The organism is Hymenobacter sp. (assembly GCF_031398885.1).
Classification (GTDB): Bacteria; Bacteroidota; Bacteroidia; order Cytophagales; family Hymenobacteraceae; genus Hymenobacter.
In genome coordinates this window covers 1-57,671 of the sequence record NZ_JANNOD010000041.1, presented here as the reverse complement: position 1 = coordinate 57,671, position 57,671 = coordinate 1, and the positions used below count along the sequence as shown (strand labels likewise).

The following is a 57,671-nucleotide window of genomic DNA, read 5'->3' as shown; positions in this document are numbered from 1 at the left end:
TTTTCGGGCGCGTACCCGACGAAGTGGTGACCAGCCGGTTAAGGTGCTGCCGCCCGCGCGGCGCGAGCTTCTTTCACCAAGCCGCTGGCCCGCTGCCCGCCAACAACGGCCACGCGTAGCCGGTAATTGCGCACCGAAGTGCGCATCGTTCGTCCGCCGCGAGGGAGGAGTGGGGCTACGCTTCGCCCTCCACCACGGGCAGCGTGAGCGTGGCAATGGTGCCGCGGCCGGGGCGCGAGGCCAGCTAACTGCCCGCCCAGCAGGGCCGCGCGGTTGTGAAGCGCGGGCAGGCCAATGCCGCGGCCGTTGGCCGCGGCCGGGTCGAAGCCGCCCCCGTCGTCTTCCATGCTCACGTGCACGGAGTCGCCTTCGTAGGCCACGTGCAGCGTGGCTTCCTCGGCGCGGGCGTGCTTCACCACGTTGTTGAGCAGCTCCTGCACCATGCGGTACACGGCCAGGGTCAGCACCGGGGGCAGGGGCCGGTCCAGCCCGGTCAGGTACAGGCGAAGGCGCAGCTTTTGGGGCGGAATGCTTTCCTGCAGTCTTTGCAGGGCCACGGCCAGGCCAAAGTCCTCCAGCACCCGCGGCATTAGCTCAAACGACACGCTGCGGGTGGCCTTGATGGCTTCTTCGAGCAGCGCCAGGGCGGCGGCCGGGTCGCCGGGGCCGTCTTCCAGGTGCAGCTTGGTGGCGTAGAGCAGCTGCCCCACGCCGTTGTGCAGGGCTTCGGCAATGCGCTTGCGCTCCACCTCCTGGGCCATGAGCACCACCCGAAAAGTTTCGCGCTGCTGCTGGGCTCTTAGGTGCGCTGCGCTGGCTTGCAGGCGGTTGCGCTCCGTCACGTCGTGCAGCAGCAGCAGCCCGCCCGCTCCCGCGGGGCCGGCCGGGCCGGGCAGGGGAATGGCCGTCAGCTCAAAATCGCGGGTCGCGCCGGGCCAGGCAAAGGCCTGGTGAAAGCGCGGCCGGTGCGTGCCGTGCAGCAGGTCGTCGATGCTTCGGCCGGGGGCCGACGCGCGCTCAAACGGCAGGCACGCCCATGCTTCCTGGCCCAGGGCCTCGGCCTCGGCCCGCCCGGTGAGGGCTTCCATCACGCGGTTCCAGGCCGTGAGGCGCCCGGCGCCGTCGAACGCCGCCACCCCGTCGACGGAGTGGTTGAGGAGGTTTTTGCTGAATTCCTGCTCTTCGCGCAGGCGGTCCTTGGTCCGTTCCGACTCCGTGACGTCAATGGCAAACAGCACGGCTTGCTGCCGTTGCGCGTCAAAAAAGCCGTAGTACTGGAAGTACAGGCGCTGGCCGAGCCCGTCGGCCACGCTCACAAAGCTGACCTGCTCGCCGGCCAGCAGGCGGCGCAGCGGCTCGGCCAGGTCGGGAAACGCGTCGAACACCGACGAGCCCACCAGCGCGCTGTCGGCGATGCCCATGCGGCGCAGGCCGGCGCCTATCAGCTCCAAGTACTCGCCGGTGGGCGAAAGGCGCCCGAGCAGCACGGGCATGTGGTCGCGCAGCTGTTGCAGCTGGCGGGTGCGGTAACCCTGCGCCCGCTCGGCCCCGCGCCGGCCTGTCACTTCCCGGACGAGGCCAAGCAAGGTTTCGGGTTGGCCCCGGGCGTCGCGCTCCAGGCGGCCGCTCACGGCCAGGTGGTGCACCGAGCCGTCGGGCCACTGCACGCGGCACTCCAGGCCCAGGGGCTGCCCCTGCCGCACCGTGGCTTGCAGGGCCAGCGCCACGCCCGCCGCGTCGGCCGGGTGCAGGGCGGCCCGCAACATCGCCAAAGAAGCGGGCGTAGAGGCGGAAGGTGTTCCGAAGCAGGCCCGGGCCCGGGCGTCCCATTGCAGGACCTCGGTGGCCAGCGTCCATTCCCAGACGCCGGTGCCCGCCGCTTCCAGGGCCCGTTGCAACCGTTCTTCGCCCCGGGGCCGCGGCGCCGCCGCCTGGCCAAAGGGCGTCGCGTCCACCACGGCCAGCTGGGCGCCGGGCGCGCCAGTGGCCGTGGTGCCGGCCCGGCCTGCCACCAGGGCCAGCAGCCCGGTGCCGGCCGCGGTTTGCAGCTGCAGCTCCGCGGTGCGGCGCTGGGGGCTGCCCTGCACCGCCGCCAGCAGGGTTAAAAAAGCGTCGCGGCTGTCGGGGGCCACAAACTGCAGGAAGCGCCGGCCCAGCAGGCGGTCGGCCGCGGCGCCCAGCAGGTGGCGGGCGCGGTCGTTGAGGCGGGTAATGGCGCCGTCGGCGTCCAGCACAAACAGGGCGACGGGGGCAAAATCGTACAGTTCGGCGTCCTGCATTCGGGCGGCTTCGGCCGCGGTCCGGGCGGTTTCGGTGGCGGCCGGCGCGGCCAGCAGTGCTTCAAGCTGCGTTTCCAGCTCGCTTAGGTACACCTGCAGGTCCTGCGCCAGCCGCTGAAATTCGTCGGGGGGAGCCGCCGGCCCGGGCCGGGGCGCTGGGTGGGCGCCGAATTTTTGGACCCGCTCGCGCAAGCGCTGCAAGGCCTGGGCAGCCAGCGAAGCAGGAGGAGTGGGCGGCATGGGGCGCGGATGAAGCGGCGGCGGTTACTTTATCAAGCCATCAACCAGGGCCAGCTTGACGAGCGCGGCGGTGTTGCGGGCGTGGGTCTTTTCCAGCAGGTTCTGGCGGTGGGTTTCCACGGTGCGCTTGCTGGTGAACAGGTGGTCCGCAATCTCGGCATTGGTTAAGCCTTCGGCAATGAGCTGCAGCACTTCCATCTCGCGCTTGCTCAGCAGCTCGGTCATCCGGGAGCCGGTGGCGGCGCTGGCCCCGCCCCAGGCCAGCACCTTGTGCAGCAGGCCCAGGCCGATTTCGGAGCACAAAAACAGCTTGCCGGCCATGACCTGCCGGATGCCGTGCACGATTTCCTCCCGGCCGGCGCTTTTGAGCACGTAGCCGCGGGCGCCGGCTTCCAGCATGCGGCCGATGTAGAGCTCCTCCGCCAGCATGGACAGGGCCAGGACCCGCACGGCGGGGTAATCGGTGCGCAGGCGCAGGGCGGTGGCGTAGCCGTCCATCACGGGCATGTTGATGTCGACGAGCACCAGGTCGGCCGGGGTGGTGGGCAACTGGTCGAACAGCTCCTGGCCGTGGCTGGCCGTGCCCACCACCCGCACGGCCGGCTCCCGCACCAGCAGGGCCTGGATGCCGTCGCGCACCACGGGGTGGTCATCGACCAGAAAGATGCGAATCATGGTGGGCCGGGCGAAGGGTGGAGGGCCGGGGCACGCGACGCGGTGGCCCGCTTTAGCGGCCTGGTAAAGCAGCTAATTTGGCAAGTGAATATACGTAAATGTTCGTAAAAGAATCAGTATATTACCATAAGCAGAAATTCGCGAAGCCGCCTACATTTGCTCGTTACATCAGCCCACGCCAGGCCTCGTTTTCTGCTTTATTTGCGGCAGCCCGGCGGCCGAAACCCGCGGCCGGAACTCTCGTGTCCTCCGCGTTTCGCCCCTTTCTGGCGGGTGCCTTACTGATTACATGGTTACAGCCGATACTTCCTCCTTGCTCAGCTCCCTGCCCGACGCCGACGGAAGCCGGTGCACGCTCGCCTACGAAGAGGCCGGGCCGTGGCTGCGGGCCACCTGGCGGGGTTTCGTCGATATGCAAGAAGCCCTGCGCGGGGCCGAGAGCTACCTGCGGGCCCTGGCCGCGCTGCGCTGCCCGTACCTGCTGAACGACAACGCGGCGCTTCGGGGGCCGTGGTTCGATTCGCTGGAGTGGCTGGAGCGCATCTGGGTGCCGCAGGCGGTGCAAATGGGGCTGCGCTACGTGGCGCACGTGGTGCAGGCCGACGGCTTGTCCGACGGCCTGGTGCTGCACGTTCGCGGCGTCTTGGCGGGAAGGCTGGAACTGCAGATATTTCAGCAGGTGCCCGAGGCCGAAGCCTGGCTGCGCAGCTGCCACAAAACGGACAGCCGCCCGGCGCCGCCGCGGGCCTGATGGAACCGCCGGTCCGCCCCGCCGCGGGTCGGCGCGGGCGGGCCGGGCGTTATTTTTTGAGCACGCGAATGCTCACGCGGCGGTTGAGCGCCCGACTGGCCGGGGTCGTGTTCGGCACCAGAAAAAATTTCTCCCCGAAGCCCTGCGCGTGCAGGCCGTAGAGGCGCACCCCCAGGTTGGCCAGCGTCATCATCACGGTTCGCGCCCGCGCCCCGCTCAGGTTATAGTTTGGCTCCACCAGGCCGGTGCTGTCGGTGTAGCCGCCAATTTTGACCACCGCGTTGGGGAACGACCGGAGGATGCGGGCAATGTTGAGCAGTTGCGGCATCGACTCGGGCGTGAGCGTGGCCTGGCCGGGCACAAATTGCACCCGGTCAAAAGCAATCCAGTCCTTCGTTCGATTCACCGAATCGACCTGCATAGCGGGCGTGCTCAGAAACTTATAGAGGCGGTTTTCGGTGGAATAGACCCCTACTTTTTGCGTGTTTCCCCCCGTTAGCGTCAGGTTGATGCTCCGCCCGGTGTCGTAGAGGTAGGTGTCGCGGACCGCGTCGTAACGGCCCGGGGGCAAGTCCATGCGGGGGGCCGGCCCGGCGCGCCGCTCGCCGGCCGGTCGGGGCTCGGCGGGCGGGCTTACGGCCCCGGCCGGTTTGGGGGCAACGGCCGGGGCCGGCGCGGCGCGGGCCGCCGCAAGCACCGGCGCGGGCGGCGCTTTGACGGACACCACCGGCGCGGGCGGCGCGGCCAAAGCAGCGGCTACCGGCGCGGGCACCACCGCCGCGGGCGCTACCGAAGCGGAGGCCGCCGGGGCAGCCGCCACCGGAGCGGGCGCGGCAGGATGGGCTTCCTCGGGGCTGGTATACGCGGCCGCGGCAGTCCCGGGCGCCGTGACCGAGGCAACGGTAACCACCGGGGTCGGGGCCGGCCGAGCCGGGAGCCCGGATGGCGCGGACGTGCCGTAATGGCCGAAAAAATAACCCAACGTGCCCGCCAGCAGCACCAGCGCGCCCGGGACCAAGCGGCGCAATGTGGCGTACCGCACGGCCGCCGCCAGCCCGGGCTCTTCGCGCCGCGCCATCCGCATGGGCGCGAAGCCATTGCGCGCCGCCGGCGCAGCAACCAGTGAATCCGGGTCGGGGCCGGTTGCCGTTGCAAAGCCGGGCGTGGGCAGCATGGCCGAGCCGACGGCCTCCTTTTGCCGGTGCAGCCACGCAACAAATTGAGCCGGCGACGGGTCTTCTTCCGCGGCCGCTCGTCCCAGCAGGCCCAAGGTGCCCGTGGCGGCCACGTGCAGCAGGGCCTCGGCCGCCGCGGGCTGCACGGCGGCTTGCGTGGCCACGCGGTGCAGGGCATTGCCGTAGCGTTCGCCCAGCAGCACCAGCAATAAATTGGTGTCCCGCTCGTACCAGTTGGCCCCCGGGGCCCCCGTTAACTGAGCCAGCGCATGGCCCGCGTGGGCTTTCCGCGCCAGCAGAAGCACCTTGGCAGGAGCCACGCCCCGGGCGGCCTGGCTCAGCAACTCGTCGAGCAGCAAGGCAACTGCCCCGCTCAAGGCCTGCTCAACCTTCGATTCGGGTTCGTTCACCTGCGCGCTCAACTGGCTGATTAGCGTGGCACTAAAGCAAACGTCGACCGTTTCTACCAATTCGTTCTTCATAAGAGGTAAGCGGTTGGTTAGTTAAAAAATCGGCAGATTGCCTGCCGGGGCTCCGTGCTGCTGTTGCTTTGATTCAGGACAAGCGCTCCCGTTCGTTTTGGCCGGCGCTGCCGGCAGGGTGGTGCGGGCCTGCTCACCGGCTGTTGCCCCTTGCGTAGGATGTGTGCATTGAGTTAAGGAGTCGTCTGAAAAATAAGCGAGCTGTCAGGTGCTCGTTGCCAGTTGCTGGTCAGGTGTTTGTCAAGAAGCTAACAACGGATAACTACTGCCTGACAACTTAGCAATTCGCCAGCCCGTCCTGCCGAGCCTGTCGAAGCAGAACGGGCTGAGAGGTCTTGAACGACTTCCCAAATAGTGGCTTCGTTAGCTCAAACGGCTGTTCTTGCACCTGAGCAGCGCTCAGTCATTCGTTCATTCGTGGTTATTTTTTGAGGACGCGAATGCTCACGCGGCGGTTGAGGGAGCGGTTGGCCGGCGTCGAGTTGGGCGCCACGAAGTACCGGGGGCCGTAGCCTTTGGCCTGCAAGCGTTCGAGGCTGACCCCCAGGCTGGCCAGCGCCATTATGGCCGACCGGGCCTGCTCTTCGCTCAACTGAAGGTTTTGCCGGGCCGGACCGGTGCTGTCGGTGTAGCCGCCGATTTTGACCACCGCCGTGGAAAACGTGCGAAGGCCGCCGGCGGTGTTGCGAAGCTGCGCCACCGACTCGGGCGTGAGCGTGGCCTGGCCGGGGTCGAAGTTGACGCGGTCAAAATTTATCCAGCCCTTGGTCTGATTCACCGAATCGACCTGCGCGGCGGCCCATTGCCAGCGGAACAGAAAGTGCCCGGTTTGCGGCGCGCCCGGGGGCAAGCCGCCCGGCTCGTCGCGCGGGGGCGCCATCTGAACGGGCGCCCGCGGCAGCCCGGTGGTGGGCCGCCGCACCATTTCGTGGCCCGCCAGCGCGGGGCTGGGGCCCGGGCCATGCGGGCCGGCGGCGGCCCGCGGCACCGGCAGCATGGCCCGGGCAATGGCATCTTTCTGCGCCTGCAGCCAGGGAACGAACTCGGGGGGCGTCAGGTCCTTTTCCGCGGCCAGCTTGCCCAGCACGCCTAGCACCGCCGTGGCGGCCACCCGCAGCAGGGTGCTGCTGGTGGTGGGCCGCACGCCGGCCGCCACGGCCACCCGGTTCACCGTGCTGCGGTAGTTGTCGCCCAGCAGGTCCGGCAGCAGATTGGCCCCCCGCGCGTGCCAGCTCGTGTCCGTGGCATTGGTCAGGTGGGCCAAGGCGTTGGCCGCATTGGCCTCGCGGGCCAGGTTGAGCAGGGTGGCGGGCGCCGCGCCCCGCGCGGCCTGGCCCAGCAGCTCGTCGATGACGAGCGGCACCGACTTGTGCAGCACCCGCTCTACCTTCGGCTCGGTTTCGTTGACTAAAATGCTTAACTGGCTGATGATGTTGTCGGTAAAGCAAAAATTTACCGTTTCTACCAGGTCATTTTTCATGGACGAAGGCGGTTAGTGGACGAATAACTACCGGCGGTTTGCTGGCCGCCGGGTATGGGTGACGGGCAAAGCAGCCGCGAGGGCAGAAGCCGCCGACTGGCAAAACCAGGGAAGCTGATGGACCAAGAAAAGTGGTACGCTCACTTCGGCTAAGCCGGTATCACCCATTTAGAAGCCGCATAGATGCAAATTTTTCATAACATAACAATAATAAAAATTATGCTACCCGTACTTTGGAGGTGAAACGAAGGCGTAAGCTGGACAATAAATTACTTGAAACGCTGAATTGTCTCAACCATGATTTCTAACATCATCCTGACTAACAATACATATGCCTGTATTTATAATTTAATATGACTGCCGGATGAAAATCCCAAAAAATGTTTTGCCTAGCTCCCCACAACTCTCCTTAAATAGAGATTGAACGAGCCGCGCCACGAGGTACAATGGTCGCTACGCGGGGGCAGCCGGCGCCGCTGGCAGGCCAGGCACCGGAGTGGAGCGCTGCCACAAATGAGCCTAATTTTGAACTCCCATGAACGACTCTGACATCCGCGCTCTGCTGTACCCGCTGCTCACGGGCGGGGTGTACGTTGATGAGTTGCCCACGGGCACCACGCGCGCCGATGTGGTGCACATCACGCCCGGGTTCATGCACGGCTACGAGGTGAAAGGCGACCGCGACACCCTGCAGCGGGTGGCCAACCAGTTGCGCTGCTACGGCGAAGTCTACGACTTCGTGACCTTCGCGGTGACCGAGAAGCACTTGCCCAAGCTGCTGCCTCTGCTGCCGGACTGGGTGGGCGTGCTGGTGGCGTCGGCCGAAGGCCTGCGGGCCCACCGCGCGGCGGGCTACAATGCCACCGTCGAGCGCGCGCCCCTGGCTCGCTTGCTGCTGCTCGAAGATGTGAAGCAGTTCCTCATGGCGCGGGGCCTCACCGGCGTGAGCACCCTGCGGAGCCGGGAAATCGGCCAGTTTCTGCGCACCACGCAGTTGGTGCCCCTGGCCAGCCTGGCGCAGTACGTGCGCCACCGGCTGGTGGCCCGGCTGCCGGAGCGCCTCTTGGGGCGGGCCGAGCGCAAAGCCGAGCGGGCCCGGCGGCCGCCCCGCAAATCGAAGCCAACTCAAAAGCGAAGGGCCTTACCGGGTACGGCCTCGCCGGCAAAGCCTCCGGCTGCGGAAGCAACCAACCGACCGGCTAAGACGCAAAAAGCCCCGGCGCAAATGCGGCCGGGGCTGTTGCTGTAGAGAGAGGACTCGAACCTCTAATTTTACTAGCGAGATAGGCTAGCGCGTCTGCCAGTTCCGCCACCCCACAAGGTTGTTAGGTCAAATGTAAGGCGAGCATTTAGCAATAAAAAACTATTTAATAAGATTATGTTTGTGTTAACATTCTCTTCACACGGCATTTACGGGCCTGAAAATAATATTATTGAAAAGACAAACTTCCTTATTGCGCTGGAAACGAAGATTTATTGCTTCCTAAGCGGTAAATTATCTTTGTTAGAATAAATAGTAAAGATAGTGAGTGAAGGCAGCGTTCGCAAAATCATCCACTTGGACATGGATGCATTTTATGCATCGGTGGAGCAGCGCGACCACCCCGAGCTGCGCGGCCGGCCGGTGGCCGTGGGCGGCGCGCGGGAGCGGGGCGTAGTGGCGGCGGCCAGCTACGAGGCCCGGGCGTTTGGGGTGCGGTCGGCCATGCCGTCGGCCACGGCGCTGCGCAAATGCCCGGAATTGGTGTTTGTGCCGCCGCGCTTTGCGGTGTACAAAGAGGCGTCGCGGCAGATACGGGCCATCTTTGCCGAGTACACGCCCCTGATTGAACCGGTGTCGTTGGACGAGGCCTACCTCGACGTGACCCACAACCTGAAAGCAATAGCTTCGGCCACCCAGATTGCGCACGAGATTCGGGCCAAAATTTTTGCCGAAACCAACCTGACGGCGTCGGCGGGCATTTCATACAACAAGTTTTTGGCCAAGCTGGCTTCGGACTTTCGCAAGCCCAACGGGCAGTTCGTGGTGCGGCCCGCGCAGGGGCTGGCGTTTGTGGCGGGGCTGGCGGTGGGCCAGTTTCACGGCGTGGGCCCGGTGACGGCGGCCAAGATGAACCGGCTGGGCATTTTCAGCGGGGCCGACTTGCGGGAGCAGACCGCCGAGTTTTTGCAGCAGCAATTTGGCAAGGCCGGGCACTACTACCACGCCATTGCCCGCGCCCAGGACCACCGCCCCGTGGTGGCCGACCGCCTGCGCAAGTCGGTGGGCTCGGAAACCACGTTTGCGCAGGATTTGGTGCTGTTGCCGGACTTGCTGGCGGGCTTGCAGCCCGCCATTGCCGAGGTCTGGGACTACTGCCAGCGCACCGGCACCCGGGGCCGCACCGTGACCGTGAAGGTGAAGTTTGCCGACTTCCAGCAAATCACGCGCAGCCGCAGCGGGGCAGGGCCGGTGCCGAGCCTGGCCGCAATGCACCGCATCGGCTGCGAGCTGATTGAGGCGCTTTTTCCACTGGCCCAGGGGGTCCGGCTGCTAGGGCTGACCCTTTCCAACCTGAGCCAGGGCCAGCCCGAGGCGGGCCAGCAACTGGCCCTGGACTTGTAGGAAACGGTTAGAACCGATTTGGCGCTGCTGGCCCTTTACGCGCACCGGTACGGCCGGAGGGGCGTACCTTCCGTGGGCGCACGGCGGGCGTGGGCAAGCCGCGGAGGGAATTCTTACGTACCCGGCGTGGGGCAATTTTATTGCCGGCAACCTTGTTGGGGACTTTTTGACTTTGGGAGGCGTCCCGGGTGCGGTGCGGGCGAGCCACGCGTTGGGCTGGGCGGCCGGGCCCGGCCGGGAATGCCGCCGGATTTTTCTTTCGTTATTACCCTGATTATTCTGTTTCGCATGCGCACTTCCCGATTTAAGCTGGGTTTGTATTCCACTGCCGTGCTGGCCGTGCTGGGGCTGGCTTCGTATTCGCTGGCCCAGGGCCCGCCGCCGCGCGACCAAGTGGTGCTCGGGGTGATGCTGCAGGGGCTGACCCAGCTCCATTACCAGCCCGAGAAGCTGGACGACCAGTTCTCGCGGCGCGTGTTTGACCTCTACCTCAAGCGCATCGACGGCAACAAGCAACTGCTGCTGGCGCCCGAAGTGGCGCAGCTCCGGCAGTTCCAAACCACCATTGACGACCAACTCAAGGGCGGCACCCACGAGTTTCTGGACGTGAGCAGCCAGCTGCTGAGCAAGCGCATCGTCGAAATTCAGGCCCTGTACCGCCAGCTGCTGGCCCAACCGTTCGACTTCACGGCGCTGGAAACCTGGGAAACGGACGCCGCCAAGGCCACCTACGCGGCCGACGCCGCCGCGCAGCGTGAGCAGTGGCGCAAGCTGCTGAAGTACCAGGTCCTGGCCCAGCTCTCGGAGCTGATGGACGAGGAAGCCCGCAAAAAAGACAAGCCCCTGGCCGCAACCGCCGTGGGCGCCTCGCCGGCTACTACTTCGGACCGGCCGCGGACGGCCGCGGAGCTGGAGGCCGAAGCCCGCAAGCGGGTACTGAAGTACTACGACGAAGCCTTCGCCGACCAGCGCCAGGCCGACGTGAATGACCGGCTGGCTGAGTTTGCCAACGTCATTGCCAACACCTACGACCCGCACACCGAATACTTCGCGCCCATCGTGCGCGACAATTTCGACATTGCCATGTCGGGCCGGCTGGAGGGCACGGGCGCGCAGCTCCAGGAGGACGAAGGCCACCTCAAGGTGACGGACATCGTGGCCGGCTCGGCCTCGTTCCGGCAGGGCGAGCTCAAGGTGGGCGACATCATCCTGCGCGTGGCCCAGGGCGCCGCCGAGCCGGTGAGCGTGGAGGGCATGCGCTTCGACAAGGCCGTGAAGCTCATCCGGGGGCCCAAGGGCACCGAGGTGCGCCTGACCGTGCGCAAGCCCGACGGCGCCACGCTGGTCATTCCCATCGTCCGCGACGTGGTGGTGATTGCCGAAACCTACGCCCAGTCGGCCCTGGTGAAGCAGGGCGGGCGCACGTTCGGCTACATTCACCTGCCCGGCTTCTACGCCGACTTTGGCGGCAAGGGCGGCCGGAGCAGCGCCGCCGACGTGAAGGCCGAGCTGGCCAAGCTGCGCCAGGAAAACGTGGCCGGCGTGGTGCTCGACCTGCGCTCCAACGGTGGCGGCTCGCTGCGCGACGCCGTGGACATGGGCGGCCTCTTCGTGCCCAGCGGCCCCATGGTGCAGGTAAAAGCCGGCCGCGGCCGGGCCGAAGCCCTGCCCGACGAGGACCCCGCGGTGCAGTACGCCGGCCCGCTGGTGGTGCTGGTGAACAAGTACAGCGCCTCGGCCTCCGAGATTCTGGCCGCCGCCATGCAGGACTACCGCCGCGGCATCGTGATGGGCAGCACCACCTACGGCAAGGGCACGGTGCAGCAGGTGTTTGACCTGGACAACGCCGTGTCGCCGGAAGCGAAGGCCCTCAAGCCGCTGGGCTCGCTCAAGCTCACCATCCAGAAGTTCTACCGCGTGAACGGTGGCTCGACCCAGTTCAAGGGCGTGGTGCCCGACATTGCCCTGCCCGATGTCCTTACTTCCCACGCCAAAGGCGAGCAGGAGTCGGAATACCCGCTGCAGTGGGACGAGATTGCGCCCGTCGCGTACCAGCCCACCAACACCTTGCCGGCCCTCGACAAGCTGCGGGCCGCCAGCGCCGCCCGGGTGGCCACCAGCCCCGGCTTCCGCCTCATCAAGGACGCCGCCCAGCGCGCCACCGTGCGCCGCAACCAGACCAGCTTGTCGCTGAACCTGGCCGCCTACCGCACCGCGCAGGAGCAGGCCCGCGTTGCCAACAAGCAGCAAACCGCCGCCCAAAACGCCCTGGCCGTGCTCGAAGTAGCCGCCCTGGCCGCCGATGCCCGCAGCGCCAGCGCCGACTCGGCCGCTGCCAAGCGGAGCGCCCGCTTCCTGAAGCCTTTGCGCCGGGACGCCGCCCTGGCCGAAGCAGTGGCCGTGATGAACGACGGACTACAATAGCCGGCACCGCGCCCGGATTCGCGGGGGCTTGTTACCTGGCTGGTTTATTGAACTTGGCACCGAAAAAGCTCAGCTAATTCGGCCCGGGGCTTCCGGGTGAAAAGCATTTGGTAGCTGAAAGCAGAAATATTGGATTTCTTGCCGCTCAGCCCTTCCAATCCCTTCTGCCATGGCTTCCTTCGCCGCCGAGCTGCACGTGGCTGGCCACGTGTTTCCGCTGCGCCACTGCACCTACCACGCCACCCAGGCTACCGACACCCGCGGGCGGCCCACCGAGAAAGTGCGCAAGCACGCCGTGCAACTGGTGTTGCACCCGCCCGATAACCACTTCTTCGAAGGCTGGGCCCACCACCCCACCAAGCGTCTGGAAGCGCACGTGTTGTTTCGCGACCCCGACCAGTGCGGCGTGCGCGAAACCCTGCGCCTGCCGGCGGCCTACTGCGTGGCGTACGACGAAAAGTTTGAAGCGGGCAACGCCGCCGACGGTTCCTACCTGGCCTTTGTGACCCTGGTGGACCCCGACGGCTGGCCCCGGCCGCTCGGGACCACGGGGCGCCGGTAGCGTTGCTGGTCGCGGCCGTGACAGCCGCGACCAAAGCCGCGCTGGCCGCCCGCGCCAAGCTCCCCACTGGAATCCTAGCCGCCCGTAAAGTCGCGTAGCTCAAATAAGTAGCGGTCAACGGTTAACGGACGATAAGTAATCATCAACCACTAATCTTTTATCCACGAACCTATTTAGAAATTCCGCTGGCGCGCGTTTGCATTGCAGACGCGCGCCAGCGCTGCCACCAGCTCATTCCTAAAAAGCTTCCATTAAAAAAAGCCGCTTCCGCGTTTGCAGAGTCGGTTTTTTGTCCTCGGACAACAGCAAGCAGGCGGTTGCGTGAGCGGCTCACCGGGTTGTGGGAAGCCCGGCGCGGGCGGGGGCCAGCACGCGCGCGGTAGTGTCCGGGCGCTGGGCGAGCTGTAGCGCGCGGCACTGCTCGCGCAGGCTGGCCTGCTCGGCGCGCTGCTCCGCTTGCTGAAACAGGCGCACTTTATACCGCTCGCCGGGCGCGTTGCGGCGCAGGTTGAGGTAGGTGAGGCCGCCTTTGCCGGTGCTCACGGGCTCGCCGTTCTGAATGCGCTCGATGCGCTTGGCGTTGTTGCCGAACAGGGCCTGCCAGGGCTTCAGGCCGATAAATAAATTGCTGGGGCCATCCAGGCCGTAGCGGCCGCTGATTGCCAGGTTGCTCAGGTTGCTGTTCAGCCGCAGGTCGGGGATGAGCAGCTCGCCCTGCGTGAGCACGAATTCGCTGCGCACGGGCTCGAAGTACAAGTGGCTGGTGCGTTTGGCTTTCATAAACCGGAGGGCCTCCATCAGGGCGTCCACGTTCAGCAGCTCCAGGTTGCGCACCTCCGTTTGCAGAAAGCCCGTGGTTCGCCCCAGCTTGGGGAGGAAGGCCGCGTCGAGGTCGGTGCGCAGGTCGGCCACCCCGCGCAGCGTGCCGCGGATGTTGTCGCTGCCCAGCACGCGCAGGCCCATGGCGGTAGCCGTGGCAAACAGTGCCGGCAGCTGAATGTCGTCGAGCTGCACCTGGGCCTGGGCGGGGTGGTGGCCGCGGTCGGCGGTACTCAGCATCCGCCCGCGCAGGCTGATGCGGCCCTGCAGCGCGTCCAGCGTGCAGTTGTCGAGCCGCGCTTCGCCGTCGCGCAGGTGCGACACGAGCCGGAGCCGGCTGCCCCGAATGGCGGCGTAGCGGACCTGGTCGGCCTCCACGCGCAGCACCGCGCGCAGCCCGCCCTGGGCCAGCACCGACGTGTTTTGGGGCGCCTGCTGCCGCAGGGCGCGGCGGGTGGCCCGGCGCGCGACCCGGGCCTGGGTGCGGGCCGTGGGCACGGAGTCGGGCGGCGGGGTCAGGCTGGCAATCAGGGCCAGCAGGCGCTGCACGTCGAGGGTGGCGTAGCGCAGGGTCACGTCGGCCGCGCCGGCCACAAAGCGCAGGTTCTCCACTTGCACCGTGGCCGTGGCCTCGCCCTGGCCGCCCTCCGGCGTGCGGAAGCGCAGGTAGGGCAGGTGCAGCACGGAGCCCGCTTTTTCCAGGCGCAGGCTCACCTGGTCCAGGGTTTCGGCGTCGGGCAGCAGCACGCGGTCAATGTCGATGTTCACCTGGCCATTCGCGGTTAGCAGCAAATCGCGCAGGGCAGGGCTGGCCGCGCCCTTGGCTTTGGCCCGGCGCGCGGCCCGGGGCTCCGGCTCGGTGAGGCGGGCCAGGAATTGCCGGTAATCGAGGGTGGCAAAGCGCACGCCCAGTTGGTACTGCACCGGCGCCACCCGGTTGGCGGGGTCGGTGGGCCAGGCCACGCTGCCGCGCACGGCGCCGCCCCACACGCCCCCGGCCAGGTCGAGCAGCTGCACCCGCCGGCCGTCGTGCCGCACGGTCACGGCCAGGTCGCTGAGGGTGTCGGTGGCCAGCAGCAGCCGTTTGCAGCGCAGGCCCACGTCTAGCAGCAGGCCCGGCGGAATAAGCTCGCTGCCCAGCGTGGCGGCCAGCTGGGCGCGGTCGCGGCGGGCCGGGGCGGGCTTGGGCAGGCTGGCGGGCGAGAAGCCCGGCCCGGCGGTGCGCGGCACCGGCTGCAGGAGGGCGCGCAGGCGGGCCACGCGCAGCTCGTCCACCGCGAACGCGCCGCTGATGCGCGTGGTGGCGTGCTGGCCGGTGAGGTAGTCAAACAAATGCGTGGTGCGGGCCGAGGCTCGGAACCGCATACCGTCCAGCACCCCCGAGGCGTTGGAAAGGGTCAACAGGCTGTCTTGCAAGCCCAGCCGCACGTTCAGCTCCGACATGTCGGCCTCGCGCGCGGGCATCACGAACGAGGCATCGCGCAGGGTCACCGTGCCGCGCGCCGACAGGCTTTGGAACGGCGGGAGGGGATTGGCGCGGCTGGCCATGGGCTTGAGCAGGCCCCGCAGCCGCACGTCCACGTCGGCAATGCCGTGGCGCACGCGCCACCGGCCCGGCGCCACCACGGTGGCCAGGTTGGGCAATTCCGTGCGCCCCCGAAAACGGCCGTCCACGTAAGGCCGGGCGAAGTCGCGCAGCGTCAGGGCCACGTCCAACTGGCCTGCCGGGGAGTAGACGCGGCAGCGGGTCAGGGTCAGCACCGTCGACTTCACGTTGTGCGCCGGACCGTTGTCGTAGGTGCCCTGCAGGTCCCAGCGGTTGATGCGGCGGGCGGCGGCGGGCCACTGCAGGCGGGCCCCGCGCAGCCCGAACGTGAGCACGTTGCGGGGGCTGACTTTGGGCCCGCTCAGCCCCGTGATGGTGTAGTGGATGTGGGCCCGGCTGGGGCTGGTGGCGCCGTCGAGGAAGGGCTCCAGGCGCGGGGGCAGGGCGGCGCGCAGCACCTTGGTCAGCGGCTGGTTGCCCACAAACCGCAGGTCCAGCCGCGTGCCCCGGGGCTGGCTGGCGTCCACGGTGTGGGTGCCGCTCACCCGGATGGTGTCGCCGTTGAGGGTGGCGCGGGTGCCCCAGAGCCGCCCCTGGCGCTTGCCGAAGAGGTACGAATAGTGCACCCGCGCCCGCACCGGTTCCCGCTCAAACAGGCTGCCCGCCCGCGTGCGCAGGTAGCTCAGCTCCCCGTCCAGGGTGCCGGCCACGCGCAGCTCCCCGCCCCGGAGCCGCGCCCGGAGCCTGGCCGCCCGCACGCGGGCCCCGAACGCGCTGCGCGAGTACGCATTGTGCGCGCTCATGCGGAAGTTGTTCACGAGCAGCTCCTCCAGCTCCAGGTTCAGGGCGGGCGCGGTGCCGGTGCCCTTGCGGCGCTTGCCGCGCAGGCCCCAGCTGCGGCCCAGCGAGTCGGTTCGCTCCCGGAAGTCGACGTCGGTGACGACGAGGCGCGTGACCTGGACCCGGCCGCGCAGCAGGCTGCGCAGGGCCACGCGCAAGTCGGCGCGGCCCACGCGCAGCACGGGCACGCGCTGGCGGTAGGAAGTGTCGGTGAGGGCAACGTGCTGAATGGAGGCCGTGAGGTGCGGAAAATCGCGCCACGGCGACAACTCCACGGCAAACGGCGCCAGCACCAGCTCCGAGTCGTGGGTCAGGGCCCGGCGCACGAGCTGGGCCACCTGCCGCTGGCCGTAAGCACTGCCCAGCCACCACGCGGCCGCCCCCAGCCCCAGCACGCCCAGCAGCAGCACCGCAACCAGGATTCGCCGCAGGGGAAAGGACTTCATAGAGCAGTTTCAGGGTCAATGGGCGCGCTGGGGCAGGGTAAAAAAGCGGAGAGCTAAAAGGTAAAACTGAGGTAGGTGGAAATTTAACCTTTACTCCTCAACTTTTAAATCCGAAGCTATTTAAGAAGTCGGCTGACTTATAACCTATCCGAAAAATACTGCGGCAAGCTCAGCAGGGCGTTCAATTTATTTTTCGGGTGGGTTCTAAGAAGCTGTTTGAGTTAGTCAAAATGTATTTGTTGAACGTCATGCAGAGCGCGCAGCGCAGCATCTCGCTCGCTTCGTCGGGGCCGTGTGAACGAAGCGGGCGAGATGCTGCGCTGCGCGCTGCATGACCATTTCTATTGACTTAGACAGCTTCTTAAACCTGGAACGACCCGCTCATCAGGACGTTCTTTCAACTTCCTAAACAACTTCTCCGTGAAAGGTCCGAAGAACTTGCTTAAGCTTGAGGCAAAGCCGCAGGTAGCAGGCACCGGGGAGCCGCGCAAGTCCGCCGCGCACTGTTGAGCCTCAGCAGCCCACGTACGAAAAAAAGCGCGGTCTCGGGCGAGCTGGTGCGCGGGCGGCCTTATTCTTCCGGCGCAACCACGGCGTCGGCGTGGGTGGTGGCTTCGTACACGTCGGCGTATTTAAAATCTTCCAGCCAGTAGGCGGAGCTCACCACGTCAAACACCACCGCGTCAGTCGCGGTGCTGACGGTCGTTAATCCCCAGAGCATGTGCTGGGCTTCGTCGAACCTGGGCCCGGCCAGCTGCTCGGTAAAAAGCCGGTTTATCAGCGCGTTGTCCGGCAGCCCCTGGGCCAGCAGCCGGACGAGCGGCGCGGCAGGCGCATCCGCAAAAATGGCCAAATCGTCCGGGTTGGCGGCCGTGCACTTCACCCGGAACTGCACCGCTTGCGCCCGCGGAAACGTGCCGTTGTAGGCCGTGTGCAGCAGTTCGGTGGTTTGGTAAAACCCCTTGTGCAGCGGCAGCTCCGGGTTTTCTTCCCAAAGCTTCTCGGTGAGCATCTGGTGGGCCAGGTTTTCGATTTGACCCGCGTTCAGTTGCTCGGGAAACAAGTAGCCCAACACGACTTCGGCCGCCTCGCGGGGCTCCAAGTCGGTGAACGACATCAGGCACATGTCCTTCAGCTCGGCTTCCTTGATTTCGTCCGGGTTGTCATAATTCATCAACTGGAGTAGAGCCCGGTAGTCCTGGTTCTGCCACGAATGGGGCAGCTCGGTTAAAGAAGCAAAGGACAGGCGCTCGACGGTGAATGCGTGCATGGGGATAGTAGTTTAATGGAGCTGTAACGACAAAACTGCAGCCCCAGAATCGGGTAGCTGCGCCCGGCTTTACGCGCCAAGCCGCCAAACCGCCGGAACCGCGCCCTTTTATTGGGCATTTCCTGCTGATGCCAAAGCCGCCCGCTCACGCTGTAAAAACAGACCAATTCAATACTACTGCCAAAATCTTAATACCAATTTTGTGCTAATCGCCCATTTGGATGGGCGCTTGGTCAGCCTGCCACGGGCAGCGTAAACATAAAGCGGCTGCCCGCGTCGGGCTGGCTTTCCACCTACAGCAGGCCCCCCTGCGCGCCGATGAACTCCCGCGCAATGCTCAGCCCCAGCCCCGAGCTGCCGCCCGGCGCGGCGCGGCCCGGCACGCCGGCAAAGCGCTGGAAAATGCGCTGGTGGTGCTCCGGGGCGATGCCGGGCCCGCAGTCTTCCACGCTCACGCGCACCATTTCGCCCCACTGCACCGCCCGGATGACGAGGGGCGCCGCCGCCGGTGAGTAGCGGATGGCGTTGGAGAGCAGGTTGATGAGCACCCAGGTGGTTTTTTCCACGTCGCCCTGCACCTCGGGCAAGGCGTCGGACACGTGTAAATTCAACTGTAGCCGCTTGTCGTCGAGCTGGGGACGCATGGTTTGGGTGGCGTAGTGGATGACCTCGGCCAGCTTCAGCGGCTGCACGTTGAGCCGGATGCCGGCGCCCGCGTCGAGGCGGGCCACGTCGATGAGCTGGCCCACCATGTTGAGCAGGCGCTGGGTTTCCTCGCCAATGCCGGTGGCCAGGCGCTGGCGCTCGGCGGCGGGCGTGCGCTCGTCCTGCAGCAGCATCAGGCTGAGCTTGATGCTGGCCAGCGGCGTTTTCAGCTCGTGCGAAATCGTGGCCAGGAAGGCCGACTTCACCTCGTCGAGCTTCTTGAAGTCCGACACGTTGCGCAGGCAGAAAATGTGGCCGCCGGCTGGTGCAGTGCCGCCGGGTTGGTTCAGGGCATCGATGGGGCTGATGCTGAGCTGGTAGTGCGGCGCCTCGCCCCGGTGCGGGAAGGTGAAAACGGGGTCGGGCTCCGCATCGCCGGCCAGGTTGTGCGCCGCCAGCGGCACCAGCAGGTCGCGCAGGGCCGCGCTGGCGCGGGCCACATCGGCGGCCGGGCGCCCGAGCAGCTCCTCGGCCGGCAGCCCCAGCAGGTCGCAGGCCACGGGGTTGGCCAGCACGATGGCGCCGTGCTCGTCCAGCAGCAGCAGGCCTTCGTCCAAGCTTCTGACCAAGCTGTCCATGCGGTTGCGCTCGGTGATGAGCGTGGCCAGGGTGGCGCGGCGCTCGTCCTGGGCCTGGCTCAGCACGCGGTTCACGGCGGCGGCCACGCTGCCCACTTCGTCGCGCCGGCCCACGGCCACGCGGGTGGCGGGACCGGGGCCGGCCACCCGTTCCATGTCGACGGTGAGGCGGCGCAGGGGGCGCACCACAATGCGCGGCAGGCGCACCATCATGGTGATGCCCACCACCGTGCCGGCGGCCAGAAACACGAGCACTGCCGAACGCGCCATGTCAAAATCAGCCTGCTCGATGCCGTGCGCGCCGTGCTCGAGGTAGTGAATGGCGAAAAAAGCGTAGCCGCCCAGCCCCAGCAGCAGCAACAGCAGCAGGAAGACGCTGAGGCGAATTTTGAGTTTGAGAGACATGATTTCAGTTATCAGTTGCTCTTTAATGTTTTCGAAATGTGGCAGCTTCCCGGAATGGAGAACTGCTCACTGGTCACTGATAACTGCTCACTGATTCTCCAGCCCGTATTCCTGCAGCTTGCGGTAGAGCGTGGTCAGCCCAATGCCCAGCCGCTTGGCTACCTCGGGCTTGTTGCCTTCCAGCTCGCCCATCAGCTTGGCGATGTGGCGGGCCTCCAGCGCCCGCAGGCTCTCGTCGGCCGCATCCGCGCCGGGCTTGGCGGGGCGGCCCAGGGCGTGAAATTCATCCGGCAAAAAATCAGCTGCCAGCAGCTCGCCGGCTGGTGCCAAGATGGCGGCGCGTTCCAGCACGTTCTTCAGCTCGCGCACATTGCCGGGCCAGGGGTAGCGCTGCAGCAGGGCCAGGCACTCGGGTTCCAGGCCGGGGAGGCGCTTGCTGAGGCGGGCGGCGAAGTACTGCAGGAAGTGCTGGGCCAGGGGCGGCACGTCGGCGGGCCGGTCTTTGAGCGAGGGCACGAGGATGACGAACACCGAGAGGCGGTAGTACAAATCGGGGCGGAAGCGGCCTTCGTCGGCTTCGTGCCGGAGGTTGCGGTTGGTGGCGGCCACCAGGCGCACGTTCACCTAGGTGGGCTTGGTGTCGCCGAGCTTGGTGAAGGATTGGCTTTCGAGCACCCGCAGGAACTTGGCCTGCACGTTCAGCTCCAGCTCCCCGATTTCGTCCAGGAACAGCGTGCCGCCGTGGGCTTCTTCCAGCAGGCCCTTCTTGTCGGTGAGCGCCCCCGTGAAGGCGCCTTTCTTGTAGCCGAACAGCTCCGACTCCAGCAAATCTTTGGGGAAGGCGCTGCAATTGACGGCCACGAAGGCCTTGCCCCGGCGCCCGCTGGCCTGGTGAATGGCCTGGGCAAACAGCTCCTTACCGCTGCCGGTAGGCCCTTCCAGCAGCACCGTGCTGTCGGTGGGCGCCACCTGCTGGGCCAGCTTCTGCACCCGCTTCAGCTCCACGGAGTCGCCAATCATGGACTCGAAGCGGTACTGCTGGCCCACGCGGCGCTCCAGCTCGGTCACGCGCTGGCGCAAGCGGGCTTTTTCGGCGGCGCGGTCCACCACCACCACCAGCTGCTGCTCAAAGTCGCCCTTGGTGAGGTAGTCGAAGGCGCCGAGCTTCATGGCCTTCACGCCATCGGGGATGGTGCCGAAGGCGGTGAGCAGCACCACTTCGGCATCGGGCGCGGCGGCTTTGAAGCGGGGCAGCAGGTCCACGCCGTTGGCGTCGGGCAGCTTCACGTCGGAAAGCACGAGCAGCACATCGTTGGCGTGCTGGCGCAGCAGCTCCAGGCCCTGAGCAGCGTTGGGGGCTTGCAGCACGGTGTAGCCTTCCAGCGTGAGCACCTGCGCCAGCAGCTGGCGCAAGCGCGCCTCGTCGTCGATGATGAGCAGGGTACCGGTGGGCATTAGGGAATAGTTAAGTTTCGAGCGCTGAATCTTGAAATGCTATTGGGGGGCTTCAGCACCTAAAAGTATCGGCTTACCAGCGAAGGATTCTTATTATCTTTCAAGCCTTATGCCCGATAAACAGAGCCGAGAGTTGTATTTGCTGGAAAGATTCTTGCCCGCACTAGTAGAGAATCGGCTGTACGCTGTGTCGCAACCAGCGCCGCCGTTACCTGATGCGATAGTTGACGTTGACGGTAGAAAAATAGGTATTGAAACAACTGCTCTAATCGCGAACGGGGAAATTAGCAGACGCGAGGGGGACCAAGATAAAATTTTAAACGAGGCACAAAAGCAATTTGAAAAGCGGTGCCAAATGCCGCTTCATGTTTCAGTATCTTTTTCTGAATCAGCTAACTGGCAAAAGATAAATCGTCAGCAAGTCGCATCTTTTGTAACAGATATTGTTACCAGCTCTATTTCCGAAGTAAAAGAATTTGCGCAGTATAAACCTCACTTCTCTATTCGCAAGGACAGATTGAGCCACAGCCACATTAGAAGCATTGGCATCTCCTTTTCAAACAAACTTACAGTTCCTTGTTGGTCACCCATCACGTCATTTATGGTTCCTGACGCGCCAATTGAAGTCATTCAGAATATTATAAATCGTAAGACCAAGAATATACAAGGCTACTTAGGTGGATGTGATGAAGTGTGGTTGTTATTGCTTGAAACTGGCAGCCCGTCCTCTTATTATGATGGGTTTGAAAAACTTAATGAGCTCACATTTACGAGTGAATTTGCACGAACATTAATTGGTCGAATACCAAATGGAGAGGTGGTTGAATTGCGAACTCAATCGGCAACTAACTCCCCCGAATCTCATCCGTGATGTGCTTCACGAACTGGGCGAACTCGGGTTCGGCTTCGACGTTTTCGTGCCAGGCGAGGCACATTTTGGCCAGGTTGAATTGGTGCTGGGGGCTGATGGTGGCGCCCGGCACGAGGTCCCCGGCCGCGTCGTGCTCATAGCTCAAACGTCACCTCACCCCCCGGCCCCCTCTCCCGCGGAGAGGGGGAGACACAGCGGCGCGTCATTAATAGAATTTTGCTTAAGAACTTTGTTAGGCTCCCCCTCTCCGCGGGAGAGGGGGCCGTGCCCCGGAGGGGTCTCGTGAGGTCACGCCTTAGTTTCCCAGCACCACCTCCACGCGGCGGTTCCGGGCTTTGCCGTCCGGCGTGGCGTTGCTGGCCACGGGCTCGGTGGGGCCGTGGGCGTACACCTGCACGCGGCCCTCGGGGAAGGCGCTGCGGCTCTTGGCTTCGAGCCATTGCTCTACGGCCATGGCGCGGTCTTCGGAGAGCTGCTGGTTGGCCTGCGGGTCGCCTGTGTTGTCGGTGTGGCCGTGCACGGCCACCTTCAGGTTGCCGGCCACCACCAGGTCGTCAAACAGCTGGCTGAGCTGGCGCTGAGCGGCGGGGGTGAAGGTGCTCTTGCCGCTGGTAAACTCGATGTTCCAGGCGCGCTTGCTCACGCTGCGGCGGATTTCGTCGCCGGCGGCGAATTGCTGTTTGTCGGCCGGGGCCACGGGCTTGCCTTTGTACTGCTGCTGCAGCTTTTTCAGGGGCGTGAGGTCCAGCATGTCGTTCAGGGGCACGTAGGAGGGCAGCTCCTTGGGGTAGAGCTTGCTCTGCACGTCGCCGAAGGTCTTGTACACGGCCGCGTAGATGTTGGTGCCGCCCTCATCAAGGCCGAATAAGCTCAGGTTGTCGCTGAAGTTGAAGGCTTTGCTGCCGCCGAGCTCCACCACGTCGCCGTTGCGGTCGGCCTCGCTCACGCCCTTGTAGTACTTCAGCCAGTAGGCGCCGGGCTTGTCCTGGTCGCCGTACACTTGGGCCGAAATGCCGGCGGCGCGGGCCAGGGCTTCGGGGTGGGCTTTCACCTGGTCGCCGGCCACGGCCAGGCCGGTCATCAGGCCCAGCACCTCTTTGGGGTGGGCATCGTACCAGCGCTTGGTCGTCACCATGATGTTGGGCATTTGATTGGAATACTCTTTGGTGGAGACGATGGTGACGAGGCCGCCGCGCTGCTGGGCGATGTTCACGTCGCCGGGCGTCCAGGTGGCCACGGCGTCGGCGGGCACCTCCACTTTCACGCCCGTGTTCTTGCCGTTCACCACCTTGGTGCGGCTCTCCGGCTTGCCGAGGATGTACTTTTCGGCGGCGACCAGAAAATCGGAGGCCGCCATGAAGTTGACGGCCTCGGGGTCGTAGGTCGTCTCGTCGGGGTTGACCTTGAGGCCGTTGTCGGCGCACCACTTCAGGGCGATGTTCTGGTCGCCGTCGCGCAGGTAGCAGGCCACGGTCTTGCCCAGGGCCAGCTTGGGGTTGTCGAGCCATTCTTTGGGGCCCATGAGCTTGTCCTCGCCGAAGCTCTTGCCCATGCTGTAAGGAATGATTTGCAGCTGGGTACCGACTTTCTGGAGCTGCGCCTGCACGGCCGAGAAGCCGGGCAGCCCGTCGCCCATGATGCTTACAATCAAGCCCGGCGCGGCGGGGTTGCTTTGCAGGTCGAGGGCATTTTTCACCAAGTCGGCTTGCATTTTGGCCACGTCGTCCTGCCGCACTATCTGCAGGTCGAGGCCGTTGGCGGCCAGGGCTGAGCCCATGGTGGTGCGGGGCCCGCCGTTGGCCAACATGCCGGCCATCTGGCTGTTCCAGGCCATCACCTCCCACACCACCGGCGTGCCTTTGTCGGCCGGCGCCGTGCCGGGCAGCGCCGCCAGCGGGGCCACGGCGGTGGCCCGGTTGCCGCCGGTAGCGGCGGGCAGCTCAATGGAGTTGAGCAGCACCGACTGCGTATCGGCTTTTTTGAACACGGCGCCGCTGGAAATTAGCTTGTTGATGCCGAAGTACAGGGCCGTTACGATGAGCAGGCCGATTAAAATTTTACCGCGAGTTGTCATGGTTTTATAGGCAAGAAAGGGGTGGAGCGCCCGGCGGCGGGCGCAAGAGTTTTTCGGTTTTGGTGGGGGCAATTAGCGGCGGGTGACTGCCTTCCCGTTCGTCATGCCGAGCGCCGCCGAGGCCTCTCGCTGGGGCCCTACTGCAGTCGGAGGGAGTTTTTGATTACTGCTGCACGCGAGATGTCTCGGCTGCGCTCGACATGACGGCCAACGGTGTCAGCAGGACGTTTAATTGACGCAGCATGGCCTCCGGTGGCAGTGGCTTGGCCCAGCAAACTCAGCAGGCAGCAGGCCAGCAAAAAGCTAGTCAAGCAGGCTAGAATAGGCATCATTGCTGGCGTTTTTAGTGGTGAGTACGTTCTGTTGGGCCTGCGGCTTTTCGTTGAGCACGGCGTTGAATTCGCCCTTTTGGTACTTGTCGAGCAGGCGCTGGCCCTTTTCGGACATGACCCCGTTCTGGATGTCCATCTCCTTGACGAACTCCTGGCTGTAGCGCATGGCCTGCTTGATTTGGCCCAGCTGCTGGGCCATGTCCTGGGCGACGCGGTCGGTGGCCAGGTCGAAGAAGTACTTTTTGTCGGGGTCGCCGCGCAGGATGTTCATCGCCGCGCGCATGCCCGAGCTGGTGCGCTTGACCAGCGCGTACTCGTCCTTGAGCAGATTGACCTTGAACTTAGAGCCGTCAATCTGGCGCAAAGCGGCCTTGAGAATCTGGCGCATGACCAGGCTCACGTTGTTCGTGGTGGTGGCCATGGGCTGCAGGCGCTGGTTATAGTCTTCGAGCTGGGCGGCGCGGCTGGCGTAGCTGTCGGCGCTGTCCTTTTCGCCCTGCCGGGTGGCGGCGTCGGCCAGGGCCAGGTACTCCTGCATCTGGGTGGCGTTGGCGGCCAGCTTGCGCTGCACCAATTCGTGGGCGCCCTCGATGTGGCCGACTTCGGCGTCCATCTTCCGGGCCTCCTTCTCGGTGTTCGAGATGTAGTCCTCCATGATGCCGATGGGGTCGGTGTTGACGAAGATGCCGGCCGCCGTGCGCAGGATGCGCTGCCCGGCGTACCACAGCCCGGCCTGAATCCGCTTGTTGGTGACCAGCAAAAACAGCACGAACAGCCCGCCCAGCCCGATGCCCAGCTTCACGGTGTCGAACACCATGTCGACCAGGAAGGGCAGGATAACACCCCAGTAGTACACCACCGCGCCCACCAGCCCGAGGAGCACCACGCGGCCGGCCATCTTTTCCGGCTGCTGCCACTTGGGCAGGCCGGTGTCGTTGTCAGAAGAATTCAGTAGCGTGTTCATGGCATCAGGGGGTTGAAAGGTTGGTGACCTCCACCCAATGCCAATACCAGTGCCGGTTCCCTGAACTAATTCGAATAGCGTACTTTAATTGTTAATAATCAAGTACTTTATAAAATAATTCCTGCCGAAGAATTCGCCCAACGGGGATAAAAATTACCAAAACGACAACCGCCATTTTTCAAAACAACAAACTTGACTGCCGTCAAAAACCCGATTTCTAATCGGGCCTGACGAACCATCCGAAGTCTGCGTAATGAGGTAGAGACGCATACTTGCGTCTCGGCGTCCGCACCGCTGGGGCCTACTCACACTTCCCTGTATAAGGAATAAACACTGTGGGTTAGGGTCTCCAATCATCGTTCAACGACGAGACGCAAGTATGCGTCTCTACCCCGTTTTGGAGACTTCAGGGTTAACTCGGGGCGTTCCGAAATCCTTGTGCGCTTTAGCGGGCTCTAGCGCAAAGCGGGGCTTCGCGCCACCTGTGCATCGCCTCGCAACCGCTGTAAGCGGCTTTTACTGCACCAGAATTAGGGCGGAGCTGGCGGGTACCGGTACCGGTGCGCCGGTCAAATCCAATCTGCTCAAGCCTTTCTCGTTGAGTTGGTCGCCGCGCAGCACCACCGTGTAGCTGCCCGCGGGAACCTCAATACTGGTCGGCGTGCGGTTGCCGTTGAAGAGCACCGTGATGGTCTGCCAGGCGTCGCCGCCGGCGTGGTCTTTCAACCGGTAGGCAATGGTGCCGGCGGGCAGGCCCGGCAGAAACTCCAGGTGCCGCTGGATGAGCTCGGCGGTGGGTAGACGGAAGGCGGGGTGGGCCCGGCGCAGGGCAATGAGGCGGCGGTAGAACTCGTACACGGCGGAGTAGCGCGCCTTGCGGCCCCAGTCGAGCTGGTTCACGCTGTCGGGCAGGTTGTAGGAATTGTGCGCGCCGCCTTTGGTGCGCAGGAACTCGTCGCCCACGGGCAAAAACGGCACGCCCTGCGACGTAAACACGATGACGTTGCTGAGCAGGTCCATCTGGATGAGCTCCGCCTCGGTGGCGCCGGGGTTGGCCACGGCCAGCTTGTCCCAGAGCACCCGGTCGTCGTGGCAGGCCACGTAGTTGATGGCCTGGCCGGGCGCTGCGGCCCAGGGCGCTTGCGAGTAATTGACTTTGGCATAGTCCAGCTGCGGGTGCGGCGTGGCGGCCACGATGCCAAACTTCACGCTTTCCTCCAGGCCGGGCTGGCCGCTGGCGAAGCCGGGCTCGGTCTGGCGGGCGTAGTGGCCCTTCACGCCGTCGCGCAGCTCGTCGCCGAAGGCCGCAATGCGCGGCAGCTTGGCCATGTTGGCTTTCAGGGCGCGGCGGGCGGCGGGCAGCGGGCTGGGGCCGGCGGTCCAGCCCTCGCCGTACATGAAAATGCTGTGGTCCTGCTGGTCGAGGGCCACGCGCACGGCCCGCATGGTTTCCAGGTCGAGCACGCCCATCAGGTCGAAGCGGAAGCCGTCGGCGTGGTACTCGCGGGCCCAGTACGCCACCGACTCCACGATGAGCTTGCGCACCATGGGCCGCTCGGAGGCCACTTCGTTGCCGCAGGCGGTGGCATTGCTCAGGGTGCCGTCCGGGTTGTGGCGGTAGTAGTAGCCGGGCACCAACTGCTCGAAGGCGCTGCGGGCGGCGTCGGCGGTGTGGTTGTACACCACGTCGAGCACCACGCGCAGACCCTGGCCGTGCAGGTTTTCGACCAGCTGCTTCAGCTCCCGAATGCGGGCGGCGGGGTCGGCGGGGTCGGTGGCGTAGCTGCCCTCGGGCACGGAGTAGTGCAGCGGGTCGTAGCCCCAGTTGTAGCGGTTGAGGCCGGCGGGCTGGCTTTCGTCGATGGAGGCGAAGTCGTTGGTGGGCAGCAGGTGCACGTGGGTCAGGCCCAGGTCCACGAGGTGGTCGAGGCCGGTGCTCACGCCGCCCGGGCCGCGGGTGCCCAGCTGCGCCCCGCCCAGAAACTTGCCCGGGTGCCGGATGCCCGACTGCGGGTGCGAGCTCAAATCGCGCACGTGCACTTCGCCGATGACGATGTCGGTGGCTTGTTTCAGGGCCGGGCGCAGGTCGTCGGCCCAGCCGGGCGGGCTGGCCAGGGCGGGGTTGAGCACGGCGCCCCGCTGGCCGTTGAGGCCCACGGCGTGCGCGTACGGGTCGGCCACTTCGGCCATGGGCCGGCCGGCAATGGTGGCCTGCACGGTGTAAAACCCGGCGGCGCCGGCGGGCAGGGCGTAGGTCCAGGTGCCGCCTTCGGCCCGGCGCATGGCGTAGTCGGTGGGGGCGGGGCCGCCGGTGCCGGCCGCGTACAGGCGCAGGCGCAGGGCTTCGGCGGTGGGGGCCCACACGCGCAGGGTGGCCCGGGTGTCGCGCCAGGTCAGGCCCAGGTCGGGGCCCAGGTAGACGGGGTATTTGCTGAAGTCGGGCAGGGGCGGGGCCGCGAAGGCGGGAGCGGAAGAAAGCAACACAAGCAGCAGAAGCGGGCGAATCATGGCGGTAAGTTCGGGGTTTGGCAGGGAAGGCGCCGCGCCGACGGGTCCTTTCGTTCCCCGCCGGTAAAATGCCGGGTGCCGTCGACGGAATGCCCCGCGCAGTCGGTTTCGCGGGGCCGCACCGTGAAGCGGTCGTTAGCTTTACCCGCCTTCCGCCCTTGCCCATGACTCTTCTTTCCCCCCGGGGGTTCCTCACGCCGCTGATACACGTGCTGGTGTGGAGCCTGTTCGGGCTCACGTTCCTGCTGTTTCAGCCCCTCACGGGCCGGCTCACCATGCCCCCGCAGTTCTGGCTGAAACAGGGGCTGATGTTTGGGGCGTGGGTGGGCGTCTTTTACCTCACGGCCCGGGTGAGCGTGCCGCGCCTACTGTTCCAGGGGCGCACGGGCTGGTTTGTGCTGGCGCTGGTGGGGACCACCGTGGCCGTGCTGCTGTTCAGCAAGTTCCTGGAAGTGTCGCTGAACCTGCCCGCGCTCATGGACAAAGCCTTCGAAGCCGCGGCGGGCCGGCCCCGGCTGCTGCAAAACCGCGGCCCCCGGTTCGACTCCATGGGCCTGCTCACCACCATGTTCGTGCTGGGCATCAGCACGAGCATCACGGTGGTGCACAAGTGGCAGCACGACGCCCGCGTGCGCCAGGCGCTGGAGCAGCAGCGCGTCAGCTCCGAGCTGTCGGTGCTAAAAGCCCAAATTAACCCGCACTTCTTCTTCAACACGCTCAACAACATTTACGCCCTCACGCTGCTCGACGGCGAGCAGGCCCGCGAGGCCATCCACCGGCTTTCGCGCATGATGCGCTACGTGCTCTACGACAGCGCCGGCGGCCTCACCCTGCTCAGCCAGGAAATTGCCTTCGTGCAGGACTACATCACCCTGATGCAGCTCCGGCTCGACGAGCGGGTGAGCGTCACTTTTGAGCGGCCCGACCCGGTGCGCGACGTGCCCGTGGCCCCCATGCTGCTGCTGCCCTTCCTCGAAAACGCCTTCAAGCACGGGGTGGCTGCCACCCAGGCCAGTTGCATTTACGTGGCCCTGCGCCAGCCCACGGCCGACGTGGTGGAGCTGGAAGTGCGCAACACCCGCCTCCCGCCGCCCACTTCCGACCTGGCCGGCAGCAACGGCATTGGCCTGGTCAATACCCGCCGCCGTCTCGATTTGCTCTACCCCGACCGGTTCAACCTGCTGGTGGACGACCACACGCCCGCCAACGAGTTCCGGGTTCACCTCACCCTGCACGTCGCGTGAGCAGCCGGCCGCCCCTCCAATGCATTGCCGTTGATGACGAGCCGCTGGCCCTGGGCCTGGTGACGTCGTTTATTCAAAAAACCCCGTTTCTGGCGCTGGCGGGGCGTTTCGGTAGTGCCGTGGAGGCCCTCAAGTATTTGCATGAGCACCCCGGCACGGTGGACTTGGCCTTCCTCGACATCCAGATGCAGGAGCTCAACGGCCTGGAGCTGGCCCGGGTGCTGGGCCCCGCCGGCCCGCGCGTCGTCTTCACCACCGCCTTCAGCCAGTACGCGCTCGACGGCTACCGCGTCGACGCCCTCGACTACCTCGTCAAGCCCTTCAACTACGAAGAATTTCTGCGGGCCGCCAATAAGGCCCGGGCCTATGCCGAGCTAACCGCTACCCACGCCACCGCTCCCGCCCCCGCCGAGGAGGAAGAGTACCTTTTTCTCAAAGCCGAGTACCAATTAGTGCGCGTAGCCCTCAGCGACGTGCTGTACGTGGAGGGCCTCAAGGACTACGTGAAGGTGCACCTCAAGAGCACGCCCCGGGCCCTGCTCTCGCTCATGAGCCTCAAGGCCATGGAAGAAAAGCTGCCCGCCCGGCGCTTCATGCGCATTCACCGCTCCTTCATCGTGGCACTGGATAAGATTGAAGCCGTGCGCCGCCTCACCGTGCAGATTGGGGCCGTCACCATCCCGGTGGGCGACCAGTACAAGGAAGCGTTTCTGCAGTTCCTGAGCCGCTGGACCTGAAAGACGTCCGCGTTAGGTTGAGGGCGGCGGTAGGGACGCCGGTTCACGACTCGTCGCTGAGCGGTAATTGTTGCATTGGCGCTGCCAAGGAAACGCCTGCCGCGGTTTAGCGGCCGGTATTTTCACAATAAACCGCTTCTGAAAAGGAAAAAGCCTCCGCCAACGCGGGGGCTTTTTCCTTTCGTGGTCCGGCAAAGCGGGATGAAGCACGAGGCGCCCGGTAAAACTGCCGGTGCACCAGGCAGGAAAAACGCTGCTGGGTTTTTCACAGCCCTGGCACTGGGCCTTTTATTTAGGGCTAGACACATTTGAGGAATGAATAGGATTGATGTAATGATTTAGTAACTGAGCCATTAGGTAGAGCCTACTATTGCCATATATCTTTACAGGCTACGCGTCCGCGCTATTGCTCTGCTTTAACCATCTCAGCACTCATTTTTTATGCAAAACCTTTTCCCTGTTTTTTTCGCTTTCCTCACCCGCGGGGTGGCGTTACTGATGATGCTAGTGTTTCCGCTGCTGCCATTGGTGGGGTGGGGGCAGGTAAGCATCACGACGAGTGGGACACCGCTCACGGAAAACTTCAACACCCTGGCCATTGCTGGCACCTCTTCGACCGTGCCCACCGGGTTTGCTTTTAGTGAGGCTGGTTCGAATGCTGACCCGAACTATGCAGCTGGAACTGGTAGCGCAAACGCTGGCGACACGTATAGTTTTGGGGCTGCACCAGCCACTGAGCGAGCTTTTGGAGTACTACGAAGTGGGGCTTTAATTCCGATAATAGGCGCGGCTTATGCCAACAATACCGGCCAGACCATTGTGTCGCTGGCTATCAGCTACACGGGCGAGCAGTGGCGTTTGGGCGCTACGGGCCGCTCTGACCGGCTGGACTTCCAGTACAGCACAAACGCTACTTCGCTCACCGACGGAACCTGGACCGATGTGAATGCGCTGGATTTTACGGGGCCCGTGACAGCAGGCACTGTGGGTTCACTGGATGGCAATGTTGCTTCCAACCGGACGGCCGTGACCAGTAGCGTCACTGGCCTCAGTATTCCTGCGGGGACGACGTTTCGAATTCGCTGGCTTGATTTTGATCCAGCTGGGGCCGACGATGGATTAGCAGTGGACGACTTTTCGTTGACGGCAACTAGCGTGGCCCCCATGCCCGTCACGTATTACGCCAAGCCGACCGGTAACCTTGAGCTATTCAGCACCTTTGGTACCAACGTCGATGGCACGGGCACCGCGCCAACCAGCTTTACGGCGAATACACAAACATTCATCGTTGGCGGGGCTGGTCGCACCATTGGAGCCGACTGGACCGTGAGCGGGACGGGCTCAAAGGTAGTAATTGACGCTAACGCCAGTTTCACGGTGCCGGCGGCTTTCAATTTCACGGGGCCCCTCGACCTGGGGAGCGGCGCCACGCTGGTCCAGCAGAACGCCGCCCCCGCCGTCACCTACGGCACGGTGGCCGCTACCAGCACCATCGAGTTCAGCCAGAGCGGTATTTACACGCTGGCGGCGGGCGACATTCCCGGCACCGGCTTTGGCAACCTGGCTCTGCGCAACGCGACCAAGAACTTGCCGGGCACCACCATCGCCATTGCCGGCAACCTGGTGGTGGACAACGTGAGCGGTTTCAGCGGCGGCACCATCGTTCCAAATTTTACGACCGTGAACCTGGGCGGCAACCTGAGCCTGACCGGCACCACCACTTTCGAGGCAACGGGCAACGGCCGCATCACGGTGGTGGCCACCAACACGACCACGCCCCAGCTCATCAGCGGCCGCGGCAACGCGGTGCGCCTGTTCCGGCTCACCCTGCCCACCGGCCAGGCCGGCGTGAGCCTGGACGATGCCAACGGGGGCACGCCCCTGGAGGTAGGAAATGCCGCGGGCGGCGGCTATTCGCTGGCCACGGGCACCACGCTTAACATTAATAATAATACGCTCAGCTTTTTTTCGGGGGGCAAGGCGGCCATCACCGGGACCACCGGGCAGCTGGCTTTCGGCGCCGGGGCCAGCCTGCTGCTCAACCGCAACAGCACTACCCCGCTCGGGACCTTGACTCTGACGCCGGCTAGCACCCAACTTGCCAACCTGACCCTCGACGTGCAGGGTACCGGCAACACCCTGACCCTGCCCAACGACCTGACCGTGACCGGCACTTTGTCGCTGCAAAACGGCATCCTGGCCTCAGCCACCGGCAACCTGACGGTAACCGGGCCGCTGCTGACGGCTGCTACGGGCTTACTCGCCGTGAATCCCACCACCAACCTGGTGGTGGGCGGCAGCGGAACAGCGGGTAACATCTACCTGAGTCCGGCCACCGGCGCCGAAATCGGCAGCCTGACGCTGAACCGCGCTGGAATTACGCTTCGGCTCAACAACTCCCTGAAAGTAACCAACGCCCTGACCCTGACGACGGGCACTTTGAACATTGGGCCAGGCAACACCCTGGAAATAGCGGGCAACCTGACCACCGCCGGCCTGGCCTCGCCGCTCCAGGGCCTGTCCAACAGCAACCTCATTTTCAGTGGGTCGGGCACGGTGACGGGGCTACTGAACCTCATTCCGCAGAGTGGCGCGCTGAACACGCTGACGCTTAACCGCACCACGTTCGCCCTGATTCCTCTGGTTGGCTCCATTTCCGTCGGCACCCTGTCGCTGGCGAAAGGGGCCCTGCAAACCAGCGGCACCGACCGCATCATCGCCGGCATCCTCGACCCGGCCAACCCCGGCAACGTCGACAGCTTTGTGAACGCGCTGACCCTGACCACGCCCGCCGCCACGACGGCCGCCATTACCTACCCCCTGGCCGTGCGGCAGGGGGTATACCGGCCCCTGACGCTCAACATCGACGCGCAGGGCACCGCCGCGGCCACGGCTTACACCGCCCGCATCACGGAGCAGAACACCAACAGCCGCGGCTACGTGGGCGCCCTCACGCGGGTGTCGGCGGTGCGCTACTACACTGTGCGGGAAGAAAGCACCGCCAACTTTCAGCAGGGCCGCATCACGCTCAGCTACGGCCCCGAAGACTTCGTGAATAACACCGCCACTCTGCGCGTGGCCACCTCCGCCGGAACGGGCACGCCCTACGCCGACGTGGACGACGCTTCGACCCCGGTGTTCACCGCCGGTACCATCACCGCCAACCTGCTCACCCCTGCCGCCGTCGCCGACCTCGTGCTGGCCACCACCACGCTGGTGCCCAACGAAAACCCCCTGCCCGTGGAACTGACTCGCTTCACGGCCGCCCGCCAAGCCAGTGGCGTGGCGCTAACCTGGACCACGGCCAGCGAGGTGAACAGCGCCTATTTTGAGGTGCAGCGCAGCGCCAACGGCCGCGAGTTTGGCGTGGTGGCCAAAGCCGAAGCCCGCGGCACGAACAGCGCGCCCACCGCCTATTCGGCAGTGGACGCCCAGGCGCCCGCCGGCCGACTCTACTACCGCCTGCGGCAGGTGGATCTGGACGGTACTGCCGCCTATTCGCCCGTGGCCACTGTAGAAGGCGCGGAAGCCCTGGCCAAAGCCGCGCCGTATCCCAATCCTGCCCGCACCAGCATCTATTTCCCGGCCGCCGCCGCTACGGCCTATCGCGTGCTCAACCAATTGGGCCAGCCCCTGCTGCGCGGCATCGCCGAAGCCGGCACCGCCACCGTGCCCGTTGGGGCCTTGGCGCCCGGCCTCTACTTCCTAGAGATGCAAACCCCCACCGGGCGCGTAGTGCAGAAGTTTGAAAAGGAATAAACCGGTCGGTGGCCCCACAAAAAAGCCCCGTGCAACTTGCGCGGGGCTTTTTTGTGGGGCCGTGGCGCGGCTCCGAATGCGAATGGCTTTTACACCGAGAAGCTCTCACCGCAGCCGCACTCACGCGAGGCGTTGGGGTTGTTGAACTGGAAGCCTTTGCCGTTGAGGCCGTCAGAAAAGTCGAGCTCGGTCCCGGCCAGGTAAAGGAAACTCTTCATGTCGACCACCACGCGCACGCCCTTGTCCTCAAATTCCTGGTCCATGGGCCGCACCTCGTTATCGAAGTCCAGCTTGTAGCTCAGGCCCGAGCAGCCCCCGCCGGCCACCGAGGCGCGCAGGCGAAAGGTTTCGTCGAGGTGGGCGTCGTGCATCAGGCGCGACACTTTTTCTTTGGCTTTGTCAGATACGGTAATCATATCGGTGGTTTATGCTGTCATACTGAGCGCAGCAGCTTTTCACATCCGCACTCTTTTTTTACTGGCTCTGAAGCCGAACAGCCGCAATAAACTGCTACCGGGCTTCGGCAGAACAACAACGAAACAGCGAATCAGGAAGAAGGATTCAGCACCACGCTGAACACGGTAATCGTGTTCAAGTCGCGGCCGAAATACAGCTTATCCAGGGCTTCATAGGCGTTGTGGGCCCGGAAGTAGGAAGTATGAAGCTCTTTGTCGCCACGTGCCCGCCACTGCAAGGTAAACGGGCTTTCGGTATCGCGGAGGTGCCGGACATAATCCAGCATCTTCCGCAAGCATTCTACTTCATCATGGCCCGTTTCGTAGCGGAGCAGGAAGCTCTGCTGGTGCCGCGGGTTCACGGTTATCAAGTCGAGCCGCATCACCCCATCCAACTGCCGAAACTCAAACCGCAACTGCCCCGGTTCCAGGCCCAGGTGCTGCTCAATTTCACGCTGGATGCGAGCAGCTTCGTATTCATCCATTATTCAGAAGGAGCTAATTAAAAATTGAGAATTAAAAATTAAAAATGCTAACCGCAGCTGGCATTTTTAATTTTTAATTCTCAATTTTTAATTGAATTAGTGGTGTGCCAGCTCCAAAGCGGGCAGGCCATTCTTCACGCGGTAGTCCGAGATGGCCGACTTGATGGCATCCTCGGCCAGCACCGAGCAGTGAATCTTTACGGGCGGCAGAGCCAGTTCTTCCACAATCTCCATGTTGTCAATGGCCAGGGCCTCGTCGATGGATTTGCCCTTCAGCCACTCCGTAGCCAGCGACGACGACGCAATGGCCGAGCCGCAGCCAAAAGTTTTGAATTTGGCGTCGGTGATGGTGTTGGTGGCTTCGTCCACCTCGATTTGCAGGCGCATCACGTCGCCGCACTCGGGCGCGCCCACCAAGCCGGTGCCCACGTTCTTTTTGCTTTTGTCCAGCGTGCCCACGTTGCGGGGGTTGCTGTAGTGGTCGATTACCTTATCGGAATAAGCCATGGCTTTCTTAAATTAAAAATTAAAAATTATGAATTAAAAATTGAGGGCAAAATCAGGTACTGGCAGCGCCAGGTCTTTTAATTTTTAATTCTCAATTTTTAATTAATCTTTAGTGCTCCGCCCACTCAATTTTGCTCAGGTCGACGCCCTCCTTGAACATTTCCCACAGGGGCGACATTTCGCGGAGTTTGGTCACGGCTTCTTTTACGTGGCCGATGGCGTACTCGATTTGCTCGTCGGTGGTGAAGCGGCTCAGGCCGAAGCGCAGGCTGCTGTGGGCCAGGTCGTCGCTCAGGCCCAACGCCTTGAGCACGTAGCTGGGCTCCAGAGAAGCCGAGGTGCAGGCCGAACCCGACGACACGGCCAGGTCTTTCACGCCCATCATCAGGCCTTCGCCTTCCACGTACTTGAAGCTGATGTTGGTGACGTGGGGGAGGCGGTGCTCGCGCGAGCCGTTCACGTAGCTTTCCTCCAGCGTCGTCAGCTCAGCTTCGAGGCGGTCGCGCAACACGCTCAGGCGCGCGGCGTCGGCGGCCATTTCAAGTCGGGCCAGTTCACAGGCCTTGCCCAGGCCCACGATGCCGGGCACGTTGAGGGTACCCGAGCGCATGCCGCGCTCGTGGCCGCCGCCGTCCATTTGGGCGGTCACCTTCACCCGGGGGTTCTTGCGGCGCACGTACAAAGCGCCCACGCCCTTGGGCCCGTACATTTTGTGGGCCGTGAAGGCCATGATGTCGATGCCGTCGGCGTTCACGTCCACCGGAATTTTGCCCACGGCCTGGGTGCCGTCGGTCATGAACAAGGCGCCGTGGCGGTGCGCGATTTTGGCAATCTCGCGGATGTTGTTAATCGTGCCCGTCTCGTTGTTGCCGTACATGATGGTGACCAGGATGGTCTCCGGCGTCATGGCGGCTTCCAACTCTTCAAGGCTGATGAGGCCTTCCTCGTTCACGGGGAGGTAGGTGACGCGGCCGCCCAGCTTCTCGAGGTGCTTGCAGGTATCGAGGATGGCTTTGTGCTCGGTGGTGGCCGTGATGACGTGGTTGCCCTTCTGGCTGTACATCTCAAACACGCCTTTGATGCCGAGGTTGTCGGACTCGGTGGCGCCCGAGGTGAAAATAATTTCTTTGGGGTCGCAGCCGATGAGCTTGGCGATTTGCTCGCGGGCATAGTCCACGCCTTCCTCGGCGGCCCAGCCGAAGGGGTGATTGCGCGATGCGGCGTTGCCAAACACGTCGGTCAGGTACGGCATCATGGCCTCCAGTACCCGGGGGTCGAGGGGCGTGGTAGCGTTGTTATCGAGGTAAATGGGGAGCTTTAGCATTGCGCGCAGCGGGTTGGCAAGTTAATAGACCAGCGAATGAATGGCCCCCCGTAGAACACGGTTCACGGGCAATCAGTTTTCTTTGGTCCCACAAAAGTAGATACAATCCAAATAAGGAATAGCGCCGGCTCCCGGTGCCGCCGCCAGTTGCCCGGCCAGACGCCGGTTTTCGCCGCCCGCTGCGGTGGTGCGACCTTTCCCGTTACATCCATGCTCACCAATCTCGAACACTTCGGCCTGGCCGTGCACGACCTGGAAGCCGCCACGGCGCTCTACACCACGCTGCTCGGCGCGGCTCCTTACAAAAAGGAACACGTGGCCAGCGAGGCCGTCGACACGGTGTTTTTCCGAGTGGGCGGCTCCAAGCTTGAGCTCCTGGCCGGCACCTCGCCGGACAGCGCCATCACGAAATTCCTGGCCAAGAAGCCCGAGGGCATTCACCACGTCGCTTTTGAGGTCGACGACATTCGGGCCGAGATGGCCCGGCTGCGGGCCGAAGGCTTCGTATTATTAAGCGAAGAGCCCAAGCGCGGGGCCGATAACAAGCTCGTTTGCTTCGTGCACCCCAAGAGTGCCGCCGGGGTGTTGGTGGAACTCTGCCAGACCACGGATTTAGCGGATTGAATTGGATTGACACGGATTCTTGCGGTTCAAATTCTGAAGGCGCACCTTTGCACGTGGTTATCCTCGGGATTCGCCAGGGCATAAAGTGCCTGACGAAGCCACCAAGCCAGTGGGGGCAGAACCACCAGAATCCGTGTCAATCCGTGTCAATCCGCTAAATCCGTGGTCCGTTTTCAGCAAGAAGTAGAAGCCGCCGTGGACGCCCTGCTGCTCCAGCAAGTCATTCTGTACCCCACCGATACCGTGTGGGGTCTGGGCTGCGACGCCGAAGCCCCGCCCGCCGTGAAGGAGCTCTACAAACTCAAGGGGCGGGCCGCGGGCCAGCCCAGCATCGTGCTGGTGGCCGACGTGGCCATGCTGCGGCGCTACGCCGCGCAGGTGCCCGAGGAGCTGGAGAAGCTGCTGGCGGAGCAGGAGCGGCCCACGACGTATATTCTGCCCGCCAGCCGGGCCGTGGCGCCCGATTTGGTGGGTCCAGACGGCACGGTGGGCCTGCGGGTGGTGCAGGACGAGTTCTGTTTCAAGGTGGTGCGGCGGCTGGGGCACGGGCTGGTGTCCACGTCCGCCAACAAAACCGGGGAGCCCACCCCGGCCGTGTACGCCGAGGTTGACGCGGCCATTTTGCGCGGGGCCGACCACGTGGTGAACTGGCGGCAGGACGACGACTCGCGGGTGGCGCCGTCGCGCGTGGTCCGGCTGGGCGCGGGCGGCAAGCTGGAAGTGGTGCGGGAGTAGCGGCGCCCCGTAAAAGCCGGAGTGGCGACCTTTGCGGCCATGAAGACGCCCGAACTGCCCGACTTGCCCATCTTCCGTACCATTGCCGACGCGGCGGCGGAACTCGGGCAGCCCGCTTACGTCATCGGCGGCTACGTGCGGGACCTGGCCCTGGGCCGCGAGAGCAAGGACATTGACGTGGTGACCGTGGGCGACGGCATCGCGCTGGCGCAGGCGGTGGGGGCCCGGCTGCCGGGCCGCGGCCGGGTCACGGTGTTCAAGAACTTCGGCACCGCCATGCTGCCCACCAAGGAGGCCGGCGAGATTGAGTTCGTGGGCGCCCGCAAGGAAAGCTACCGCGCCGACAGCCGCAAACCCGAAGTAGCCGCCGGCACGCTGGAAGAGGACCTGGCCCGCCGCGACTTCACCATCAACGCCCTCGGCCTGAGCCTGAACGCCGAAGACCTCGGCGCGCTGGTGGACCGCTACGAGGGGATGAAGGACCTGGCCAGCAAAACCATTCGCACGCCGCTGGGGCCGGACGTGACCTTCTCCGAGGACCCGCTGCGCATGATGCGGGCCGTGCGCTTTGCCGCGCAGTTGAACTTTGACATTGAGCCCGACACCTTCGACGCCATTATCCGCAATAAGGACCGGATAAAAATCGTGTCGCAGGAGCGGATTACGGTGGAGCTGAACAAGATTATTGAGTCGCCCACGCCCAGTTACGGGTTCAAGCTGCTGTTCCAGACCGGGCTGCTGCACCTGATTTTCCCAAAAATGGCGCTGCTGCACGGCGTGGAAAAGGTGGGCACCCACGCCCACAAGGACAACTTCTACCACACCCTGCAGGTGCTCGACAACGTGGCCGCGGCCGGCGGCGACCTGTGGCTGCGCTGGGCCGCCGTGCTCCACGACATTGCCAAGCCCGCCACCAAGCGCCACGACCCGCGCGTGGGCTGGACCTTCCACGGCCACGAGGACAAGGGCGCCCGCTGGGTGCCGGGCATCTTCGCCGACCTCAAGCTGCCCCAGGGCGAGGAGATGCGCATGGTGCAGAAGCTGGTGAAGCTGCACCTGCGCCCCATCGCGCTGGTGAAGGAAACCGTGACCGACTCGGCCGTGCGCCGCCTTTTGTTCGAGGCCGGCGAGGACATCGACCGGCTCATGCTGCTCTGCCGGGCCGACATCACCAGCAAGGACCACGACCGCAAGGCCCGCTACCTGCGCAACTTCGGGCAGGTGGAGGAAAAGCTAAAGGAAGTGGAGGAAAAGGACCACCTGCGCCGCTTCCGCCCGGTCATCACCGGTGAAATCATCATGGAAACCTTCGGACTGAAGCCCTCGCGCGCGGTGGGCGAGCTGAAGGAGGCCGTGATGGAAGCCATCCTCGAAGGCACCATTAAAAACGAAATGGAGCCAGCCCGGGCCTTCCTGTTGCAGCAGGGGGCGGCCATGGGACTGGCTCCGGAAGGGGGCGTTGTTCACTCACCAAACTAAGCCTCGTTCCTTACTCGTTGGGCAATAGATGCGGATTGTGGCGCAAAGTTGCCCGGTAACGGTTTGTTAATGAGCGGCACTGGCCGGCGGTCGGCCGGGCCGCCGCGCCTACAGCCGCTTGATGCTGGACGGGCCGGTAGCGTCCACTTTCACGGTTTTGGGCTGGCCGCTGTAGGCAATTTCGCTGGCGCCCACGGCGTCGCCGCGCAGGCTTTCGCTCACGTTGAGGCGGGCCTTGCACACGCCGGCTAGGTCCACGGTGGCGGTGCGCGTCTGGAGGTTGGCCGCGGCCAACTCGCAGGCGCCGGCGGCGTCGAGGTCCAGGTCGTCGGCACGGCCGGTGGCGGTGGTGCGGCAGGCCCCGGCCTGGTCAATTTTCAGGCGGCCGTAGTTGCCGTTCAGGCGCAGGTGGCTGGCGCCGGCCTGCTCGACGCTCAGCTGGTCCTGCCGGTCGAAGCCGCCGAGGTCGGCCTGCACGGCGCCGGCCAGGTCGAGGCCGTCCACGCTGGGCATGTCGATGCGGATGAGCACCCGCTCCTCGTCGCGGTCCCAGTCGCGGCCGAAGATGGACGAGCTGTTGCGGGGGTGAATTTCCAGGGTGCGGCCGTCGCGCTCCACCCGCAGGTCCTTGAGGATGTCGTCGTCGCCGCCGGCCTCAATTTTAAAAGTGTCGCCCTTGCGCACCACCACCCGGTAGCCGCCCCGCACGCTTACTTGGGTGAAGCCACTTTCTTCGAACGTGCGGCGGCCACTGCCGTAGCTGTTGAAATCGGTGTCGAAGGACGGGGCGCCGCCGTAGTTGAGCGTGATGCCGCTGTTACTCTCATCGTTGTCGCTCTCCTCATCTCCCGAGTTGATGTTCACGTCGTCGTTGCCGTCGTTATCGGTGTCGATGCTGGTTCCGTCCCCGTTGCCGTCCTGGAGGTCAACGCCCAGGTCCTCGTCGGTGCAGGCGATGCATTCCAGCCGGTTGCCGCGCAGGCGGTAGCGGTGCTGGTCGGGGTTTTCGGGGCGGCGGTCGTTCACGAAGTTTTCGTCGCGCAGCAAGTCGTAGGCAAAGCGGGAGCTGATGCGAAAGGTGCGGTCGCGGGGCAGGCGGATGGTGACGCCCAGCTCCTGTTTGCGGTACTTGGCCCCGGGCAGGAAGGAGAAATGGTCATCGAACACCAGGGAAGAGTCGCCGCTGGGGCGAATGGTGTAGTCGATGGACGTGAGGGCGTTGCGGCGGGCCACGGCCTCGCTGGGGCCTTGCGAGCCCAGGGTGCGCAGTACTTCCACCGCGCGGCCGCTGTCGGCGGCGGCGAGCTGCACGTCCACCCGCTGCTCCCACTGGCGGTCCACGCGGCGGGCGTCGAGCATCAGCACCGGCGTGGTCAGGGTGGGGTAGCGTTCCAGCTGCTCCACGGCGGCCTCGTACTGGAATTCGCGGTTTTGCTGGGCCACGGCCACACTCAGGCCCACAATGCTCAGCAGCCACAGCCCCAACAGCGACAAGCCGGCGGTGCGGGGCAGCAGCGTGCGCTTAATCAGCAGGTTGAGCCCCCCCAGCAGCATGGCCAACGACGGAATGGCGGTGACAAAAAAGCCCGCCAGCAGGCCCCAGGCGGGCACGCCGTTCAGCAGCACGTGGGCGGGCACGTCGCCGGCCACGATGTTTTCTGAGTTGGGAATCAGCCCGACGCCGGCCCCGAGCAAGATGGCCAGCATCAGCAGCAGCGAGAACCCGCCGATGGTGAGCAGCACGCCAGCCACGATGCGAATGGCCGAGCCTACGAAGCTCACCAGCGGCCGCAGGCCCCGGGCGGCGTCCTCCACAAAAGCCCCCACCGGCCGGTTCGTCGTCGTGGGGGCCGCGCTAAAAGCGGAGTTGCGCATGCTGCTGTCGAAGCCCTCCAGCGTCACGGCGTCGCCGCGCATTCGCAGCTTGTCCGAAACAGTTTTGGCTTCGGGCAAGACTATCCACAGGATGATGTAGGCCAGAAAGGTGAAGCCGCCCGCAAACAAGCCGGCCAGCAGCAGCACCCGCACCAGGGTCACGTCGATGTTGAAGTACGCCGCCAGGCCGCTGCCCACGCCGGCAATTTTGCCCGTGCCGGTGTCCCGAAACAAGCGCCGGCCGGCCAGCGGGCCCGAGTTCAGCAGCACGTCGTTGGGAACCGGCGCGTCGTAGCGCTTGGGCAGCACTATCCACAGGATGACGTAGCCCAGCACGGCCCAACTGCCCAATTGCAGGTTGAACCGGTCGCCGTCGTGGTCGAGTATCCGCACCACGGCCGGCGACAAAAAGGCCAGCGCCACGAAGCCCAGGCGAATCCAGAGCGGGTTCACGGCGAAATACTGGGCGATGCCAGCGGCCACGCCCGCAACTTTGCGGTTGGCCATGTCGCGGTACAGGCGCCGGGGCTCGGCGGCCGCCGGGGCCGCGGCCGAACCGAAGGCGCCGCCCGCGGTACCGGAGAAACCGCCGGTGCTGTCGGCGCCGAAAGCACCGGCGGTAGCGGCGTCGGCCGTTTCGGCGGCGTCGTCCTCGTCGGCGTCGGGAGCGAAGTCGCTCACCCGGCCCATCTTGGCGGTCATGGCCTCCACGTCAGCGAGGGTGATGACCTGCTGGGTGGGGGAGAGGCGGGCCGAGAACAGCTCGGCAATGCGCCCCTCGATGTCGGCCACGATGTCCTCGCTTCCCCGGTAGGTGGCGAAGTGGGCCTTCACCTCGGCGAGGTAGCGGCTGAGCACCTCGTAGCCGTCCTCCTCGATGTGAAAGATAATTCCTTGCAGATTGATGCTGATGTTCTTTTTCATGACAAAAGGCTGAAAAACGGCCGTTTAGGTTCTGGTGAGTGGAGAAGGAAAAAGACGGTTGGTTCAGGCGGCGGGCTTGGGCGGGGCGCTGTGCCGGATGATGCCCACCGAGGCGGCCATTTCCTCCCAGGTGTCGCGCAGCTCGCCCAAAAACTGGCGGCCGGCGTCGGTGAGGGTGTAGTACTTGCGGGGCGGGCCGCTGGTGCTCTCCTTCCAGACGTAGTCCAGCAGCGCGGCATTTTTCAGGCGGGTCAGCAGCGGGTAGAGGGTGCCCTCCACCACAATCATGCGGGCCGAAGTCAGCTCCTCCAGCATGTCGGAGGCGTAGGCTTCGCCGCGGGCGATGATTTCCAGGATGCAGAACTCAAGGATGCCCTTGCGCATCTGAACCTGGGTGTTCTCGAGTTTCATGGGCGGTGTGATTAGCTAGTGGGTGAGAAACAGTACAAATGTATGGTAGGTACTTTGTAACGCAAGGTACTGGATGAATAATTCATTACATTATCATAAAATAATTCCTTATCGATTGGTAATCAGCAATAAAATTTTTGCTACAAGTACCAAGTAGCTCCTCCTTTTGGTCCCCTCCTGCTTGCCTGGCCTCGGGCTGCCGACAACCCGAGCGGCCAAAAAAGAGGGTTGGCTCGTTGCGTGGGCGGCGGATTTCCTGCCTTTCAAATCTTGTTACCGTTCTGACACTGCTCAAACCACAGCGATGGCAAAGTGCGTACGACGACTATTGCGCGCTGCTTGCCGCTTCACGCCCGCAGTTGGCCCGAAATTGGCGGGATGCGACGCACTATAATGAAGTAACTTGCGTTCCGTGGGCGCAAAAACTCACTTGCCTTCTTTCTATGTCCCAGCTTTCCTCTACTGCCCGCGGGCTGCTGCTCTTGGGCGCGGCCGGCGCGTTGTCGTTGCCCGTGGCCGCTCAAACCGCCCGCACGCCCAAGTACAGCAATGAATTCCTGAACATTGGCGTGGGGGCCCGGGCCCTGGGCATGGGCAAGGTGCAGGCCAGCCTGGCCGACAACGCTACCGCCGGCTACTGGAACCCGGCCGGCCTGGTGAACCAAACCCACAAGTACGACGGCGTGCTGATGCACTCCGAGCTGTTTTCGGGGGTGGTGAAAAACGACTACGCCGCTTTTTCCATGCCGCTCGATGAAAAAAGTTCGCTCGGCGTGAGCGTCCTGCGCCTCGGCGTCGACGACATCGCCGACACCCGCAACCTCATCAACGAGTACGGATATATCGATTATAGCAAGATTACTCTGTTTTCGGTGGCGGATTATGCCCTGCTGGTTTCTTACGCCCGCAAGGTGGCCCGGGTGGAAGGCCTGAGCGTGGGGGGCAATGCCAAGGTCATTTACCGCAACATTGGCAAATTTGCCCAGGGCTATGGCTTCGGCCTCGACGCCGGGGTGCAGTACAACTACAAGGGCTGGAACCTGGGTTTGGTAGCGCGCGACATCACCACCACTTTCACGCAGTGGACCATCAACGCCGACGCGTACACCGAAGGCATCAACAGCACCCAGGCCATCGCCGAGGACGAGATACCGACCAACAGCGCCGAAATCACCCTGCCGCGCTTCGTGCTGGGCGTCGGGCGCCGGGTGGAGCTGCCCAAGCAGTTTTCGGCCCTGCTCGCCGTGGACCTGGAGACGACCACCGACGGCCAGCGCGGCACCCTCATTTCCACCAAAGGCGTGAGCGTGGACCCGCGCGCAGGATTGGAATTGGGCTACAAAAATCTGGTGTTTCTGCGCGGGGGGGCCGGCAACTTTCAGGAGATTCAGAGTTTTGCCGCCAACAGCAGCGGCGGGTCTGACCGCAGCTGGAAAGGCCAGTACAGCCTCGGAGCCGGGGTGGCCATCAGCGGCTTGCGGGTCGACCTGGCCCTGTCGCGCCTGGCCGTGGAGAAATTGGGCAGCTCGTCGCAAACCAACTCGTTGATTGTGTCGCTCGGTTACGGGCTCAAGTAAACAAGCCGAATGTCAGTGGCCCAGGAGGAGGCTCCGTGGCCGGAAAGCAAGAGAGAATTTCTACCAATTATGAATAAAAACTACACGCAGACATTGCGGCGGGGGGTGCGGTTGCTGGTGTTGTTGGGCCTGCTATTGAACGGCTCCGCAACGTGGGCGCAGTCGGGCCCGGTGGGCAACGAGTGGATTGTGCCCGGCCAGCAGTACTATAAGGTTAAAATTTTAAAAGACGGGCTGTACAAGCTGGATTATCAATATTTAACTCAGGCAGGCATCACGGGCGTCGTTCCCAATGAGCTTCAGGTGTGGCGGCGCGGACGCGAAATGGCCCGCTACATCGGTGGTAATGCGGCCGTCTTGGATCCGACCACGTTTCTGGAGTTTTACGCCGTGCACAACGATGGGCAGCTAGATGCGGAGCTTTACAAGCGGGCGGTTGACCAGCCACATCCGTACTACAGCTTTGACACGGATACGGCCAGTTATTTTATTACCTGGAGTGCTGGACGGCCCGGCCGCGCCATGAGCCAGCCCACTGCGGCGGCGGGCACTCCCCATCCGCACCGGCTCACGAGTCAGTTAAATCTTAAAGTCAGCGTGTACGTTGATATCCCTGTCTCGCAGTACAATTACTTGCCGTGGTTGGAATCAGGAGAGGGCTATTTTGAAGATGGAACCCGCAGCGTACCTTGCGATTCGGTGATACGCAACGTGGCGCTGACTGGGCCGCCGCCGGAGTTGGAGGTGCTGATGTTTGGGGTTAGTTTTGGCGCGCACGCCACGGAAGTTTTGGTGGTGCCCCCTACTGGGCCCGCCCGCAGCTTGGGAGTGATGCGGTGGACAGGCCGGCGCCGGATGCGCCAAACATTTCAATTTTTGCGCTCGGACGTGAGCAGCGCGGGCAAAGTAACCATCCAGACCCGGCGAGACGCTTCTGCCGTGGCCGGGGATAATTTTTATTCCTGCTATTTCCGGGTGGTTGCTCCTCAACTCAGCCGGTGGTTTGCCAACCGCCGTAGCGTGGCTTTTCAAAATGATTCGCTGCTAGCCGGCCCAGCCACATACGAATTTGAAGCAGATTCGATTCCGGCCACGGCCGTTGGATTTGATGTGCAGGACTTGTACAATGTGCAACGCGTTGTGGGCACCGCAGGGAGCACCAACACCCGCCGGCGGTTCGTATTTCCCGACGCTAATGCCAGCGCTACCCATCGGCTGCTTTTGGCCGATGAGTCTCACACGGTCGTGCCGCCGATGCGGGCCAAGCGCGTCTATTTCCGCGCTATCAACCCGGCCGTCCCCACGTTTGTCATCATCACGAATCCGCTGCTTATGCAGCGGGACTTGGCCACGGGCATTGCCAACGCCCCTAAGGAGTATGCCAGCTACCGGGCCTCAACTGCCGGCGGTCGCCACGATACACTGCTGGTAACCGTCGGGCAACTGTACGACCAGTTTTTTTACGGTGACCGGTCCTGGTTGGCCATGCGGCACTTCAGCCGGTGGCTGGCTAATGCCACGCCCACCGCCACCAATCGTTTCCTGTTGCTGCTCGGTAAGGGCATCGTACCCAGCGAAGTGGGCGGGCGTTACCGCACGGGTAATTTACTTCTCGACCTAGTGCCGACCAGCACCCGCGCGGTATCGGACAACATGCTCACCGCTGACTTTGCCAACGACGACTTCAGGGCGCGGCTGAACACCGGACGGCTAACGGTCACCACGCCCGCTCAGATTTTGGTTTACCTGGCCAAGCTGCGTGAGCACGACCTCCTCCGCAACGACCAAGTTGTGCCCTGGCGCAAAAACGTGCTGCACTTGGTAGGCGGCGAAAAAAACACTGAATATGTCGATTTCCGGGAGTATTTAAACAAATACAAACAGCGGGTAGAACAGCCGCTATTCGGCGGCAAGGTGGTCGCTACGCTGGAGCGGTCAACGGAAGGGCTGCCAGTGAGCGTAAACATTGCCCAGTACCTCAACCCCGGTCTTTCGCTCATCACCTTTTTTGGCCACGGCACTCCCACAAACTTCTCCCTGGACATTGGCAATGTGAACGACCCGAGCCTTGGCTACAACAACCCAGGCAAGTACCCCGTGCTGATGTTCAATAATTGCGCGGCGGCATCGCTGTTCACATCCGGAACAAATTTGTTTTTTGAAAATTGGCTGTTCGCCCCCGGCAAAGGCGCCATCGGCTGCATGGGACAGACCGGGTTTGGTTACGAGTACGCGCTTCACCCGGCGCAGGACTCCCTCTTCAAACTGCTTTTCAATGACCCCCGCTGGTATGGCCGGCCTATCACGGCCGTCTACAATGAAACCGTACGCCGCCTGCAGCGCGCGCCTTCCGGGCAAAATAACGAAAACAATCCATTCTATTACCTCAACAACGACAATATCGCATCCGAACAACTGCTGTGCACCACTTGGCACGGCGACCCTACCATTTCACTGTATGCGCCCCCGAAACCTGATTTTCAGGTCAGTAATGCGACGCTGTCCATCAGCCCTGCGGTGGGGCAATCCGCAGTAAAAGCTTCATCTGGTAGTTTTCTGCTGAACATTGGAGTGACCAACCCGGGCAAACTTACGAGAGACACCGTCGACATCAGGGTCACGCGAATATTCGATTCTAATTTTCCGCCCACTCCCCCGAATAGCGTTACTACTTATCAGCGCCTACAAGGGCCCCAGGGCAATGCCACGTACGCCATAGAACTGCCCAACCCCGCCGGCGCAAACGTGTTTGGCAACAACACTTTTCGGGTGGAGCTAGACTACCGTAACAAGGTGGACGAAAGCAACGAAACCAACAACACGGCGCAAACGAGCTTCACCTTTCTGCGCGGCGGGCTGACGGTGCTCAACCCGACCGAGTTTGCCATTGTTGGCACCAACCGCCCCCGCTTGGTAGCTCAAACCAACGACCCCAATGGGCCGCAGCGCGTGTTTGAGTTTGAGGCCGATACCACTGCTGCTTTCACCAGTCGGCTGAAACAAATTTCCGGCCCGGTGACGGCTACGCTTACCGCTGGCTGGCAACCCACGCTCCCCAGCAGCGGCCGCGACAGCACGGTGTGGTACTGGCGGGTACGCTTTCAAACCCAGCTAAGCCCCGACGAAGACGCGAACTGGGTAGTGAGTTCGTTGCGGATAATCCCGGGCCGTACTGCGGGGGGGTGGTCGCAGAGCCATTACGCCCAGTTTCGACGCGACCAGCGCGCGGGGGTAGAAGTGGCAGCGCCCACCGGCCGGTGGAATTTTAGCACTGAGAACCAGCCCCTACTGCTGCGCACCCGCGGCGGCGGCGTGCCAGCCGCGACGCCCACATTTGGAGGGGGGGTCGGTTTCGGCATCACAACCAATGCCGCCGTGCCGCCGACGGTGGCAGACTGCGCCGTCAACACGCCCAATTTGCTGGTGGCTGTGTACGACCAATACACCCTTCAACCTAAAAAGGGCCTGCCTGCCCCGGCGCTGTGCGGCCTGTCGCCACAACAATTTTACATTTTCGGGGCAAACCCAGCCACTGCGACTGACACTCTTAATAACCTGAACAACAGCACTGCCCGCCAAGCCCAATTGGCTGCGTTCTTGGCCGCTGTGCCCGAAGGCGACTACGTGGCCCTTGTGAGCATGAATCGCCTACGCTGGCCTAGCCTGACCAACGTTCGCACGGCATTCAACACCTTGCTTGGGTCACAGTTGGTCAACCAACTGCAGAACGGCGACCCATTTGCGTTGGTGGCCCAGAAACGGTCCAGCGGTGGCCGCCTCATTCAGGAAGTCGGCCCCGTGATTACTGCGCCTGCTACGCCTCGCCACGCCCAAACCATCGTTCTGAGCGACACCCTGCGCACGCCCAGTTCGCGGGGTACTATTACCTCTATGCGCATTGGTCCGGCCCAGAACTGGGAAAGTCTCTACCACTGGATTCAGCGGGAGCCAGGCGCCACCAGCCGCTTCACGCTCAAAGTTATTGGTATCGATACACTCAGTAACAATACGGTGCTGTACGCCGGAATTCCCCCGACCTCCGGCCGTAGCGGGTTTTCGCTGGCCACCGTATCGGCGCGTCAGTATCCGTATTTGCAATTGGAACTGACCATGGCCGACTCCTTACGCCGCACCGCACCGCAGTTGCGGGAATGGTACGTCACCTATCGGGGGGTGCCCGAGGGGGTGGTTCGTCGGGACCTAGTGCCGGCCTCAGCATACGACCCCCCGCAGCTTGTGGCGCAGGCCACTGGCTCCGGAACCATCAATTTTCCTGTAAAATTCGAAAACGTAACGCCGTTTGATTTTGGCACACCGTTGCGCGCCAAAGTAGAATTGCGCGACGCTGTGGCCCCATTCGCCCTCAACAAGTCCTTCTTTGTTACCGCTTCCCGCCAGTTGAAGGGCGACTCTACCCTTACCATTCCCGTCAGCATTCCGATGGTGGGGGTGTTCGGTGCCTTTACCACCAAGGTCACCGTGAACCCCTTGCCGAGTCCCTTGCCTGAGGTAAACCTGTTCAACAACGAGCTAACCTTGGCGCCGTTCACGGTGATTGACAACAACGTGCCGCCGACGCTGGACGTGGCCTTCGACGGCCGCCACATCCTGAATGGCGACATTGTGTCGCCCGTGCCCATTATCAACATTCAACTCAACGACGAGGACAAGCTGCGGCCCATTACCGACCGCACGGTGTTCACCGTTTCGCTGACCCGGCCGGGTGAGCCGGCGCCCACCTTGGTGAACCTGAACGGGCCCGAGGTCAATTTCAGCGTCGACGCGAGCAAGGGCAGCGTGGCCAAGCTGGAGTATCGGCCCGGTCTGAGCACGCCGCTTAAAGATGGCAACTACACGCTGCGGGTGCAGGGCCGGGACCCCAGCAACGCCAGCGCCGGCTCGCAGGACTTTCAAGTGAAGTTTGAGGTAGTGAGTGCTTCCAAAATCACCAACCTCTACCCGTACCCCAACCCGGTGATAAGCAAGGCGCGCTTTGTGTTCACGGTGACGGGCCAGGAACTGCCGCGCAACATGAAAATCCAGATAATGAGCCTCACCGGCCGGGTGGTGCGCGAGATTTTTATGAACGAACTCGGGCCGCTGCACATCGGCAACAACATCACCGATTTTGCCTGGGACGGTACCGATACTTATGGCGACCGACTGGCCAACGGCACCTACCTCTACCGCGTGTCGCTCGACGACCCCAGCGCCCAGTTCGGCCGCCGAGCGACGGCCGGCGACACGGCCTTCAAGAACGATTGGGGCAAGCTGGTGCTGATGCGCTAGAGAGAATAGGAGAATGAGGGAATGAAATGCCCGCGTGGGTGGCCTGCCACTAGCGCGGGCATTTCATTCCCCCTTCAGCCATTGCCTTTATCGCCGCCGCAGCGTTACGAAGCTGAAAGCGTAGGCGTGCCGCTCGTCGGGCTCGTGCCGCTCACGGGTTTCCTCGCGCCAGTCGGTGGGGCTGAGGTCCGGGAAAAACGCGTCGCCCTCAAAGCTGGCGTGCACTTCGGTGAGGTAAATGACGTCGGCGGCGGGCAGGGCTTCGCGGTAGATTTCGCCGCCGCCGATGACGCACACGTGCTCGTCTAGCTCGTGGGCGCGGGCCAGCGCGGCCAGCACCGAGCCGGTGGTTTCGCAGCCGGGGGCGGCCCAGCCGGCCTGGCGCGTCACCACGATGTTGGGGCGTTTGGGCAGGGCCCGGCCCAGGCTGTCGTAGGTGCGGCGGCCCATCACCACGGGGTGGCCCAGGGTAAGGCGCTTGAAATGCTGCAAATCAGCGGGCAGGCTGCCCCAGGGCAGTTCGCCCTTGTACCCAATCACGCCATTTTCGGCAACGGCCACAACGAAGGAAACCATATTTTCAATTAACAGTGAGCAGTTAACAATGCGCAAAGCGGGCCGGCACCGCTAAGCTGCGCTTGGTTTGACGAAGAGTTTCGACGCCGGAAGATTCCTGGCTTGACCCCTTCGGTGGCAGCACAGCTTGGTGGTACACTCAGGCTTGCAGCTTAAAACCGAGCAGCAGCTCCTTTACCGGCAGCCGCTTTTTGCCTTCCAGTTGCACATCCAGCACGTCGAGCCAACCGTCGGCGGCAGCCACGCGCAGGTAGTGCCGGCCGTCCGAAGCCCAGGTACCGGGCGCGGCGAGGGGCGCCGTTATCGGGTCGGAAGCTACGGCTTGGGCCCGGAAAATCTTGAGGATGCGGCCGTCGGGCAGCGGGGCGAAGGCGGCGGGAGTGGGAGAGAGGCCGCGCACCCAGTTCGCCAGCTCGGCGGCGGGGCGGCTGAAATCGAGCCGGCCGGTTTCCTTCTGGATTTTGGGGGCGGGGCGCAGGTCGTCGCGCGGCGCCTGCGGGGCACTGGGCGCGGTGCCGGCGGCAATGGCTTCGACCGAGCGCCGGGCCAGGGCCGCGCCCGTCACTTTCAATTTGTCGTAGAGGCTGCCGAAATCGTCGTCGGGCGCGATGGGCACCCGTTCCTGCAAAATCAGGTCGCCGGTGTCGATTTCGTGCCGCAGGAAAAAGGAGGTCACGCCCGTTTCGCGGTCGCCGTGCATCAGGGCCCAGTTGATGGGGGCCGCGCCGCGGTATTGCGGCAACAGCGAGGCGTGGATGTTGATGGAGCCCAGCCGGGGCATGTTCCAGACCGCCTCGGGCAACATGCGGAAGGCCACCACCACCTGCAAGTCGGCGGCGTAGGCGCGCAGCTCGGCCTGAAACTCGGGCGACTTCAGGTTGGTGGGTTGCAGCACGGGCACGCCGTGGGCCTCGGCCGCCGCCTTCACCGCCGAGGCTTGCAGCTGGCGCCCGCGCCCGGCGGGCCGGTCAGGCGCCGTGACGACGGCCACTACCCGGCCGCCGGGCCAGGCCAGCAGGCTTTCCAGGGTGGGCACGGCAAAGTCGGGCGTGCCCATGAAAACGAGGTTCAGCATTTTAGTGGGGGAGGTTTGCGGTAGGGTGCGGGGCTTGCCCCCGCCCGTCGTTGAACATCATCGCCTGGCTTTGTTCAACGACGGGCGGGGGCAAGCCCCGCACCCTACTTTTCGGGATACAGCAGGTACTTGCGGCGCAATGTTTTGAATTTGGCCAGCCCCGGTGCCCAGGAAGCGCGAATTTCGGCTTCGGACTTGCCCGCAATGACTTGTTCGCGCAGGGCCGTCGTGCCCGCGAGCTGCTCGAAGTACTTGCCGAAGAAATGCGGCTTGTCGGTGCTCTGCTGGTAGAAATCGAGCAGGTAGCGCAGGACCAGGCCGCCTGATTCGCGGGTGGGGGCAGTGGCCAGGTTCAGGCCGTGGCAGGGCTGGCCGTTGAGCGGCGGGCTGGGCGAGCCGGCGTTGGGCCGGGGCGTGAACGAGTACGGCCGCGTGGCTGGCTGCGCGGGGCTGCCGATGACCTCGAACGGGCTGGCCGTGCCGCGGCCTACGCTTACGTTGGTGCCCTCAAATAAGCAGATGCTGGGGTACAGCCGCACCGACTGGGCGGTGGGCAGGTTGGGGGAGGGGCGCACGGGCAGGGGGTAGGCCGTGGCGTGGGTATAGCCGGCGGCCACCGGCACCACCGTGAGGCGGCACTTTTTGCCGCCGGCCAGCCAGCCCTCGCCGTTCAGCATCGTGGCCAGCTCGCCCACCGTCAGGCCGTGGGCAATGGGCAGCGGATCGAGGCCGACGAAGGATTGGTGGGCAGGCTCCAGGATGGGGCCGTCGACCAGGTCGCCGTTAGGGTTGGGACGGTCGAGCACCAGCACGGGCTTATCGAGCTCGGCGGCGGCCTCCAGCACGTAGTGCAGCGTGCTGATGAAGGTGTAGAAGCGCGCGCCCACATCCTGAATGTCGAAGACGAGCACGTCCACGTCGGCCAGCATGGCGGGGGTGGGCTTTTTGGTTTTGCCGTACACCGAGCGCACGGGCACGCCGCTGCGGGCGTCGCGCCCGTCCTTGATGGTGGCGCCGTCGGCCTCTTCGCCGCGGAAGCCGTGCTCGGGGGCGAAGATGGCCGTCACGTTCACGCCCCGTGCCCGCAGGGTATCGACCAGATAGGCCGGGCCCACCCGGGAAGTCTGGTTCACCACCAAGCCGACGCGCTGGCCTTTGAGCTGCGGCAGGTATACGTCCAACCGCTCGGCCCCAACGACGATGCGCCCGGCCGGGGGCGGCGGGGCGGGCACGATGACTTGTGGCGCAGAGGCAACGGCGGCGGGCGGGGCCGCAACGGCGGCCGGGGGCCGGGCGGGGCCGCACGCCGGCAGGGCCAGCAGCAGGGAAAGGGAGTATTTCAGGGGAAGGCCAACCATGCGGGGAGAAAAAAGCTAAAAAAGGAGCCGCCCGGCGCCCCAACAAAAGCCAGCGGCGGGGCCGCGGCCGGTACCCGTGCAAAAACGTAGCTTTACGGTCGAATAATGAACGTCGCCCGCTACATTTCGCAGAAGATTGACGGCGGAGCCGATTCCGGTTCCTTCACGTCGTCGGTCACAAAAATAGCCATCATCAGCATTGCCATGGGCTTGGCGGTGATGGTGGTGTCGTTTGCCATCCTCCAGGGGTTTCGCAACGAGATTCAGAACAAGATTTTTTCGTTCGGCGCGCACCTGCAAATCTCGCGCTACGACACCAACAACTCCCTCGAAGTGGCCCCCATTGCCGGGCCGCGGCTGGTGAGTGAGCTGCACCAGTTCCCGGAGGTGAAGTCGACGCAGCCCTACGCGGTGAAAACGGCCATTATCAAAACCACCGACGAGGTGCTGGGCGTGGTGCTCAAGGGCATTGCGGAGGGCGACGGCCGCTCGCCGATGCGGGAAAACCTGGTGGCCGGCGCGTTTCCGAGCTTCCCCGATTCGGTGGCCGGCGACGACGTGCTGCTCTCGCGCAAGGTGGCCGACAAGCTGCGGCTCAACGTGGGCGACAAGGCCCTGTTCTACTTCATCCAGAACCCGCCGCGCATCCGCCAGTTCCGGGTCAGCGGCATTTATTCGACCGGGCTGGATGAGTTCGACGAGGTGTACGTCATCGGCGACATCCGCCAGATTCGGGAGCTGAACTCGCCCGCCTGGCCCGACTCGCTGGTGGGCGGCATGGAAGTGGTGCTCAACAACTTCAACACCCTGGACAAAACGGCCGACAACTTCTACGAGCGGCTGCCCTACGACCTGAAAATCGACAAAATCACGGACCAGTACGCCCAGTTGTTCGACTGGCTGCAACTGCTGAACCGCAACGTCATCATCTTTCTGGTGCTGATAATTTTCGTGGCCACCTTCAACATGGTGGCCACCATCTTCATCATGATTCTGGAGCGCACCAACATGATTGGCATCCTCAAGGCCCTGGGCGCCACCGACAACCAGATTCGCCGGATGTTTTTCTTTCGCGGGCTCTCGCTCACGGTGCGGGGCATGCTCATCGGCAACGCCATTGCTGTGGGCTTCTGCGCCGTGCAGTACTACTTCCACGTCATTCCCCTCGACCCCGAAAACTACTACATGGACCGGGTGCCGATTTCCTGGGACCCGCGCATGTTGATTCTGCTCAACGTGGCCACCTTCGCGGCCTCGCTGCTGGCGGTGCTGGTGCCCACGTACCTGATTGCGCGGATTAAGCCGGTGGTGGCCATCAAGTTCGACTAGCAGCGCAGCGAGTTTGCAACCGGAGCCGCGCCCGGGTGTGATGCCCAAAATAAGATGTTTCGGGTACTGCCGAGGAACGAAATTGGAGCGCCAAGAAAGCGAATTTGAGCACCGAGGAACGGAATTGGAGTGCCGAGGAAGGAAACTGGAGGGGCGTGAAGCGGGAGTGGAGGGGGTAGGAACCGGGTTGGAGCGGGGAAGAACGGCCTTGGCGGTCCCAAAAACCGCTGTTGGGTAGACAAGAAGGCAGATGGAGAACAAAGGGATGGTTCGAGGGGGCGGCACGGGGGCGTGGGAGTGCCCGAGGGGCCTCGCGGATGGTGGAGAAGGCACGTAAGGGGCGCAAAGGCCCGCAAACGGGCCGCGCCGGGTGGGCTTATTTGGTACTTTTTGGAGAAGGCGGGCTTACAGCCAGGAGCTTTGCAGCACGAGGTTGGGGTCGGGGCAGCGGGCGGCCCAGGCGGCGCGCTCGGCGGGCGGGGCCACGCCGGGGAAGTCGCCCGCGTAGCTGCCCAGGTCGGCGATGAGCTGAAAGTGGAGGTGCGGGGGCCAGTCGCCGTTTTCGGGGTAGGGGCCGACGGTGGCGAAGGCCGCGCCTTTTTCGAGGCGCTGGCCGGGGCGCAGGTGCTGCCACTCGCGGCGGCTGAGGTGGCCGTAGAGGCTGTAGAAGGTGGTGTCTTCCAGCGCGTGCTGAAGGATGACGGTGGGGCCGTAGTCGCCGAAATTGGCATTGTCGGCCAGGCTATGAATAGTGGCGGGCAGGGGGGCCAGCACCGGCGCGCCGGCGGGCAGCCACACGTCGACGCCCAGGTGCAGGGAGCGGGCCTGCGGGGCGGCGCCGGGCCCGAAGTGCGGGCTGCGGCGGTAGATGACGCGGTTTTCGAGGTAGCCGCCCACGCCGACGGTGGCGTGCTGCGCGGCCAGCAGGGCGTGGACCAGGCGCTCGAACGCGGCCGTGTCGCGCAGGTCGGCGGCGGCTACCAGCGGATTATTGGCCGTGAAATCGAGGCGGGCGACGGCCGGGCCGCTGAGGTCGACGGGGAGCACGGGGCCGAATTCGGCCTGGTGGCGCAGGAGCAGGGCGGGGAGGGACAAAAAAGCCGGGGATGGGGTGAAAGCGGGATAACTGATTTTCCCGGTTGCTGTTTAGGGAGGGCCAAAGCCGGGCGACGGGCCCCTGCAAGCGGCCCCATCCGCAAAAAGCAGCCGGGGCGGCAAGTTACCTTTGCCCGCGAAACCGCGGCCCCGGGGCCCGCGCCCGCCTCTCATTTCGTAAGCTTCCCACATCCCCCCATTTTCCCGCATGAGTTACCAAACCTTGACCGTTGTTGCGCTAACCCAGGAAACCGCCGATTCCGTGACCATTCACCTCGAACGGCCCGACCGGGCGCCCATCCCCAGCCGGCCCGGGCAGTTTCTGACGCTCATCCTGCCCTGCGGCCCCGGCGGCCGGAAGGAGCGCCGCGCCTACTCGCTGAGCAGCACCCCGCACGAGGCCCCGCGCCTGTCGGTGACGGTGAAGCGCGTGACGGGCGGGCTGGTGAGCAACTACTTGCTAGACACGGTGCAGGTCGGGCAGCAGCTCGAAGTCATGGAGCCGCTGGGCAATTTCACCCTCAGCCCCAGCCCCAAGGCGGCCCGCTCGCTGGTGCTCATCGGGGCCGGCTCGGGCATCACCCCGCTCATGTCCATCCTCAAAGCCGTGGTGCACACCGAGCCCAACAGCCACGTGCTGCTCATTTACGGCAACCGCAACGAGGAGTCGGTGATTTTTCAGCAGCAGCTCGCCGCTCTCGAAGCCAGCACCGGCGGGCGCGTGCAGGTGGAGCACGTGTACAGCCAGCCCCGGCAGCCCGGCGGGGCCCACCGCCACACCGGCCGCCTGAACCGCACCATGCTGCTGCGCATTCTGGAGCAGCGCCACCAGTTTCCGGCCGAGCAGGCCGAGTATTTCCTCTGCGGCCCCGAGGGCCTGATGGCCGAAGCCCGCGCCGCCCTCGACCTGCTCAACGTGCCCGAGGCCCGCATCCGCCGCGAAAGCTTCGTGGCCAGCGCCGACGTTCTGGAGGCCACCGCCGCCGAGCCCAACGGCCACGGCGACGTGTCGGCCAGCGCCGGCGACGACGTCAAAGCCACCCGCACCGTCACCATTCAGTACGAGGGCAGCGAGTACCTGATTGAAGTGCCCAAAGGCAAGACCATTCTCGAAACCGCCCTCGACCAGGACATCGACCTGCCGTACTCCTGCCAGGCGGGCCTGTGCACCGCCTGCCGCGGCAAGTGCCTGAGCGGCAAAGTGCACCTCGACGAGCGCGAGGGCCTGTCCGACTCCGAGATGAAGCAGGGCTACGTGCTCACCTGCGTGGGCCACCCGATGACCGACGACGTGGTGATTGAGATTGGGTAGGAATTGCGGCAGTTGGCCGTCGGGCCGAGCTCGCCGGCACCGCGCGCGTAAACCGTTGAATGAGTGAGGCACTGCCGCGGGCAGGCGGTGCCGGCAAGCTCGACCGGACGCTCTTTTTGAACCAAACCCCCGCGAAATAATTTTCAGCCCGGCGTCGTATTTGTCTCGTAAAGCAGAGACTACGACGTAAGCAACCGCTGTCCGGCTGCGTTCGAGTATACTTGTAACTATGATGCTTCTTGCCGAACCTACCGCCGAATCGGCCACCGACACGAGTCGGCCGCCGCGCCACTATCTACCCGAAGACTTCCTGGTGACCGACTGGGCGGCCATCGAGCCCTTCTTCCAAGAGCTGCAGGACCGGGCCGTGCACACCGCCGCCGAGCTGGAACGCTGGCTGCTCGACCGCTCGGAGCTCGAAGCCGTGCTCAGCGAAGACTTGGCCTGGCGCTACATCCGCATGACCTGCGACACCCAGGACCCCACCCGGTCCGAGGCTTTCCAGTACTTCGTGAACGAAGTGGAGCCCCTGGTGGCGCCCTACGACCACGCCCTGAACGAAAAGATGCTGGCCTCGCCCCACCTGGGCGGGCTCGACGAGGGCCGCTACGGCGTGTTTCTGCGCTCGATGCGCCGGGCGCTGGAAATTTACCGGGTCGAAAACATCCCGCTCAAAACCGACATCAGCACCAAGCAGCAGCAGTACGCGGCCACGGTGGGCGCCATGAACGTGACCCTCGACGGCCAGGAGCTAACCCTGCCCCAGGCCGCCGACCGCCTCAAAAACCCCGACCGCACGGTGCGCGAAACGGCCTGGCGCGCCATTCAGCAGCGCCGCGTGCAGGACGCCGGCCCGCTGGATAAGCTCTTTACCGAGCTGGTCGGCCTGCGCCACCAGGTGGCGCTGAACGCGGGCTTCGCCAACTTTCGCGACTACATGTTTGCCGCCCTGGGCCGGTTCGACTATACGCCCCAGGACTGCTTCGACTTCCACCGGGCCATCCGCGAGACGGTGGTGCCGCTCATCGACGGCTTCGACCTGGAGCGCCGCCAGGACCTGAGCCTGCCCGCCCTGCGCCCCTGGGACCTCGACGTGGACCCCAGCGGCCAGCCCCCGCTGCGTCCCTTCGGCACCGGCGAAGAGCTGGTGGACCGCACCATCACCGTCTTTCAAAACCTGGATTCTTACCTCGGCGACTGCCTGCGCACCATGCGCCAGATGGGTCACCTCGACCTGGAAAGCCGCAAGGGCAAGGCCCCCGGCGGCTACAACTACCCGCTGGACGAAACGGGCGTGCCCTTCATCTTCATGAACGCCACCAGCAGCCTGCGCGACGTGGTGACCATGCTGCACGAGGGCGGCCACGCGGTGCACTCCTTCCTCACCCGCGGCCTGCCGCTGGGCGCCGACAAGCACCCGCCGTCGGAAGTGGCCGAGCTGGCTTCGATGAGCATGGAGCTGATGAGCATGGACCAGTGGCACGTGTTTTTCCCCGACGCCGAGGACCTGCGCCGGGCCAAGAAAACCCACCTGGAGAGCGTGCTCGAAACCTTCCCGTGGGTGGCCACCATCGACAAGTTTCAGCACTGGGTGTACGAGCACCCCGCCCACACCGAGGCCGAGCGCCACCGGTGCTGGACGGAAATTTTCGACGAGTTCAACCAGCGCACCGTGGACTGGCAGGGCCTGGAAGCCTTCAAGCCCTACCTCTGGCAGAAGCAGTTGCACCTCTACGAAGTGCCATTCTACTACATCGAGTACGCCATGGCCCAGCTCGGCGCCATTGCCGTGTGGCGCAACTACCGCCAGAACCCGGCCGAGGGCTTGGCCGCCTACAAGCGCGCGCTGGCCCTGGGCTACACCGCGCCCATCGGCCAGATTTACGCCGCCGCCGGCATCCGCTTCGACTTCAGCACCGAGTACCTGCGCACCCTGGCCGACTTCGTGCGGGAGGAAATGGCGGCGCTGTAGGTTACGTGGCAGCAGTGCCAACCAAACGGGGGGGCCTGGGCAT

Annotated in this window: 39 protein-coding genes, 1 tRNA gene and 1 pseudogene; 17 read left to right on the top strand and 24 right to left on the bottom strand. The window is 64.2% G+C overall.

Features of this window, described 5'->3' with window-relative positions; all coding sequences use genetic code 11:
- Window positions 1–38: 38 nt before the first annotated feature.
- The gene (locus tag RMO51_RS07395) at window positions 39–2,519 is read right to left on the bottom strand and encodes a PAS domain-containing protein (protein WP_310393412.1); all 2,481 of its coding nucleotides are present in this window, start codon (window positions 2,517–2,519) and stop codon (window positions 39–41) included.
- A gap of 24 nt (window positions 2,520–2,543) precedes the next feature.
- Window positions 2,544–3,194 (bottom strand): response regulator transcription factor, encoded by a 651-nt coding sequence (locus RMO51_RS07390; protein ID WP_310393410.1) that lies wholly within the window; start codon window positions 3,192–3,194, stop codon window positions 2,544–2,546.
- Between the two features lie 289 nt (window positions 3,195–3,483).
- Between RMO51_RS07390 and RMO51_RS07385 the strand changes: the two genes are divergently transcribed.
- Complete coding sequence (locus tag RMO51_RS07385; protein WP_310393409.1) at window positions 3,484–3,945, top strand: hypothetical protein; 462 nt, start codon at window positions 3,484–3,486, stop codon at window positions 3,943–3,945.
- A 49-nt stretch (window positions 3,946–3,994) separates the two neighbouring features.
- On the opposite strand, the gene RMO51_RS07380 is transcribed toward RMO51_RS07385, so the two are convergent.
- Window positions 3,995–5,602: an OmpA family protein gene (locus RMO51_RS07380; protein WP_310393407.1), complete on the bottom strand. Its 1,608-nt coding sequence runs from the start codon at window positions 5,600–5,602 to the stop codon at window positions 3,995–3,997.
- Between the two features lie 421 nt (window positions 5,603–6,023).
- Window positions 6,024–7,082: an OmpA family protein gene (locus tag RMO51_RS07375; protein ID WP_310393406.1), complete on the bottom strand. Its 1,059-nt coding sequence runs from the start codon at window positions 7,080–7,082 to the stop codon at window positions 6,024–6,026.
- Window positions 7,083–7,617: 535 nt separating this feature from the next.
- Here RMO51_RS07375 and RMO51_RS07370 point away from each other — a divergent pair.
- Window positions 7,618–8,331, top strand: coding sequence for a sce7726 family protein (locus RMO51_RS07370; RefSeq protein WP_310393404.1), 714 nt, complete (start codon window positions 7,618–7,620; stop codon window positions 8,329–8,331).
- Here RMO51_RS07370 and RMO51_RS07365 read toward each other — a convergent pair.
- Window positions 8,326–8,401: transfer RNA gene (locus RMO51_RS07365), tRNA-Asp, on the bottom strand. The two genes, RMO51_RS07370 and RMO51_RS07365, sit on opposite strands and share 6 nt — an antisense overlap.
- 206 nt (window positions 8,402–8,607) lie before the next feature.
- Between RMO51_RS07365 and dinB the strand changes: the two genes are divergently transcribed.
- The 3 genes from dinB to tssD all read left to right on the top strand — a co-directional run bounded on the left by dinB (window position 8,608) and on the right by tssD (window position 12,673).
- The gene (dinB, locus tag RMO51_RS07360) at window positions 8,608–9,687 is read left to right on the top strand and encodes a DNA polymerase IV (protein ID WP_310393402.1); all 1,080 of its coding nucleotides are present in this window, start codon (window positions 8,608–8,610) and stop codon (window positions 9,685–9,687) included.
- A 288-nt stretch (window positions 9,688–9,975) separates the two neighbouring features.
- Window positions 9,976–12,111 carry a carboxy terminal-processing peptidase gene (locus RMO51_RS07355; protein WP_310393400.1) on the top strand — a complete coding sequence of 712 codons (2,136 nt, stop codon included), beginning with the start codon at window positions 9,976–9,978 and terminating at the stop codon, window positions 12,109–12,111.
- Window positions 12,112–12,280: 169 nt separating this feature from the next.
- A complete protein-coding gene (gene tssD / locus RMO51_RS07350; RefSeq protein ID WP_310393398.1) occupies window positions 12,281–12,673 on the top strand; it encodes a type VI secretion system tube protein TssD in 393 nt (130 codons plus the stop codon).
- Window positions 12,674–13,003: 330 nt separating this feature from the next.
- Here tssD and RMO51_RS07345 read toward each other — a convergent pair whose 3' ends face one another.
- The 5 genes and pseudogenes from RMO51_RS07345 to RMO51_RS07325 all read right to left on the bottom strand — a co-directional run.
- Entirely contained in the window at window positions 13,004–16,324 is a 3,321-nt protein-coding gene (locus RMO51_RS07345) for an AsmA-like C-terminal region-containing protein (RefSeq protein ID WP_310393396.1), read from the bottom strand.
- Between the two features lie 571 nt (window positions 16,325–16,895).
- Window positions 16,896–17,594, bottom strand: coding sequence for a hypothetical protein (locus RMO51_RS07340; RefSeq protein WP_310393394.1), 699 nt, complete (start codon window positions 17,592–17,594; stop codon window positions 16,896–16,898).
- 293 nt (window positions 17,595–17,887) lie between these two features.
- A complete protein-coding gene (locus RMO51_RS07335; RefSeq protein ID WP_310393392.1) occupies window positions 17,888–19,282 on the bottom strand; it encodes an ATP-binding protein in 1,395 nt (464 codons plus the stop codon).
- An 87-nt stretch (window positions 19,283–19,369) separates the two neighbouring features.
- Window positions 19,370–19,633, bottom strand: coding sequence for a helix-turn-helix domain-containing protein (locus RMO51_RS07330; protein ID WP_310393448.1), 264 nt, complete (start codon window positions 19,631–19,633; stop codon window positions 19,370–19,372).
- 180 nt (window positions 19,634–19,813) lie between these two features.
- A pseudogene (locus tag RMO51_RS07325) lies at window positions 19,814–20,737 on the bottom strand (sigma-54-dependent transcriptional regulator); the annotation flags it as partial.
- A 109-nt stretch (window positions 20,738–20,846) separates the two neighbouring features.
- Here RMO51_RS07325 and RMO51_RS07320 point away from each other — a divergent pair.
- Window positions 20,847–21,608: a hypothetical protein gene (locus RMO51_RS07320; protein WP_310393388.1), complete on the top strand. Its 762-nt coding sequence runs from the start codon at window positions 20,847–20,849 to the stop codon at window positions 21,606–21,608.
- Here RMO51_RS07320 and RMO51_RS07315 read toward each other — a convergent pair.
- The 4 genes from RMO51_RS07315 to pulA all read right to left on the bottom strand — a co-directional run bounded on the left by RMO51_RS07315 (window position 21,583) and on the right by pulA (window position 27,486).
- On the bottom strand, window positions 21,583–21,753 hold the full coding sequence (locus RMO51_RS07315; RefSeq protein ID WP_310393386.1) for a hypothetical protein: 171 nt from the start codon (window positions 21,751–21,753) through the stop codon (window positions 21,583–21,585). The two genes, RMO51_RS07320 and RMO51_RS07315, sit on opposite strands and share 26 nt — an antisense overlap.
- Before the next feature lie 150 nt (window positions 21,754–21,903).
- Window positions 21,904–23,682 carry an OmpA family protein gene (locus RMO51_RS07310; protein WP_310393384.1) on the bottom strand — a complete coding sequence of 593 codons (1,779 nt, stop codon included), beginning with the start codon at window positions 23,680–23,682 and terminating at the stop codon, window positions 21,904–21,906.
- Between the two features lie 303 nt (window positions 23,683–23,985).
- Window positions 23,986–24,978, bottom strand: a complete 993-nt coding sequence (locus RMO51_RS07305; protein ID WP_310393382.1) for a hypothetical protein — start codon at window positions 24,976–24,978, stop codon at window positions 23,986–23,988.
- A 516-nt stretch (window positions 24,979–25,494) separates the two neighbouring features.
- On the bottom strand, window positions 25,495–27,486 hold the full coding sequence (gene pulA / locus RMO51_RS07300) for a type I pullulanase (RefSeq protein ID WP_310393380.1): 1,992 nt from the start codon (window positions 27,484–27,486) through the stop codon (window positions 25,495–25,497).
- A gap of 164 nt (window positions 27,487–27,650) precedes the next feature.
- On the opposite strand from pulA, the gene RMO51_RS07295 reads away from it, so the two are divergent.
- The 3 genes from RMO51_RS07295 to RMO51_RS07285 all read left to right on the top strand — a co-directional run bounded on the left by RMO51_RS07295 (window position 27,651) and on the right by RMO51_RS07285 (window position 33,226).
- Window positions 27,651–28,730, top strand: coding sequence for a histidine kinase (locus RMO51_RS07295; protein WP_310393379.1), 1,080 nt, complete (start codon window positions 27,651–27,653; stop codon window positions 28,728–28,730).
- Window positions 28,727–29,467, top strand: coding sequence for a LytTR family DNA-binding domain-containing protein (locus RMO51_RS07290; RefSeq protein WP_310393377.1), 741 nt, complete (start codon window positions 28,727–28,729; stop codon window positions 29,465–29,467). Before RMO51_RS07295 ends, RMO51_RS07290 begins: the two co-directional genes overlap by 4 nt.
- Window positions 29,468–29,908: 441 nt before the next feature.
- Window positions 29,909–33,226, top strand: coding sequence for a T9SS type A sorting domain-containing protein (locus tag RMO51_RS07285; protein ID WP_310393375.1), 3,318 nt, complete (start codon window positions 29,909–29,911; stop codon window positions 33,224–33,226).
- An 89-nt stretch (window positions 33,227–33,315) separates the two neighbouring features.
- Here RMO51_RS07285 and RMO51_RS07280 read toward each other — a convergent pair whose 3' ends face one another.
- From RMO51_RS07280 to RMO51_RS07265, 4 genes are all read right to left on the bottom strand, one after another.
- A complete protein-coding gene (locus tag RMO51_RS07280) occupies window positions 33,316–33,642 on the bottom strand; it encodes an iron-sulfur cluster assembly accessory protein (protein ID WP_310393374.1) in 327 nt (108 codons plus the stop codon).
- Between the two features lie 131 nt (window positions 33,643–33,773).
- Complete coding sequence (locus tag RMO51_RS07275) at window positions 33,774–34,166, bottom strand: hypothetical protein (RefSeq protein ID WP_310393372.1); 393 nt, start codon at window positions 34,164–34,166, stop codon at window positions 33,774–33,776.
- Between the two features lie 96 nt (window positions 34,167–34,262).
- Window positions 34,263–34,673: a Fe-S cluster assembly scaffold IscU gene (gene iscU, locus RMO51_RS07270; protein WP_046244756.1), complete on the bottom strand. Its 411-nt coding sequence runs from the start codon at window positions 34,671–34,673 to the stop codon at window positions 34,263–34,265.
- 109 nt (window positions 34,674–34,782) lie between these two features.
- Entirely contained in the window at window positions 34,783–35,997 is a 1,215-nt protein-coding gene (locus RMO51_RS07265; RefSeq protein WP_310393370.1) for an IscS subfamily cysteine desulfurase, read from the bottom strand.
- Between the two features lie 210 nt (window positions 35,998–36,207).
- Here RMO51_RS07265 and mce point away from each other — a divergent pair, with 210 nt between their 5' ends.
- The 3 genes from mce to RMO51_RS07250 all read left to right on the top strand — a co-directional run bounded on the left by mce (window position 36,208) and on the right by RMO51_RS07250 (window position 38,835).
- On the top strand, window positions 36,208–36,621 hold the full coding sequence (gene mce / locus RMO51_RS07260; protein WP_310393369.1) for a methylmalonyl-CoA epimerase: 414 nt from the start codon (window positions 36,208–36,210) through the stop codon (window positions 36,619–36,621).
- Window positions 36,622–36,783: 162 nt separating this feature from the next.
- Window positions 36,784–37,356: an L-threonylcarbamoyladenylate synthase gene (locus tag RMO51_RS07255; protein ID WP_310393367.1), complete on the top strand. Its 573-nt coding sequence runs from the start codon at window positions 36,784–36,786 to the stop codon at window positions 37,354–37,356.
- A gap of 39 nt (window positions 37,357–37,395) precedes the next feature.
- Complete coding sequence (locus RMO51_RS07250) at window positions 37,396–38,835, top strand: HD domain-containing protein (RefSeq protein WP_310393365.1); 1,440 nt, start codon at window positions 37,396–37,398, stop codon at window positions 38,833–38,835.
- Window positions 38,836–38,943: 108 nt separating this feature from the next.
- Here the strand turns inward: RMO51_RS07250 and RMO51_RS07245 are convergent, their stop codons facing one another.
- On the bottom strand, window positions 38,944–41,634 hold the full coding sequence (locus RMO51_RS07245; protein ID WP_310393364.1) for a PspC domain-containing protein: 2,691 nt from the start codon (window positions 41,632–41,634) through the stop codon (window positions 38,944–38,946).
- 63 nt (window positions 41,635–41,697) lie between these two features.
- Window positions 41,698–42,045 carry a PadR family transcriptional regulator gene (locus RMO51_RS07240; RefSeq protein WP_310393361.1) on the bottom strand — a complete coding sequence of 116 codons (348 nt, stop codon included), beginning with the start codon at window positions 42,043–42,045 and terminating at the stop codon, window positions 41,698–41,700.
- Window positions 42,046–42,488: 443 nt separating this feature from the next.
- Between RMO51_RS07240 and RMO51_RS07235 the strand changes: the two genes are divergently transcribed.
- Both RMO51_RS07235 and RMO51_RS07230 read left to right on the top strand, forming a co-directional pair.
- On the top strand, window positions 42,489–43,622 hold the full coding sequence (locus RMO51_RS07235) for a PorV/PorQ family protein (protein ID WP_310393360.1): 1,134 nt from the start codon (window positions 42,489–42,491) through the stop codon (window positions 43,620–43,622).
- Between the two features lie 69 nt (window positions 43,623–43,691).
- Window positions 43,692–48,911 carry a C25 family cysteine peptidase gene (locus RMO51_RS07230; RefSeq protein WP_310393358.1) on the top strand — a complete coding sequence of 1,740 codons (5,220 nt, stop codon included), beginning with the start codon at window positions 43,692–43,694 and terminating at the stop codon, window positions 48,909–48,911.
- 87 nt (window positions 48,912–48,998) lie between these two features.
- On the opposite strand, the gene RMO51_RS07225 is transcribed toward RMO51_RS07230, so the two are convergent.
- The 3 genes from RMO51_RS07225 to RMO51_RS07215 all read right to left on the bottom strand — a co-directional run bounded on the left by RMO51_RS07225 (window position 48,999) and on the right by RMO51_RS07215 (window position 51,920).
- Window positions 48,999–49,487, bottom strand: coding sequence for a dihydrofolate reductase (locus RMO51_RS07225; protein WP_310393356.1), 489 nt, complete (start codon window positions 49,485–49,487; stop codon window positions 48,999–49,001).
- A 139-nt stretch (window positions 49,488–49,626) separates the two neighbouring features.
- Window positions 49,627–50,562, bottom strand: coding sequence for a methionyl-tRNA formyltransferase (gene fmt / locus RMO51_RS07220; RefSeq protein WP_310393354.1), 936 nt, complete (start codon window positions 50,560–50,562; stop codon window positions 49,627–49,629).
- 104 nt (window positions 50,563–50,666) lie between these two features.
- Window positions 50,667–51,920 (bottom strand): DUF1343 domain-containing protein, encoded by a 1,254-nt coding sequence (locus RMO51_RS07215; RefSeq protein WP_310393352.1) that lies wholly within the window; start codon window positions 51,918–51,920, stop codon window positions 50,667–50,669.
- A 105-nt stretch (window positions 51,921–52,025) separates the two neighbouring features.
- Between RMO51_RS07215 and RMO51_RS07210 the strand changes: the two genes are divergently transcribed.
- Complete coding sequence (locus tag RMO51_RS07210) at window positions 52,026–53,249, top strand: FtsX-like permease family protein (RefSeq protein WP_310393350.1); 1,224 nt, start codon at window positions 52,026–52,028, stop codon at window positions 53,247–53,249.
- A gap of 405 nt (window positions 53,250–53,654) precedes the next feature.
- On the opposite strand, the gene RMO51_RS07205 is transcribed toward RMO51_RS07210, so the two are convergent.
- Complete coding sequence (locus RMO51_RS07205; protein ID WP_310393348.1) at window positions 53,655–54,344, bottom strand: peptidoglycan DD-metalloendopeptidase family protein; 690 nt, start codon at window positions 54,342–54,344, stop codon at window positions 53,655–53,657.
- 208 nt (window positions 54,345–54,552) lie between these two features.
- Between RMO51_RS07205 and RMO51_RS07200 the strand changes: the two genes are divergently transcribed.
- Together RMO51_RS07200 and RMO51_RS07195 are read left to right on the top strand one after the other, a co-directional pair.
- Window positions 54,553–55,656: a ferredoxin--NADP reductase gene (locus RMO51_RS07200; RefSeq protein WP_310393346.1), complete on the top strand. Its 1,104-nt coding sequence runs from the start codon at window positions 54,553–54,555 to the stop codon at window positions 55,654–55,656.
- Between the two features lie 229 nt (window positions 55,657–55,885).
- On the top strand, window positions 55,886–57,628 hold the full coding sequence (locus RMO51_RS07195) for a M3 family oligoendopeptidase (protein ID WP_310393345.1): 1,743 nt from the start codon (window positions 55,886–55,888) through the stop codon (window positions 57,626–57,628).
- Window positions 57,629–57,671: the final 43 nt, after the last annotated feature.

What these genes read in the sequence shown, in the direction of transcription:
- RMO51_RS07235 (WP_310393360.1), top strand. Translation starts at nt 42,489, where the DNA reads ATGTCCCAGCTTTCCTCTACTGCCCGCGGGCTGCTGCTCTTGGGCGCG.
- RMO51_RS07320 (WP_310393388.1), top strand. Translation starts at nt 20,847, where the DNA reads ATGCCCGATAAACAGAGCCGAGAGTTGTATTTGCTGGAAAGATTCTTG.
- RMO51_RS07265 (WP_310393370.1), bottom strand. Translation starts at nt 35,997, where the DNA reads ATGCTAAAGCTCCCCATTTACCTCGATAACAACGCTACCACGCCCCTC.
- RMO51_RS07305 (WP_310393382.1), bottom strand. Translation starts at nt 24,978, where the DNA reads ATGAACACGCTACTGAATTCTTCTGACAACGACACCGGCCTGCCCAAG.
- RMO51_RS07250 (WP_310393365.1), top strand. Translation starts at nt 37,396, where the DNA reads ATGAAGACGCCCGAACTGCCCGACTTGCCCATCTTCCGTACCATTGCC.
- RMO51_RS07335 (WP_310393392.1), bottom strand. Translation starts at nt 19,282, where the DNA reads ATGTCTCTCAAACTCAAAATTCGCCTCAGCGTCTTCCTGCTGCTGTTG.
- RMO51_RS07390 (WP_310393410.1), bottom strand. Translation starts at nt 3,194, where the DNA reads ATGATTCGCATCTTTCTGGTCGATGACCACCCCGTGGTGCGCGACGGC.
- mce (WP_310393369.1), top strand. Translation starts at nt 36,208, where the DNA reads ATGCTCACCAATCTCGAACACTTCGGCCTGGCCGTGCACGACCTGGAA.
- RMO51_RS07370 (WP_310393404.1), top strand. Translation starts at nt 7,618, where the DNA reads ATGAACGACTCTGACATCCGCGCTCTGCTGTACCCGCTGCTCACGGGC.
- RMO51_RS07215 (WP_310393352.1), bottom strand. Translation starts at nt 51,920, where the DNA reads ATGGTTGGCCTTCCCCTGAAATACTCCCTTTCCCTGCTGCTGGCCCTG.
- RMO51_RS07340 (WP_310393394.1), bottom strand. Translation starts at nt 17,594, where the DNA reads ATGCACGCATTCACCGTCGAGCGCCTGTCCTTTGCTTCTTTAACCGAG.
- RMO51_RS07195 (WP_310393345.1), top strand. Translation starts at nt 55,886, where the DNA reads ATGATGCTTCTTGCCGAACCTACCGCCGAATCGGCCACCGACACGAGT.
- RMO51_RS07280 (WP_310393374.1), bottom strand. Translation starts at nt 33,642, where the DNA reads ATGATTACCGTATCTGACAAAGCCAAAGAAAAAGTGTCGCGCCTGATG.
- RMO51_RS07240 (WP_310393361.1), bottom strand. Translation starts at nt 42,045, where the DNA reads ATGAAACTCGAGAACACCCAGGTTCAGATGCGCAAGGGCATCCTTGAG.
- RMO51_RS07200 (WP_310393346.1), top strand. Translation starts at nt 54,553, where the DNA reads ATGAGTTACCAAACCTTGACCGTTGTTGCGCTAACCCAGGAAACCGCC.
- RMO51_RS07210 (WP_310393350.1), top strand. Translation starts at nt 52,026, where the DNA reads ATGAACGTCGCCCGCTACATTTCGCAGAAGATTGACGGCGGAGCCGAT.
- RMO51_RS07295 (WP_310393379.1), top strand. Translation starts at nt 27,651, where the DNA reads ATGACTCTTCTTTCCCCCCGGGGGTTCCTCACGCCGCTGATACACGTG.
- RMO51_RS07225 (WP_310393356.1), bottom strand. Translation starts at nt 49,487, where the DNA reads ATGGTTTCCTTCGTTGTGGCCGTTGCCGAAAATGGCGTGATTGGGTAC.
- RMO51_RS07385 (WP_310393409.1), top strand. Translation starts at nt 3,484, where the DNA reads ATGGTTACAGCCGATACTTCCTCCTTGCTCAGCTCCCTGCCCGACGCC.
- fmt (WP_310393354.1), bottom strand. Translation starts at nt 50,562, where the DNA reads ATGCTGAACCTCGTTTTCATGGGCACGCCCGACTTTGCCGTGCCCACC.
- RMO51_RS07310 (WP_310393384.1), bottom strand. Translation starts at nt 23,682, where the DNA reads ATGACAACTCGCGGTAAAATTTTAATCGGCCTGCTCATCGTAACGGCC.
- RMO51_RS07375 (WP_310393406.1), bottom strand. Translation starts at nt 7,082, where the DNA reads ATGAAAAATGACCTGGTAGAAACGGTAAATTTTTGCTTTACCGACAAC.
- RMO51_RS07355 (WP_310393400.1), top strand. Translation starts at nt 9,976, where the DNA reads ATGCGCACTTCCCGATTTAAGCTGGGTTTGTATTCCACTGCCGTGCTG.
- RMO51_RS07380 (WP_310393407.1), bottom strand. Translation starts at nt 5,602, where the DNA reads ATGAAGAACGAATTGGTAGAAACGGTCGACGTTTGCTTTAGTGCCACG.
- RMO51_RS07230 (WP_310393358.1), top strand. Translation starts at nt 43,692, where the DNA reads ATGAATAAAAACTACACGCAGACATTGCGGCGGGGGGTGCGGTTGCTG.
- RMO51_RS07395 (WP_310393412.1), bottom strand. Translation starts at nt 2,519, where the DNA reads ATGCCGCCCACTCCTCCTGCTTCGCTGGCTGCCCAGGCCTTGCAGCGC.
- RMO51_RS07345 (WP_310393396.1), bottom strand. Translation starts at nt 16,324, where the DNA reads ATGAAGTCCTTTCCCCTGCGGCGAATCCTGGTTGCGGTGCTGCTGCTG.
- iscU (WP_046244756.1), bottom strand. Translation starts at nt 34,673, where the DNA reads ATGGCTTATTCCGATAAGGTAATCGACCACTACAGCAACCCCCGCAAC.
- RMO51_RS07275 (WP_310393372.1), bottom strand. Translation starts at nt 34,166, where the DNA reads ATGGATGAATACGAAGCTGCTCGCATCCAGCGTGAAATTGAGCAGCAC.
- RMO51_RS07245 (WP_310393364.1), bottom strand. Translation starts at nt 41,634, where the DNA reads ATGAAAAAGAACATCAGCATCAATCTGCAAGGAATTATCTTTCACATC.
- tssD (WP_310393398.1), top strand. Translation starts at nt 12,281, where the DNA reads ATGGCTTCCTTCGCCGCCGAGCTGCACGTGGCTGGCCACGTGTTTCCG.
- RMO51_RS07285 (WP_310393375.1), top strand. Translation starts at nt 29,909, where the DNA reads ATGCAAAACCTTTTCCCTGTTTTTTTCGCTTTCCTCACCCGCGGGGTG.
- pulA (WP_310393380.1), bottom strand. Translation starts at nt 27,486, where the DNA reads ATGATTCGCCCGCTTCTGCTGCTTGTGTTGCTTTCTTCCGCTCCCGCC.